The 57,671-nt window shown below is 59.8% G+C and carries 49 protein-coding genes (2 of these 49 running past the window's edge); 37 read left to right on the forward strand and 12 right to left on the reverse strand.

Going from position 1 to position 57,671, the window contains the following annotated elements; translation table 11 throughout:
• The 22 genes from mnmE to nudK form a co-directional block, all read left to right on the forward strand.
• A protein-coding gene (mnmE, locus tag T3A99_RS15715; protein ID WP_107323176.1) for a tRNA uridine-5-carboxymethylaminomethyl(34) synthesis GTPase MnmE crosses the window boundary here: on the forward strand, window positions 1-1,320 show its 3' portion. The gene continues 51 nt to the left of window position 1, outside the view; the window shows 1,320 of its 1,371 coding nt (coding positions 52-1,371); its start codon lies beyond the left edge, outside the window; it ends in the stop codon at window positions 1,318-1,320.
• Between the two features lie 559 nt (window positions 1,321-1,879).
• On the forward strand, window positions 1,880-3,772 hold the full coding sequence (gene mnmG, locus T3A99_RS15720; protein WP_047230101.1) for a tRNA uridine-5-carboxymethylaminomethyl(34) synthesis enzyme MnmG: 1,893 nt from the start codon (window positions 1,880-1,882) through the stop codon (window positions 3,770-3,772).
• Between the two features lie 5 nt (window positions 3,773-3,777).
• A complete protein-coding gene (gene rsmG, locus T3A99_RS15725; protein ID WP_171061291.1) occupies window positions 3,778-4,413 on the forward strand; it encodes a 16S rRNA (guanine(527)-N(7))-methyltransferase RsmG in 636 nt (211 codons plus the stop codon).
• Between the two features lie 18 nt (window positions 4,414-4,431).
• The gene (locus tag T3A99_RS15730; RefSeq protein ID WP_003187199.1) at window positions 4,432-5,229 is read left to right on the forward strand and encodes a ParA family protein; all 798 of its coding nucleotides are present in this window, start codon (window positions 4,432-4,434) and stop codon (window positions 5,227-5,229) included.
• 9 nt (window positions 5,230-5,238) lie between these two features.
• Complete coding sequence (locus T3A99_RS15735; RefSeq protein ID WP_003207098.1) at window positions 5,239-6,111, forward strand: ParB/RepB/Spo0J family partition protein; 873 nt, start codon at window positions 5,239-5,241, stop codon at window positions 6,109-6,111.
• A gap of 148 nt (window positions 6,112-6,259) precedes the next feature.
• Complete coding sequence (locus T3A99_RS15740; RefSeq protein WP_047230099.1) at window positions 6,260-6,667, forward strand: F0F1 ATP synthase subunit I; 408 nt, start codon at window positions 6,260-6,262, stop codon at window positions 6,665-6,667.
• Window positions 6,668-6,683: 16 nt separating this feature from the next.
• Entirely contained in the window at window positions 6,684-7,553 is an 870-nt protein-coding gene (gene atpB, locus T3A99_RS15745) for a F0F1 ATP synthase subunit A (protein WP_047230098.1), read from the forward strand.
• Between the two features lie 132 nt (window positions 7,554-7,685).
• Window positions 7,686-7,943, forward strand: coding sequence for a F0F1 ATP synthase subunit C (atpE, locus tag T3A99_RS15750; RefSeq protein ID WP_003097235.1), 258 nt, complete (start codon window positions 7,686-7,688; stop codon window positions 7,941-7,943).
• 58 nt (window positions 7,944-8,001) lie between these two features.
• Window positions 8,002-8,472 (forward strand): F0F1 ATP synthase subunit B, encoded by a 471-nt coding sequence (locus tag T3A99_RS15755; RefSeq protein ID WP_047230097.1) that lies wholly within the window; start codon window positions 8,002-8,004, stop codon window positions 8,470-8,472.
• A 12-nt stretch (window positions 8,473-8,484) separates the two neighbouring features.
• Window positions 8,485-9,021: a F0F1 ATP synthase subunit delta gene (locus T3A99_RS15760; protein ID WP_047230096.1), complete on the forward strand. Its 537-nt coding sequence runs from the start codon at window positions 8,485-8,487 to the stop codon at window positions 9,019-9,021.
• A 21-nt stretch (window positions 9,022-9,042) separates the two neighbouring features.
• The gene (atpA, locus tag T3A99_RS15765) at window positions 9,043-10,587 is read left to right on the forward strand and encodes a F0F1 ATP synthase subunit alpha (RefSeq protein WP_025216279.1); all 1,545 of its coding nucleotides are present in this window, start codon (window positions 9,043-9,045) and stop codon (window positions 10,585-10,587) included.
• A 50-nt stretch (window positions 10,588-10,637) separates the two neighbouring features.
• Window positions 10,638-11,498, forward strand: a complete 861-nt coding sequence (gene atpG / locus T3A99_RS15770) for a F0F1 ATP synthase subunit gamma (protein WP_003207090.1) — start codon at window positions 10,638-10,640, stop codon at window positions 11,496-11,498.
• Window positions 11,499-11,525: 27 nt separating this feature from the next.
• The gene (atpD, locus tag T3A99_RS15775) at window positions 11,526-12,902 is read left to right on the forward strand and encodes a F0F1 ATP synthase subunit beta (RefSeq protein WP_047230095.1); all 1,377 of its coding nucleotides are present in this window, start codon (window positions 11,526-11,528) and stop codon (window positions 12,900-12,902) included.
• Window positions 12,903-12,947: 45 nt separating this feature from the next.
• Window positions 12,948-13,373: a F0F1 ATP synthase subunit epsilon gene (locus T3A99_RS15780; RefSeq protein WP_047230094.1), complete on the forward strand. Its 426-nt coding sequence runs from the start codon at window positions 12,948-12,950 to the stop codon at window positions 13,371-13,373.
• Between the two features lie 115 nt (window positions 13,374-13,488).
• Window positions 13,489-14,856, forward strand: coding sequence for a bifunctional UDP-N-acetylglucosamine diphosphorylase/glucosamine-1-phosphate N-acetyltransferase GlmU (gene glmU, locus T3A99_RS15785; RefSeq protein WP_076383162.1), 1,368 nt, complete (start codon window positions 13,489-13,491; stop codon window positions 14,854-14,856).
• 223 nt (window positions 14,857-15,079) lie between these two features.
• A complete protein-coding gene (locus T3A99_RS15790; RefSeq protein WP_047230092.1) occupies window positions 15,080-15,856 on the forward strand; it encodes a DeoR/GlpR family DNA-binding transcription regulator in 777 nt (258 codons plus the stop codon).
• 1 nt (window position 15,857) lies between these two features.
• Window positions 15,858-17,690, forward strand: a complete 1,833-nt coding sequence (gene glmS / locus T3A99_RS15795; RefSeq protein ID WP_160891444.1) for a glutamine--fructose-6-phosphate transaminase (isomerizing) — start codon at window positions 15,858-15,860, stop codon at window positions 17,688-17,690.
• Window positions 17,691-18,261: 571 nt separating this feature from the next.
• Window positions 18,262-19,233: a tripartite tricarboxylate transporter substrate binding protein gene (locus T3A99_RS15800; RefSeq protein WP_047226652.1), complete on the forward strand. Its 972-nt coding sequence runs from the start codon at window positions 18,262-18,264 to the stop codon at window positions 19,231-19,233.
• Window positions 19,234-19,313: 80 nt separating this feature from the next.
• On the forward strand, window positions 19,314-19,796 hold the full coding sequence (locus T3A99_RS15805) for a tripartite tricarboxylate transporter TctB family protein (protein WP_322834545.1): 483 nt from the start codon (window positions 19,314-19,316) through the stop codon (window positions 19,794-19,796).
• 9 nt (window positions 19,797-19,805) lie between these two features.
• Entirely contained in the window at window positions 19,806-21,326 is a 1,521-nt protein-coding gene (locus tag T3A99_RS15810; protein WP_047226654.1) for a tripartite tricarboxylate transporter permease, read from the forward strand.
• Between the two features lie 121 nt (window positions 21,327-21,447).
• Window positions 21,448-22,875 carry an FAD-binding oxidoreductase gene (locus T3A99_RS15815; RefSeq protein ID WP_076386513.1) on the forward strand — a complete coding sequence of 476 codons (1,428 nt, stop codon included), beginning with the start codon at window positions 21,448-21,450 and terminating at the stop codon, window positions 22,873-22,875.
• Between the two features lie 95 nt (window positions 22,876-22,970).
• Entirely contained in the window at window positions 22,971-23,564 is a 594-nt protein-coding gene (nudK, locus tag T3A99_RS15820) for a GDP-mannose pyrophosphatase NudK (protein ID WP_139048699.1), read from the forward strand.
• Between the two features lie 71 nt (window positions 23,565-23,635).
• Here nudK and T3A99_RS15825 read toward each other — a convergent pair whose 3' ends face one another.
• Complete coding sequence (locus T3A99_RS15825) at window positions 23,636-25,849, reverse strand: LTA synthase family protein (protein ID WP_322834546.1); 2,214 nt, start codon at window positions 25,847-25,849, stop codon at window positions 23,636-23,638.
• 280 nt (window positions 25,850-26,129) lie between these two features.
• Between T3A99_RS15825 and T3A99_RS15830 the strand changes: the two genes are divergently transcribed.
• Together T3A99_RS15830 and T3A99_RS15835 are read left to right on the forward strand one after the other, a co-directional pair.
• The gene (locus T3A99_RS15830; protein ID WP_076383170.1) at window positions 26,130-27,032 is read left to right on the forward strand and encodes a LysR family transcriptional regulator; all 903 of its coding nucleotides are present in this window, start codon (window positions 26,130-26,132) and stop codon (window positions 27,030-27,032) included.
• 125 nt (window positions 27,033-27,157) lie between these two features.
• Window positions 27,158-27,784, forward strand: coding sequence for a glutathione S-transferase family protein (locus tag T3A99_RS15835; protein WP_076383171.1), 627 nt, complete (start codon window positions 27,158-27,160; stop codon window positions 27,782-27,784).
• A 57-nt stretch (window positions 27,785-27,841) separates the two neighbouring features.
• Here T3A99_RS15835 and T3A99_RS15840 read toward each other — a convergent pair whose 3' ends face one another.
• Genes T3A99_RS15840 through T3A99_RS15875 form a run of 8 tightly spaced genes read right to left on the reverse strand, consistent with a single transcriptional unit; the run spans window position 27,842 to window position 36,845 of the window.
• Window positions 27,842-28,972: a glycosyltransferase family 4 protein gene (locus T3A99_RS15840; protein WP_047226659.1), complete on the reverse strand. Its 1,131-nt coding sequence runs from the start codon at window positions 28,970-28,972 to the stop codon at window positions 27,842-27,844.
• Entirely contained in the window at window positions 28,973-30,103 is a 1,131-nt protein-coding gene (locus tag T3A99_RS15845; RefSeq protein WP_076383173.1) for a glycosyltransferase family 4 protein, read from the reverse strand.
• On the reverse strand, window positions 30,094-31,461 hold the full coding sequence (locus T3A99_RS15850; RefSeq protein WP_274090638.1) for a glycosyltransferase family 4 protein: 1,368 nt from the start codon (window positions 31,459-31,461) through the stop codon (window positions 30,094-30,096). Before T3A99_RS15850 ends, T3A99_RS15845 begins: the two co-directional genes overlap by 10 nt.
• Window positions 31,458-32,723 (reverse strand): ABC transporter ATP-binding protein, encoded by a 1,266-nt coding sequence (locus tag T3A99_RS15855; RefSeq protein ID WP_305466976.1) that lies wholly within the window; start codon window positions 32,721-32,723, stop codon window positions 31,458-31,460. Before T3A99_RS15855 ends, T3A99_RS15850 begins: the two co-directional genes overlap by 4 nt.
• On the reverse strand, window positions 32,723-33,520 hold the full coding sequence (locus T3A99_RS15860) for an ABC transporter permease (protein ID WP_047226663.1): 798 nt from the start codon (window positions 33,518-33,520) through the stop codon (window positions 32,723-32,725). The genes T3A99_RS15855 and T3A99_RS15860 overlap by 1 nt, the downstream gene beginning before the upstream one ends.
• A complete protein-coding gene (locus tag T3A99_RS15865; RefSeq protein ID WP_305466975.1) occupies window positions 33,520-34,962 on the reverse strand; it encodes a mannose-1-phosphate guanylyltransferase/mannose-6-phosphate isomerase in 1,443 nt (480 codons plus the stop codon). Before T3A99_RS15865 ends, T3A99_RS15860 begins: the two co-directional genes overlap by 1 nt.
• A 3-nt stretch (window positions 34,963-34,965) precedes the next feature.
• A complete protein-coding gene (gene gmd, locus T3A99_RS15870) occupies window positions 34,966-35,934 on the reverse strand; it encodes a GDP-mannose 4,6-dehydratase (RefSeq protein ID WP_047226665.1) in 969 nt (322 codons plus the stop codon).
• The gene (locus T3A99_RS15875) at window positions 35,931-36,845 is read right to left on the reverse strand and encodes a GDP-mannose 4,6-dehydratase (protein WP_322834547.1); all 915 of its coding nucleotides are present in this window, start codon (window positions 36,843-36,845) and stop codon (window positions 35,931-35,933) included. The genes gmd and T3A99_RS15875 overlap by 4 nt, the downstream gene beginning before the upstream one ends.
• Window positions 36,846-37,271: 426 nt before the next feature.
• On the opposite strand from T3A99_RS15875, the gene T3A99_RS15880 reads away from it, so the two are divergent.
• The 7 genes from T3A99_RS15880 (at window position 37,272) to T3A99_RS15910 (ending at window position 46,400) form a co-directional block, all read left to right on the forward strand.
• Entirely contained in the window at window positions 37,272-38,867 is a 1,596-nt protein-coding gene (locus tag T3A99_RS15880) for a glycosyltransferase (RefSeq protein ID WP_322834548.1), read from the forward strand.
• On the forward strand, window positions 38,861-40,153 hold the full coding sequence (locus tag T3A99_RS15885; protein ID WP_047226668.1) for a glycosyltransferase: 1,293 nt from the start codon (window positions 38,861-38,863) through the stop codon (window positions 40,151-40,153). Before T3A99_RS15880 ends, T3A99_RS15885 begins: the two co-directional genes overlap by 7 nt.
• Window positions 40,150-41,025, forward strand: a complete 876-nt coding sequence (locus T3A99_RS15890; RefSeq protein ID WP_322834549.1) for a class I SAM-dependent methyltransferase — start codon at window positions 40,150-40,152, stop codon at window positions 41,023-41,025. The genes T3A99_RS15885 and T3A99_RS15890 overlap by 4 nt, the downstream gene beginning before the upstream one ends.
• Window positions 41,022-42,176 (forward strand): acyltransferase family protein, encoded by a 1,155-nt coding sequence (locus T3A99_RS15895; RefSeq protein WP_139048689.1) that lies wholly within the window; start codon window positions 41,022-41,024, stop codon window positions 42,174-42,176. Before T3A99_RS15890 ends, T3A99_RS15895 begins: the two co-directional genes overlap by 4 nt.
• Window positions 42,170-42,985, forward strand: coding sequence for a class I SAM-dependent methyltransferase (locus tag T3A99_RS15900; RefSeq protein ID WP_076383181.1), 816 nt, complete (start codon window positions 42,170-42,172; stop codon window positions 42,983-42,985). The genes T3A99_RS15895 and T3A99_RS15900 overlap by 7 nt, the downstream gene beginning before the upstream one ends.
• A 78-nt stretch (window positions 42,986-43,063) precedes the next feature.
• Window positions 43,064-44,257 (forward strand): DUF3142 domain-containing protein, encoded by a 1,194-nt coding sequence (locus tag T3A99_RS15905; protein WP_322834550.1) that lies wholly within the window; start codon window positions 43,064-43,066, stop codon window positions 44,255-44,257.
• Window positions 44,244-46,400, forward strand: coding sequence for a hypothetical protein (locus T3A99_RS15910; protein ID WP_047226673.1), 2,157 nt, complete (start codon window positions 44,244-44,246; stop codon window positions 46,398-46,400). The genes T3A99_RS15905 and T3A99_RS15910 overlap by 14 nt, the downstream gene beginning before the upstream one ends.
• A 70-nt stretch (window positions 46,401-46,470) precedes the next feature.
• On the opposite strand, the gene lpdA is transcribed toward T3A99_RS15910, so the two are convergent.
• Window positions 46,471-47,871 (reverse strand): dihydrolipoyl dehydrogenase, encoded by a 1,401-nt coding sequence (gene lpdA / locus T3A99_RS15915; protein WP_076383184.1) that lies wholly within the window; start codon window positions 47,869-47,871, stop codon window positions 46,471-46,473.
• 166 nt (window positions 47,872-48,037) lie between these two features.
• On the opposite strand from lpdA, the gene T3A99_RS15920 reads away from it, so the two are divergent.
• From T3A99_RS15920 to cfaB, 5 genes are all read left to right on the forward strand, one after another.
• Window positions 48,038-49,999: a protease modulator HflK gene (locus T3A99_RS15920; protein WP_322834551.1), complete on the forward strand. Its 1,962-nt coding sequence runs from the start codon at window positions 48,038-48,040 to the stop codon at window positions 49,997-49,999.
• Window positions 49,996-51,033 carry a protease modulator HflC gene (gene hflC, locus T3A99_RS15925; protein WP_107323159.1) on the forward strand — a complete coding sequence of 346 codons (1,038 nt, stop codon included), beginning with the start codon at window positions 49,996-49,998 and terminating at the stop codon, window positions 51,031-51,033. Before T3A99_RS15920 ends, hflC begins: the two co-directional genes overlap by 4 nt.
• Complete coding sequence (locus T3A99_RS15930; protein ID WP_322834552.1) at window positions 51,030-52,082, forward strand: protease modulator HflK; 1,053 nt, start codon at window positions 51,030-51,032, stop codon at window positions 52,080-52,082. Before hflC ends, T3A99_RS15930 begins: the two co-directional genes overlap by 4 nt.
• Window positions 52,079-54,022 carry a cation-translocating P-type ATPase gene (locus T3A99_RS15935; protein WP_322834553.1) on the forward strand — a complete coding sequence of 648 codons (1,944 nt, stop codon included), beginning with the start codon at window positions 52,079-52,081 and terminating at the stop codon, window positions 54,020-54,022. The genes T3A99_RS15930 and T3A99_RS15935 overlap by 4 nt, the downstream gene beginning before the upstream one ends.
• A 152-nt stretch (window positions 54,023-54,174) precedes the next feature.
• Window positions 54,175-55,362: a C17 cyclopropane fatty acid synthase CfaB gene (cfaB, locus tag T3A99_RS15940; RefSeq protein WP_047226679.1), complete on the forward strand. Its 1,188-nt coding sequence runs from the start codon at window positions 54,175-54,177 to the stop codon at window positions 55,360-55,362.
• A gap of 15 nt (window positions 55,363-55,377) precedes the next feature.
• On the opposite strand, the gene cls is transcribed toward cfaB, so the two are convergent.
• On the reverse strand, window positions 55,378-56,817 hold the full coding sequence (gene cls / locus T3A99_RS15945) for a cardiolipin synthase (protein ID WP_047226680.1): 1,440 nt from the start codon (window positions 56,815-56,817) through the stop codon (window positions 55,378-55,380).
• A 141-nt stretch (window positions 56,818-56,958) separates the two neighbouring features.
• Between cls and T3A99_RS15950 the strand changes: the two genes are divergently transcribed.
• Entirely contained in the window at window positions 56,959-57,480 is a 522-nt protein-coding gene (locus T3A99_RS15950) for a DUF3617 domain-containing protein (protein ID WP_047226681.1), read from the forward strand.
• A 105-nt stretch (window positions 57,481-57,585) separates the two neighbouring features.
• On the opposite strand, the gene T3A99_RS15955 is transcribed toward T3A99_RS15950, so the two are convergent.
• A protein-coding gene (locus T3A99_RS15955) for a metal ABC transporter substrate-binding protein (RefSeq protein ID WP_047226682.1) crosses the window boundary here: on the reverse strand, window positions 57,586-57,671 show its 3' end. It continues 790 nt past the right edge of the window; 86 of the gene's 876 nt are visible here — the last part of the coding sequence; its start codon lies beyond the right edge, outside the window — the gene reads right to left on this strand; the stop codon is at window positions 57,586-57,588.

Below are 57,671 nucleotides of genomic sequence, written 5' to 3' on the forward strand. Positions count from 1 at the left end.
GGCGGAGTCGGCATCGTCCGTATTTCGGGACCGTTGGCCAGCGTCGCGGCAAAGGCCATCAGCGGTCGAGAACTCAAACCTCGGTTTGCTCACTACGGCCCTTTTTTCAGTGATGACCAGCAGGTGCTCGATGAAGGCCTGGCTTTGTATTTTCCTGGTCCCAACTCGTTCACCGGCGAAGATGTGCTGGAACTGCAAGGCCATGGTGGTCCGATCGTCCTGGACATGTTGCTCAAGCGTTGCCTCGAACTGGGGTGTCGTCTTGCGCGACCAGGCGAGTTCAGCGAACGTGCATTCCTCAATGACAAGCTCGACCTGGCCCAGGCCGAAGCCATTGCTGATCTGATCGAAGCCAGTTCCGCACAGGCCGCGCGCAATGCCTTGCGATCCCTGCAGGGCGCTTTTTCCCAGCGTGTGCATAACCTCACCGAGCAACTGATCGGCCTGCGGATCTACGTCGAGGCCGCGATCGACTTTCCCGAGGAAGAGATCGACTTTCTCGCCGATGGTCACGTGCTCAGCATGCTCGACAAGGTCCGCGATGAGTTATCCACAGTACTGCGCGAAGCCGGGCAGGGTGCTTTGTTGCGCGATGGGATGACGGTGGTGATCGCCGGAAGGCCAAATGCCGGCAAATCCAGCCTCCTCAACGCCTTGGCAGGCCGTGAGGCCGCGATTGTCACCGAGATCGCCGGCACCACCCGGGATATTCTGCGCGAACATATCCACATCGATGGCATGCCCCTGCATGTGGTCGACACGGCCGGCCTGCGGGATACCGACGACCATGTGGAAAAAATCGGCGTGGAGCGTGCGCTCAAAGCCATCGGCGAGGCTGACCGCGTGTTGTTGGTGGTCGATGCCACGGCCCCGGAAGCGGATGATCCTTTCGCTTTGTGGCCAGAGTTTCTGGAAACCCGGCCTGACCCTTCGAAAGTCACGCTGATTCGAAACAAGGCCGACCTGACCGGGGAACCCGTGACCCTGGAGGTCAGCGCTGATGGCCATGTCACCATTAGCCTCAGTGCGAAATCCGCGGATATGGGACTGGAGTTGCTGCGCGAACATTTAAAGGCCTGCATGGGTTACGAGCAGACTTCGGAAAGCAGCTTCAGCGCCCGTCGTCGGCACCTTGAGGCGCTGCGCCATGCCAGCGCGGCGCTTGAGCACGGTCGCGCGCAACTGACCCTTGCCGGAGCCGGTGAGCTACTGGCCGAAGATTTACGTCAGGCCCAGCAAGCTCTCGGGGAAATTACCGGGGCCTTCAGCTCTGATGACCTGCTTGGTCGAATCTTCTCCAGCTTCTGCATCGGTAAATAACCCATTCCTTAAGAACCCGGCCGCTATCGACCCTACAACGAGTCCATGCAGCCGGTTTTTTCCCTTTTCTGGAACGATTGCCCTGCATGGCGGCTTGCCTGTGGGCGGTGTCTGGATCAAAAGCCAGTTTTCCTGTGGATTAAGCCCTGTGAATAACTGGCCCTGAGCTCGGTTGATAAACCCCCTTCAAAACTGAAGATAACCACCTCTGTGGATAACCACCCCATTCATCCACAGGCTTACACCGGTTATCCAAGCCCCTCAGCCGCACCTGACCACAGGGTTTTGAATCTCTGTACATATTGAATATAAAGGCCTTCAGATCTTTATCCACAGAAGTGAGGCTCAGTAAGAATAAACATAAAAACAAAGGTTTTATAAATTTCTTTCTTTTTAATTTCTTTAACCTCGACTTCTCCACAGCTGGTTAAATTTTGTGCAAAGGGTTCTTTAGGAAAGGGGAAGTCCCTATACTTGCCGACCTGGCTCGAAAAACGCCCAAAGCCAGGCTCAAACCTATTTTCCGAATTACCTGAATTAAGCAGGCACGAGGTGCGTGGTGGATTTCCCTTCCCGTTTTGAAGTGATCGTCATCGGCGGCGGTCATGCCGGTACCGAGGCAGCACTTGCATCAGCACGCATGGGGGCTAAAACCCTGTTGCTGACGCATAACGTGGAAACCCTCGGCGCCATGAGCTGCAACCCCGCCATTGGTGGGATTGGCAAAAGCCATCTGGTCAAGGAAATCGATGCCCTCGGTGGCGCGATGGCCATGGCCACGGATAAAGGTGGCATTCAGTTTCGTGTATTGAACAGCCGTAAAGGCCCGGCCGTGCGGGCTACTCGTGCCCAGGCCGACCGTGTCCTGTACAAGGCCGCTGTCCGCGAAATCCTGGAAAACCAGCCGAACCTGTGGATATTTCAACAGGCAGCCGATGACCTGATCGTCGAGCAGGACCAGGTGCGTGGTGTTGTGACCCAGATGGGCCTTCGCTTCTTCGCTGATTCCGTGGTGCTGACCACCGGGACCTTCCTCGGTGGACTTATCCACATCGGCATGCAGAACTATTCCGGCGGTCGCGCAGGTGATCCACCCTCAATCGCACTGGCTCAGCGCCTGCGTGAGTTGCCGTTGCGTGTCGGTCGCTTGAAAACCGGTACGCCACCGCGCATCGATGGCCGCTCTGTGGATTTCTCGGTGATGACCGAGCAGCCGGGCGATACGCCGATTCCGGTCATGTCGTTCATGGGCTCTAAAGCGCAGCACCCGAAACAGGTGAGCTGCTGGATCACCCATACCAATGCCCGCACTCACGAAATCATTGCCGCCAACCTGGATCGCTCGCCCATGTATTCCGGCGTGATCGAAGGTATCGGCCCGCGTTATTGCCCATCGATCGAAGACAAGATCCATCGGTTTGCCGACAAGGAAAGCCATCAGGTCTTCATCGAACCCGAAGGCCTGACGACGCACGAGCTGTACCCGAACGGGATTTCCACTTCCCTGCCGTTCGACGTGCAACTGCAGATTGTCCAATCGATTCGCGGCATGGAAAACGCCCACATCGTTCGTCCGGGCTATGCCATCGAATACGATTACTTCGACCCGCGGGACCTGAAGTACAGCCTGGAAACCAAAGTCATCGGCGGCCTGTTCTTTGCCGGACAAATCAACGGCACCACCGGTTACGAAGAGGCCGGTGCCCAAGGCCTGCTGGCTGGCGCCAACGCAGCGCTGCGCGCCCAGGGCAAAGACAGCTGGTGCCCGCGCCGCGATGAGGCGTATATCGGTGTGCTTGTGGATGATTTGATTACCCTGGGTACCCAGGAACCGTATCGGATGTTCACCTCCCGTGCCGAATATCGTCTGATCCTGCGTGAAGACAACGCTGACCTGCGCCTGACCGAGAAAGGTCGTGAGCTGGGGCTGGTCGATGACGTTCGCTGGGCTGCGTTCTGCAAGAAACGCGAGAGTATCGAGCTGGAAGAACAGCGCCTGAAAAGCACTTGGGTTCGTCCCGGTACCGAGCAGGGCGATGCCATCGCAACCAAATTCGGCACACCGCTGACCCACGAATACAACTTGCTCAACTTGTTGAGCCGCCCGGAAATCGATTATGCCGGGCTGGTGGAAGTGACCGGTCAGGGCGCGGAGGATCCGCAGGTGGCCGAGCAGGTAGAGATCAAGACCAAATACGCCGGTTACATCGACCGTCAGCAAGACGAAATCGCCCGTCTGCGCGCCAGTGAAGACACCAAACTGCCTGTGGATATCGATTACACCGGCATTTCCGGGTTGTCGAAGGAAATCCAGAGCAAGCTCGGTGCAACTCGTCCCGAGACCCTGGGCCAGGCTTCGCGCATTCCCGGTGTGACCCCGGCGGCCATTTCCCTGTTGATGATTCATTTGAAAAAACGCGGCGCGGGCCGTCAGTTGGAGCAAAGCGCTTGAGTTCGATGGTCACCTCGCAACACGCCGAAGAGTTATCCACAGGTGCCCGTCAGCTCGGCGTCAGCCTGACCGAAGCCCAGCACGCGCAGTTGCTGGGCTATCTGGCCCTGTTGATCAAATGGAACAAGGCCTACAACCTGACCGCGGTGCGCGATCCGGATGAAATGGTCTCGCGGCATCTGCTCGACAGCCTCAGCGTCATGTCCTTCATCGAAGACGGCCGCTGGCTCGATGTCGGCAGTGGCGGTGGCATGCCGGGTATCCCGCTGGCGATCCTGTTTCCTGGCTCGCAAGTGACCTGCCTGGACAGCAACGGCAAGAAAACCCGCTTCCTGACGCAGGTCAAACTCGAACTCAAACTGGATAACCTGCAAGTTATCCACAGCCGCGTCGAAGCGTTCCAGCCTGCCCAGCCTTTCAACGGGATCATCTCCCGGGCGTTCAGCAGCATGGAAAACTTCAGCAACTGGACTCGCCACCTGGGCGATGCCGATACGCGCTGGCTGGCAATGAAGGGCGTTCATCCGGCCGATGAGCTGGTAGCATTGCCGGCAGACTTCCACCTCGATAGCGAACACGCCCTGGCCGTACCCGGTTGCCAAGGCCAACGCCATCTGCTGATACTGCGCCGCACGGCATGATTGGGAATACAAGCAACAATGGCTAAGGTATTCGCGATAGCGAACCAGAAGGGTGGTGTGGGTAAAACCACCACCTGCATCAACCTCGCAGCATCCCTGGTCGCGACCAAGCGCCGGGTGTTGCTGATCGATCTCGATCCACAGGGCAACGCCACCATGGGTAGCGGTGTGGATAAACATGGCCTGGAAAACTCCATTTACGATGTTCTGATCGGCGAATGCGATCTGGGCCAGGCCATGCATTTCTCCGAACACGGCGGTTATCAACTGCTGCCGGCCAACCGTGACCTGACGGCGGCCGAAGTGGTTCTGCTGGAAATGCAGATGAAGGAAAGCCGCCTGCGCAGCGCCTTGGCGCCGATTCGGGAAAATTACGATTACATCCTGATCGACTGCCCACCGTCGCTTTCGATGCTGACTCTCAACGCCCTGGTGGCCGCTGATGGGGTGATTATTCCCATGCAGTGCGAGTACTTTGCCCTCGAAGGGTTGAGCGACCTTGTGGATAACATCAAGCGCATTGCCGAACTGCTGAACCCGGAGCTGAAAGTCGAGGGCCTGCTGCGGACCATGTATGACCCGCGCCTGAGCCTGATGAACGACGTATCCGCCCAGCTCAAGGAACACTTCGGCGAGCAGCTCTACGATACGGTCATTCCCCGTAACATCCGTTTGGCCGAAGCGCCGAGCTACGGCATGCCGGCCCTGGCCTACGACAAACAATCCCGAGGCGCGCTGGCCTACCTGGCCCTGGCGGGCGAGATGGTTCGCCGCCAGCGCCGAAACCCACGCACCGCTGCTGCCCAGCCAACTTAAGGAAACCCCATGGCCGTCAAGAAACGAGGTCTCGGACGTGGACTGGATGCACTGCTCAGTGGCCCCACTGTCAGTTCGCTGGAAGAGCAGGCCGTACAAGTCGATCAGCGCGAGCTGCAACACTTGCCCCTGGACCTGATCCAGCGCGGCAAGTATCAGCCGCGTCGGGACATGGATCCGCAGGCACTGGAAGAGCTGGCCCAGTCGATCAAGAGCCAGGGCGTGATGCAGCCGATCGTGGTTCGGCCGATCGCCAACGGGCGCTTCGAGATCATCGCCGGCGAACGCCGCTGGCGTGCCAGCCAGCAGGCGGGTCAGGAAACCATTCCGGCGATGGTCCGCGATGTACCGGATGAAACCGCCATCGCCATGGCGCTGATCGAGAATATCCAGCGCGAAGACCTCAACCCGATCGAAGAGGCTGTGGCCCTGCAGCGTTTGCAGCAGGAGTTCCAGTTGACTCAACAGCAGGTCGCCGAAGCGGTGGGCAAGTCCCGCGTGACCGTGGCCAACCTGTTGCGCCTGATTGCGTTGCCGGAAGTCATCAAGACCATGCTGTCCCATGGTGATCTGGAAATGGGGCATGCCCGGGCGTTGCTCGGTTTGCCGGAAAATCAACAGGTTGAAGGGGCGCGACATGTTGTCGCACGAGGCCTGACTGTGCGCCAAACCGAGGCACTGGTTCGTCAGTGGCTCAGTGGTAAACCGGCACCTGTCGAAGCACCGAAAACCGATCCGGATATCGCACGCCTGGAACAGCGCCTGGCCGAGCGCCTAGGCTCTGCGGTGCAGATTCGCCACGGCAAGAAGGGCAAAGGGCAATTGGTGATCGGTTATAACTCCCTCGATGAGCTGCAAGGTGTCCTTGCGCACATTCGCTGAAACAATTGCTCTTGTAGCGCGCAGTCGGAAATCACTACCTGGCAGTTGAATAGGGGCAGAACCGCCCCTATACTCTGCGCGCATTTTGTCGGCACAAATTATGCCAAGTTATTGAATTATGGCGGCCGATCATTGGAGAGCAAAAGCGATGGAAACACGCACGCCAAACCGCTTGCCGTTCCATCGTCTGGCTGTTTTCCCGGTGTTGATGACCCAATTCGTCGTTGTACTGATCGCTGCTTTGGCGCTCTGGCAATGGAAGGGAGTCGTCGCCGGATACTCAGGGCTTTGCGGAGGCCTGATAGCCTTGCTTCCCAATATTTATTTCGCTCACAGGGCATTTCGGTTTTCCGGCGCCCGAGCAGCCCAAGCCATCGTCCGGTCTTTTTATGCCGGTGAGGCGGGGAAACTGATTTTGACGGCAGTGCTGTTTGCATTGACGTTCGCAGGTGTGAAGCCACTGGCGCCGCTGGCTGTATTCAGCGTCTTCGTGCTGACCCAACTGGTTAGCTGGTTCGCTCCCCTGCTAATGAGAACAAGACTTTCGAGACCTTAGGGCGTTTGAGGCAACCATGGCAGAGACAACCGCTTCGGGCTATATCCAGCACCACTTGCAGAACCTGACCTTCGGGCAGCTACCCAATGGCGGCTGGGGCTTTGCTCACACCGCAGCAGAAGCCAAGGAAATGGGCTTCTGGGCCTTCCACGTCGATACGCTCGGCTGGTCGGTCGCACTGGGTCTGATCTTCGTGCTTCTTTTCCGCATGGCGGCGAAGAAGGCGACTTCCGGTCAGCCTGGTGCACTGCAGAACTTCGTTGAAGTATTGGTCGAATTCGTCGATGGCAGCGTGAAAGACAGCTTCCATGGCCGTAGCCCGGTGATCGCACCGCTGGCACTGACCATCTTCGTCTGGGTGTTCCTGATGAACGCCATCGACCTGGTACCGGTCGACTGGATTCCTCAGCTGGCCATCCTGATCTCCGGCGATTCGCACATCCCGTTCCGCGCCGTGTCGACTACCGACCCGAACGCGACCCTGGGCATGGCGTTCTCGGTTTTCGCACTGATCATTTTCTATAGCATCAAGGTCAAGGGCATCGGCGGCTTCATCGGCGAACTGACCCTGCACCCGTTCGGCAGCAAGAACATTCTCGTTCAGGCCCTGCTGATCCCGGTGAACTTCCTTCTGGAGTTCGTGACCCTGATCGCCAAACCGATCTCCCTGGCCCTGCGTCTGTTCGGCAACATGTATGCCGGCGAGCTGGTGTTCATCCTGATCGCCGTGATGTTCGGCAGCGGTCTGCTCTGGCTCAGCGGCCTGGGTGTAGTTCTGCAGTGGGCGTGGGCTGTGTTCCACATCCTGATCATCACCCTGCAGGCGTTCATCTTCATGATGCTGACCATCGTCTACCTGTCGATGGCGCACGAAGAAAACCATTAAGGCCAGTCTCGACTAGTCTGATGTCCTTCCCGGTCACACGGAAAGGGGCCCGAACGGGCTTGATGAAACGATTTGTTTTACCGCTTTAATCTAAAAAACCTAAACCATACGACGTAAAAGTCGGGAGGAAAGATGGAAACTGTAGTTGGTCTAACCGCTATCGCTGTTGCACTGTTGATCGGCCTGGGCGCACTGGGTACCGCAATTGGTTTCGGCCTGCTGGGCGGCAAGTTCCTGGAAGGCGCCGCGCGTCAGCCAGAAATGGTTCCAATGCTGCAAGTTAAAATGTTCATCGTGGCTGGTCTGCTCGACGCCGTGACCATGATCGGTGTTGGTATCGCTCTGTTCTTCACCTTTGCGAACCCGTTCGTTGGTCAAATCGCTGGCTAATTACTCGGATGTCTCGAGTAGATTGGTGTGATGGACAACGTAACTGCGAGGTGTTGGCGTGAACATTAATGCGACCCTGATTGGCCAGTCCGTTGCGTTCCTGATTTTTGTACTGTTCTGCATGAAGTTCGTATGGCCTCCGGTCATTGCGGCATTGCACGAACGTCAAAAGAAGATCGCGGATGGTCTGGACGCTGCCAGCCGTGCAGCTCGCGACCTGGAGTTGGCCCATGAGAAAGTGGGTCAGCAACTGCGCGAAGCGAAAGCTCAGGCAGCTGAAATCATCGAGCAAGCCAAGAAACGCGGTACCCAGATTGTCGACGAAGCCCGTGAACAGGCTCGCGTCGAAGCTGACCGTGTGAAGGCTCAGGCTCAAGCCGAGATCGAACAGGAACTGAACAGTGTCAAAGACGCCCTGCGTGCCCAAGTGGGTGCCCTGGCTGTTGGCGGTGCTTCGAAGATCCTGGGTGCCACAATCGATCAAAACGCGCACGCAGAGCTGGTAAACAAACTGGCTGCTGAAATTTAAGCGAGGGCGATCATGGCAGAACTGACCACGTTGGCCCGACCTTACGCTAAGGCGGCCTTCGAGCACGCTCAGGCCCACCAGCAACTGGCCAATTGGTCAGCCATGCTCGGCCTGGCAGCAGCGGTGTCGCAAGACGACACCATGCAGCGCGTGCTCAAGGCCCCGCGACTGACGAGCGCAGAAAAGGCCGCCACGTTCATTGACGTGTGCGGCGACAAGTTCGATGCCAAGGCACAGAATTTCATTCACGTCGTTGCCGAAAACGACCGTCTCCCGCTTCTGCCGGAGATCGCCGCATTGTTCGACCTGTACAAGGCTGAGCAAGAGAAGTCGGTAGACGTGGAAGTGACCAGTGCTTTTGCATTGAACCAAGAACAGCAAGACAAACTCGCCAAGGTTCTCAGTGCACGACTCAACCGGGAAGTGCGTCTGGACGTTACGGAAGACCCTGCCTTGATTGGTGGTGTCGTTATCCGCGCCGGTGACCTGGTTATCGATGGCTCGATTCGCGGCAAAATCGCGAAACTTGCCGAAGCATTGAAATCTTGAGTTTGAAGGGGCAGCAGAGCAATGCAGCAACTCAATCCTTCCGAAATAAGTGAAATTATCAAGGGCCGCATCGACAAGCTCGATGTGACCTCCCAAGCCCGTAACGAAGGCACTGTCGTCAGCGTATCTGACGGCATCGTGCGGATTCACGGTCTGGCCGACGTCATGTACGGCGAGATGATCGAGTTTCCGGGCGGCGTCTACGGTATGGCCCTCAACCTGGAGCAAGACTCTGTAGGTGCCGTGGTATTGGGCGCGTACACGTCTCTGGCTGAAGGCATGAGCGCCAAGTGCACCGGCCGCATCCTCGAAGTTCCGGTTGGTAAGGAACTGCTGGGTCGCGTAGTCGACGCACTGGGTAACCCAGTTGACGGCAAAGGTCCGCTGAACAACACCGAGACCGATGCGGTCGAGAAAGTTGCTCCAGGCGTGATCTGGCGTAAGTCGGTAGACCAGCCTGTACAGACTGGCTACAAGGCTGTCGATGCCATGATCCCTGTCGGCCGTGGCCAGCGTGAGCTGATCATCGGTGACCGTCAGATCGGTAAAACCGCTCTGGCGATCGACGCGATCATCAACCAGAAGAACAGCGGCATTTTCTGCGTCTACGTGGCAATTGGTCAGAAGCAATCGACCATCGCCAACGTGGTTCGCAAGCTGGAAGAAAACGGCGCCCTGGCCAACACGATCATCGTGGCTGCCAGTGCTTCGGAATCTCCTGCGCTGCAGTTCCTGGCACCGTACTCCGGTTGCACCATGGGCGAATACTTCCGCGACCGCGGTGAAGACGCGCTGATCGTTTATGACGATCTGTCCAAGCAGGCAGTGGCTTACCGCCAGATCTCCCTGCTGCTGCGCCGTCCACCAGGCCGTGAAGCTTACCCAGGCGACGTGTTCTATCTCCACTCCCGTCTGCTGGAGCGCGCATCCCGCGTTTCGGAAGAGTACGTAGAGAAGTTCACCAACGGCGCAGTGACCGGCAAAACCGGTTCCCTGACCGCACTGCCGATCATCGAAACCCAGGCTGGCGACGTTTCCGCGTTCGTTCCGACCAACGTGATTTCCATCACCGACGGTCAGATCTTCCTGGAATCGGCCATGTTCAACTCCGGGATCCGTCCTGCTGTGAACGCCGGTGTTTCGGTATCCCGTGTGGGTGGTGCCGCTCAGACCAAGATCATCAAGAAGCTCTCCGGTGGTATCCGTACCGCTCTGGCTCAGTACCGTGAACTGGCGGCATTCGCCCAATTCGCGTCTGACCTGGACGAAGCGACCCGTAAGCAACTTGAGCATGGTCAGCGCGTTACCGAGCTGATGAAGCAGAAGCAATACGCTCCGATGTCGATCGCTGACATGGCGTTGTCGCTGTATGCCGCTGAACGTGGGTTCCTGACTGACGTCGAAATCGCCAAGGTCGGCAGCTTTGAACAAGCGCTGATTGCTTACTTCAACCGCGATCACGCCGATTTGATGGCGAAGATCAACGTGAAGGGTGACTTCAATGACGAAATCGACGCTGGCATGAAAGCCGGTATCGAGAAGTTCAAGGCCACCCAAACCTGGTAAGCCGCAGCGGGAGTCGCAAGGCTCCCGCTTGCTAACCTGATAGGTGTTACATGGCAGGCGCAAAAGAGATTCGCAGTAAGATTGCGAGCATCAAAAGCACGCAAAAGATTACCAGCGCCATGGAAAAAGTGGCGGTCAGCAAAATGCGCAAGGCACAAATGCGCATGGCTGCTAGCCGTCCCTACGCGGAGCGCATCCGCCAGGTAATTGGTCATCTGGCCAACGCCAACCCGGAATATCGCCACCCGTTCATGATCGACCGCGCCATCAAGCGCGTCGGTTACGTTGTGGTGAGCAGTGACCGTGGTCTGTGCGGTGGCTTGAACACCAACCTGTTCAAGGCCCTGGTCAAGGACATGGCTGTAAACCGTGAACAAGGCGTCGAGATCGATCTGTGCGTGATTGGTAGCAAAGGTGCGGCTTTTTTCCGCAACTTCGGCGGTAACGTCGTCGCTGCTATCAGCCACCTGGGTGAAGAGCCGTCGATCAATGATCTGATCGGCAGCGTCAAGGTGATGCTGGATGCTTACCTGGAAGGCCGTATTGACCGCCTGTCCGTGGTATCCAACAAATTCATCAACACCATGACGCAACAGCCTACCGTGGAGCAGTTGATTCCACTGGTGGCGACCCCGGAACAGGAACTCAAGCACCACTGGGACTACCTCTACGAACCGGATGCCAAAGAGCTGCTTGACGGCTTGATGGTCCGCTACGTGGAATCGCAGGTTTACCAGGCGGTGGTCGAGAACAACGCAGCTGAACAAGCGGCGCGGATGATCGCGATGAAGAACGCTACCGACAACGCCGGTGATCTGATCAGTGATTTGCAACTGATCTACAACAAGGCGCGTCAGGCTGCGATCACCCAAGAGATCTCGGAAATCGTCGGCGGCGCTGCCGCGGTTTAACGGTTCAAATATTCAGAGGATCCAGCTATGAGTAGCGGACGTATCGTTCAAATCATCGGCGCCGTTATCGACGTGGAATTTCCACGCGACAGCGTACCGAGCATCTACAACGCGCTGAAAGTACAAGGCGCGGAAACCACTCTGGAAGTTCAGCAGCAGCTGGGCGACGGCGTGGTACGTACCATTGCGATGGGCTCCACCGAAGGCTTGAAGCGCGGTCTGGATGTTGTCGACTCTGGCGCAGCCATCTCCGTACCGGTCGGTAAAGCGACCCTGGGCCGGATCATGGACGTACTGGGCAACCCGATCGACGAAGCAGGTCCGATCGCCACCGAAGAGCGCTGGGGCATTCACCGTCCTGCGCCATCCTTCGCTGAACAGGCAGGCGGCAACGACCTGCTGGAAACCGGCATCAAGGTTATCGACCTGGTTTGCCCGTTCGCCAAGGGCGGTAAAGTCGGTCTGTTCGGTGGTGCCGGTGTGGGCAAGACCGTAAACATGATGGAACTGATCCGTAACATCGCCATCGAGCACAGCGGTTATTCCGTGTTCGCCGGTGTGGGTGAGCGTACTCGTGAGGGTAACGACTTCTACCACGAGATGAAGGACTCCAACGTTCTGGACAAAGTGGCACTGGTTTACGGTCAGATGAACGAGCCGCCGGGAAACCGTCTGCGCGTAGCCCTGACTGGCCTGACCATGGCCGAGAAGTTCCGTGACGAAGGTAACGACGTACTGTTGTTCGTCGACAACATCTACCGTTACACCCTGGCCGGTACTGAAGTATCCGCACTGCTGGGCCGTATGCCTTCGGCAGTAGGTTACCAGCCGACCCTGGCTGAAGAGATGGGCGTGCTGCAAGAGCGCATCACTTCGACCAAGGAAGGTTCGATCACCTCGATCCAGGCGGTATACGTACCGGCGGACGACTTGACCGACCCGTCGCCAGCGACCACCTTCGCCCACTTGGACGCCACCGTCGTTCTGTCCCGTGACATCGCTTCCCTGGGTATCTACCCAGCGGTAGACCCACTGGACTCGACTTCGCGTCAGCTGGACCCGAACGTGATCGGCCAGGAGCACTACGACACCGCTCGCGGCGTTCAGTACGTGCTGCAGCGTTACAAAGAGCTGAAGGACATCATTGCGATCCTGGGTATGGACGAGCTGTCGGAAACCGACAAGCAGTTGGTATCCCGCGCTCGTAAGATCCAGCGCTTCTTGTCGCAGCCGTTCTTCGTGGCTGAAGTCTTCACCGGTGCCTCGGGTAAATACGTTTCCCTGAAAGACACCATTGCTGGCTTCAAAGGCATCCTCAACGGTGACTACGACCACCTGCCAGAACAAGCGTTCTACATGGTCGGCGGCATCGAAGAAGCGATCGAGAAAGCCAAGAAACTGTAATCCCGGCGCCCGGCAACGGGCGCTAATTTAGGTTGAGGCAATCAGATGGCTATGACAGTCCATTGCGATATCGTCAGTGCGGAAGGGGAAATTTTCTCCGGTCTGGTCGAGATGGTGGTTGCGCATGGTGAGCTGGGCGATCTTGGTATCGCTCTGGGTCACGCACCGCTGATCACTAATCTGAAACCAGGTCCGATCCGCTTGATCAAGCAGGGCGGGGAATCCGAGGTGTATTACATCTCCGGTGGTTTCCTCGAGGTTCAGCCGAACATGGTCAAGGTCCTTGCCGACACCGTGCAACGTGCTGCCGACCTGGACGAAGCCTCCGCTCAGGAAGCCGTCAAGGCTGCTGAGAAGGCCTTGCATGAGCGCGGCGCCGAGTTCGATTACGGCTCTGCTGCTGCACGTCTGGCCGAGGCCGCAGCTCAGCTGCGCACCGTCCAGCAGATCCGCAAGAAGTTCGGCGGTTAAGCCGTCTGCTTTCTGTGCGATTGATTAAAAAGGGTAGCCTCGGCTACCCTTTTTTCTTTTTCCGACACTCATCATCTGGTCGCAGCCGCTGACCACCCAGGATTGGTAGCCAGTCATGTCTCTCGAAATCGTTATCCTCGCGGCGGGTCAAGGCACTCGCATGCGTTCGGCGCTGCCCAAGGTATTGCACCCGGTGGCCGGCAATTCCATGCTCGGTCATGTTATCCACAGCGCCCGGCAACTTGATCCACAGCGCATTCACGTGGTGATCGGCCACGGGGCGGATGCTGTGCGTGAGCGTTTGGCGGCGGATGACCTTAATTTTGTCCTGCAGGATAAACAACTGGGGACCGGCCACGCGGTGGCCCAGGCGGTGCCATTTATTACTGCCGATACGGTACTGATTCTCTACGGCGACGTGCCGCTGATCGAAGTCGATACCTTGCAGCGCCTGCTCAAGCATGCTGCTCCACAGCAATTGGGCCTGCTGACCGTCGAGCTGGATGACCCCACTGGTTACGGCCGCATTGTGCGCAACGCCGACGGCCAGGTGACAGCGATTGTCGAGCAAAAGGACGCCAACGAAGCCCAGCGCGCGATCACCGAAGGCAACACCGGCATTCTTGCCGTACCGGCTGAACGCCTGGGCGACTGGATGAGTCGTTTGTCGAATAACAATGCCCAGGGCGAGTACTACCTGACCGATGTGATTGCCATGGCTGTCAACGACGGGCTGGTGGTCGCCACTGAGCAGCCGCTGGATGCCATGGAAGTGCAGGGCGCCAACGATCGCCGGCAACTGGCCGAACTGGAGCGTCACTATCAATTGCGCGCCGCCCGCCGTCTGATGGCTCAGGGCGTGACCCTGCGCGACCCGGCCCGTTTCGATGTGCGCGGTGAAGTCAGCGTCGGCCGCGATGTGGTCATCGACATCAACGTTATCCTTGAAGGCAAGGTCATCATCGAAGACGACGTGGTCATCGGCCCGAACTGTGTGATCAAGGACAGTACCCTGCGAAAAGGCGTGGTGATCAAAGCCAACAGTCACCTCGATGGCGCCGTCATGGGCGAAGGCAGCGACGCGGGCCCATTTGCTCGCCTGCGTCCGGGTACTGTGCTGGAAGCCCGCGCCCATGTGGGTAACTTCGTCGAGCTCAAGAATGCCCACATGGGCGAAGGCGCCAAGGCCGGTCACCTGACCTATCTGGGTGACGCTGAAATCGGCGCACGCACGAACATTGGTGCCGGTACCATCACCTGTAATTACGACGGCGCCAATAAGTATCAGACGACTATTGGTGAGGACGTGTTCATTGGCTCCAATAATTCGCTGGTTGCACCGGTGACCATCGGTGATGGATCAAACACCGCAGCAGGTTCAACCATCAATCAGGATGTGGATAAGTCTCAACTCGCTGTGGCCCGTGCGCGGCAGCGCAACATCGATGGCTGGAAGCGCCCAGTCAAAATCCAGAAAACCTGAGTTATCCACAACTCCGGTCGCCGCCATCGCGAGCAGGCTCGCTCCCACACTGAATTCTCGGCTGACACGGGCCCCGTGGACGCTGCAATCAATGTGGGAGCGAGCCTGTTCGCGATGGCGTTCATGTTCACCCAGTTTCTGAATTTTTCTGCTCTTGTCTTGACGACATGCTTCCAATAGGTTTTGATTACTTACGTTATCTTTCGAATCGAAACTTATCCTTATGTCCAAGCGCAACACACCACAGCGCCGCCACAACATCCTAGCCTTGCTTCAAGAGCAGGGCGAAGTCAGTGTTGATGAGTTGGCCAAGCGCTTCGAAACCTCGGAAGTTACGATTCGCAAGGATCTCGCCGCGTTGGAAACCAATGGTTTGCTGCTGCGTCGTTACGGTGGTGCGGTCCCCATGCCGCAGGAACTGGTCGCCGATAACGGGCAAGCCGTCTCCAAATACAAACAAGCCATTGCCCGGGCCGCGGTGAAGCGGGTCCGCGAACATGCGCGGATTATCATCGACAGCGGCAGCACCACCGCGGCAATGATTCCTCAGCTCGGACTGCAGCCGGGGTTGGTGGTGATGACCAATTCCCTGCATGTCGCCAGTGCCCTGAGCGAGCTGGAGCATGAACCGGTGCTGTTGATGACCGGCGGCACCTGGGATCCTCATTCCGAGTCGTTCCAGGGCCAAGTCGCGGAGCAGGTCCTGCGCTCCTACGATTTCGACCAGTTGTTTATCGGCGCCGACGGCATCGATCTGGTCCGAGGCACCACCACTTTTAACGAACTGCTGGGCCTGAGCCGTGTAATGGCTGAGGTAGCCCGCGAAGTGATCGTGATGGTGGAGGCCGACAAGATCGGCCGAAAAATCCCCAACCTGGAACTGCCGTGGAGCAGCGTCCATACCCTTATTACCGATGATCGCCTGCCCGTGGAGGCCCGCGATCAGATTCAGGCCCGTGGGATCAATGTGATCTGCGCGTCTGTCAGCCAGGAGAAATAGCATGTGTGGAATTGTCGGCGCCGTTGCTGAACGCAACATCACTGCAATCTTGCTCGAAGGCCTCAAGCGCCTCGAATACCGTGGTTATGACAGCGCCGGTGTGGCGGTGTTTACCAACGACGAGAAGCTTGAGCGCATGCGACGCCCAGGTAAGGTCAGTGAGCTGGAGCAAGCGTTGGACGCCGAGCCGCTGGTGGGGCGCCTGGGCATCGCGCACACCCGCTGGGCCACTCATGGCGCGCCGTGCGAGCGTAACGCCCACCCGCATTTCTCCGACAACCTGGCGGTCGTGCACAACGGCATTATCGAGAATCACGAAGCGCTACGTGAGCAACTCAAGGCGCTCGGCTATGTGTTCACCTCCGACACTGACACCGAAGTCATTGCCCACCTGCTCAATCACAAGCTCAAGGAACTGATGGACTTGACTGCGGCGCTCAAGGCCACCGTCAAGGAATTGCATGGCGCCTATGGCTTGGCGGTGATCAGTGCCGAGCAGCCGGATCGACTGGTTGCTGCCCGCAGCGGCAGCCCGTTGGTGATCGGTCTGGGCCTTGGGGAAAACTTCCTGGCTTCCGATCAGCTGGCGCTGCGTCAGGTCACTGACCGCTTCATGTACCTGGAAGAGGGCGATATCGCCGAAATTCGCCGCGACAGCGTGCAGATCTGGGACATCGACGGCAAAGCCGTTGAGCGCGAGACCGTTCAATACCGTGACGGCGCCGAAGCCGCCGACAAGGGCGAGTTCCGGCACTTCATGCTCAAGGAGATCCACGAACAACCGGCTGTGGTGCAACGCACCCTGGAAGGCCGCATGAGCCAGAGTCAGGTGCTGGTCCAGGCGTTCGGGCCACAGGCCGCCGAGCTGTTCGCCAAGGTTCGCAACGTGCAGATCGTTGCCTGTGGCACCAGCTACCACGCTGGTATGGTTGCTCGTTACTGGTTGGAAGAGTTGGCCGGTATTCCGTGCCAGGTCGAAGTCGCCAGCGAATTCCGTTACCGCAAAGTGGTGGTGCAACCCGACACCCTGTTCGTCACCATTTCCCAGTCCGGTGAAACCGCCGACACCTTGGCCGCCCTGCGTAACGCCAAGGAGATGGGTTTCCTTGCCAGCCTGGCGATTTGCAACGTGGGCATCAGCTCGTTGGTGCGCGAATCCGACCTGACCCTGCTGACCCAAGCTGGCCGTGAAATCGGTGTGGCGTCGACCAAGGCGTTCACCACGCAGCTGGTGGGCCTGCTGTTGCTGACCCTGTCCTTGGGACAGGTGCGCGGGACCTTGGGCGAGGGTGTTGAGGCAACATTGGTGGAAGAGCTGCGCCGCCTGCCGACCCGTCTGGGCGAAGCCCTGGCGATGGACAGCACCGTGGAAAAAATCGCCGAGTTGTTCGCCGAGAAGAACCACACCCTGTTCCTGGGGCGTGGCGCGCAATTCCCGGTGGCGATGGAAGGCGCCCTGAAGCTCAAGGAAATTTCCTATATCCACGCTGAAGCCTATCCGGCCGGTGAACTCAAGCACGGCCCGCTGGCCCTGGTGGATAACGATATGCCCGTGGTCACCGTGGCGCCGAACAACGAGCTGCTGGAAAAGCTCAAGTCCAACCTGCAGGAAGTGCGCGCCCGTGGCGGCCAGCTGATTGTCTTTGCCGACGAGAAGGCCGGCATGACCAATGGTGAAGGTACTCACGTGGTGCACATGCCGCACATCCACGACATCCTGTCGCCGATCCTCTACACGATCCCGCTGCAGTTGTTGTCGTACTATGTCGCGGTACTCAAGGGCACTGACGTCGACCAGCCACGAAACCTGGCCAAGTCTGTGACAGTGGAGTAAGCCCTGGCAGCCGGGGTCGCGGAGGTGGTTTCGTCTCCTCTGCACCCTGGCGTCACCGGTTGCTGCCCTCCACCCCCCGGCTCCTGAGCGGCACCGCTGATCGCCGCTCGTCTGATCGTCACCCCCGCATTGCTCCTCATGAGCGTAAACATGAGGCCACGTCTTCCCGCTCGCACCGATTCAACAAATATCCGCGTTGACAAAAATTATTTTAGGTGACGATAATCGGCCAAGTCGTACGACAACGTATGACATAAAATAATAAAATCGACGCAGGCCCTGCTATGCCATTCGCTCCGACGGCTCATCAGCATCGCTCTCTGCCCTTTCTGCATAACCGTAGAAGGGCGCATCTCTTCTCGCTTATGCATCCCAGCCAAGCGGGCCATGGCTTTCCAGACAGCCATACTTGTTCGACTCAACCAAATTCCTTGCATCGTTCGCTTCCTGCTGCGCCCCAGTACGGCATTGCCACTGCGCGCGGGTTGGCAATACACCCGATTCATCCTCGCGACACCCATACCCAACTCCCTACCAACACCTTCTACGGCAGCATCTTTGGAGAACAATAATGAGAAAAACACTATGCGCCTCTCTCGTCGCTTCCTTCTTGAGCCTCACCGCCGGAGCGGCCGTTGCCGCTGATGCGAGCGACTGGCCGACACGTCCGGTGCAGGTGGTGGTCATTGCCAACGCCGGCGGCGATACCGACTTCAACGCACGGATGATGGCCAAGTACTTCACCAAAGTGACCGGTAAGTCCATGGTCGTCACCAACATGGCCGGCGGGGGCGGCACCATCGCTGCCGACGCGGTCAAGAGCGCGGCGCCAGATGGCAACACCATTCTGTTCACCCACACCGGTCAGATGATCGTTAACGAAGTGGCAGGGTTGTCCGAAGATCGCTTCGATGCATTCGATGTCTCCTGCATCGCGGGCGTCGATAAAGGCGCTGTGTTCGTCTCTGCCAAAAGCTCGGGCATCGACACCCTCGATCAGTTGATTTCACAGGCCAAGGCCAAGCCAGGCACCATCACCTATGGCACCGAGATGGGTAACTTCTCGCACCTGCAAGGCTTGATGTTCGAGAAGCTCGCCGGCGTCAAACTGAAGATGGTCGACAGCGGCACCGTTTCGGAAAAAGTGGTGGCCTTGCTGGGCAAGCGCATTGACCTGGGTGCTATCAGCTATGGTTCGGTTCAGGATTACATTGCCAGCGGCAAGATGACCGCTCTGGGGCAGCCTAACGCAGAGCGCAACCCGCTGCTGGGTGACGTCAAGACGTTCAAGGAGCAAGGCGTGGACCTGGTCCTGGACAAGCCTTACATCGTCGCTTTCCCGAAAGGCACAGACCCGGCCATCGTCAAGAAAATGGCTGACACCATGAAGAAAATCACCGAAGAACCTGAATACGCTGAAGAGCTCAAGAAGTCCTTCAAGCAGCCTGTCAGCTTCCAGGGCACCGAAGAAGCCATTGCTACGCTGACCAAGACCCGTGACGACTTCATGCAGTTCAAGGACGAAATGCGTAAAGCCAAGTAAATCCTGGGAAACAGGATGGGGCGCTTACCGTATTGGCCAGCGCCCCTTTGCTCGGCCCTTCAAGTGAAAGAGGATCCTGTATGGATACCTACAAAAGAAATGAATTGTTCGCCGGCCTGGCGATGCTCGGTGCTGGTGTGGCGTACATGTTGTTGACCGCGAATCTGCCGCGTCGCGGTTTTGTCGACGCCGCTTTTGTGCCCTGGATTCTTTCCGGCGCGCTGTGCCTGTTGGGCGTGTTGCAGTTGCTGGCCTGGAGAAAACTGCCTCAGCAACGTGCCGAGCCTGTCGAGCCGGGCGAAGCCGCTGAATCGATCGATTACCCGACGGTTATCAAATCCATCGCCCTGGTGACGCTCTTCACCGCGCTGCTGGAAGTTGTCGGTTTCGTGATCATGACCACGCTTTACCTCTACGCCCAATTCATCGTGTTGACCCCCGCTGATCAGAAGGTCAAGCACGGGCTTTATGCCGTGATCGCGGTCGTTTCAGCAGCGTTGATTTTTGTGATCTTCCGTGAGGGCTTCGATTTGATGCTGCCCGCCGGTCTATTGGATTTCTAGGGGACGGTGATGATTGAGCTCCTGCAACAAGGCTTCGGTGCCGTATTCTCGCCCTACGTATTTGTCCTGATCACCCTCGGCGTTGCAGTGGGGATCGTCTTTGGTGCGGTGCCCGGCCTTTCGGCCACCATGGCCATCGCCCTGTGCTTGCCGCTGACCTATTCGATGGGCCCGGCCACGGGTCTGTCACTGCTGGTTGCTCTGTTTGTCGGCGCCACCTCAGGGGGGCTGATTTCAGCGATATTGCTCAACATACCGGGCACGCCGGCCTCCATCGCCACGACGTTCGATGGTTCGCCGATGATGAAAAAGGGCCTGGGCGTCAAAGCCCTGGGCATTGGCGTGGTGTTCTCGTTCCTGGGCACGATTTTCAGCATTGCGGCGTTGATGTTTATCGCCCCGATCCTGGCGGACGTGGCCTTGAGTTTCGGTCCCCATGAATATTTCTCCATTGCCGTTTTTTCGCTGACTCTGATTGCCACACTGTCTACCGGTTCGCTGGTCAAAGGGCTGTTCGCCGGCGCCTTGGGCTTTGCCTTTTCAACCGTCGGGATCGCCCCGGTCGACGCCATTCGGCGTTTCACGTTCGACCTGCCGAGTCTTAACGGTGGCTTCGCCATGCTTACCGTCATGATCGGCATGTTTGCGGTCTCCGAAGTGCTGAAATTCGCCGAGAGCGCCCGCTCAAGCCACCGTGCCAAGCCACAGAACATCAGCATGAAAGGCGTGAAAGGGTTTGGTTTTTCCATCAAGGAGTTCATCAGCCAATTGCCGAACGCGACCCGCTCGGCGTTCATCGGCCTGGGCATCGGGATCCTGCCGGGCATCGGCGCTGGTACCTCGAACATTGTTTCCTACATCGCGGCAAAAAAGCGCTCAAAGCACCCGGAAGAATTCGGTAAAGGCTCCATCGAGGGTGTGGTTGCCAGTGAAACCGCGAACAACGCCGGTATTGGCGGTGCGATGATCCCGCTGCTGACCCTGGGTATTCCCGGAGACACCACCACGGCGGTGATGCTTGGCGGCTTCATGATTCACGGCATCCAGCCTGGCCCGCTGTTGTTCATCAGTCAGGGATCGCTGGTCTACACCATCTTTGCCGCGCTGATTCTGGCTTCGTTGCTGATGTTGGTGCTGGAGTTCTACGGACTGCGCATCTTCATCAAGTTGCTGGCGGTGCCCAAGCACATTCTGTTGCCGATCATCCTGGTGCTCTGCGTAGTCGGTGCGTTCGGCCTCAACAGCCGCATCTTCGACGTCTGGGCGGTGCTGCTGTTCGGCCTGATGGGCTATGGCTTCGTCAAAGGTGGACTGCCGATTGCGCCGTTCATCATTGGCTTCATCCTCGGCCCTATGGCGGAAACCAACCTGCGGCGCGGTCTGATGCTCTCGGATGGCAACTTCAGTGGTTTCCTCACCACGCCGATCTCGGCGGTCTTCCTGGCCCTCGCAGCGGCGTCTGTCTCCTGGCACCTGGTGACGGTGATCCGTCACAAGAAAAGTGCCGCCATTGAGCTGATGCGCAGCTAGTTCATCTCAATCGGTCGCTTCCACTGCTGCAACGCACGATGTGCGCTGCAGCAGCCGAATTCAAACGCCGGAGACAGTCATGCAAAACCCCAATTCTCTCTCTTCGGCCGATCTCGACCCGATGGCCTGGGAGACGTTGATCCAAAGCGTCGAGCAAGTGGTCGGCGCGGCGGGGCTGGTGCGTGATCCTGAACTTATGCACAGCTACCTGACTGACTGGCGTAACGCTTACCAAGGCCGGGCCGCACTGGTGGTGCGCCCGGCCACAACCGAAGAAGTGGCGGCGGTGGTGCGGCTTTGCCATGACGCCGGGGTTGCCTTGGTGCCGCAGGGCGGCAATACCGGATTGTGCGGCGGCTCGATCCCGGATTCGTCTGGTCGTCAGGTGGTGCTGTCCTTGACTCGGATGAAGCGCATCCGCGAAATCGACCTGGCCAATGAAACCATAACGGTCGAGGCCGGGGTGATTCTGCGGCAGTTGCAAGAAGCCGCTAGCCAGGCCGGTCGCTTGTTCCCGCTGTCACTGGGGGCCGAAGGCAGTTGCACGGTGGGCGGCAATCTGGCCACCAATGCCGGCGGCACGGCCGTGCTGCGTTACGGCAACATGCGCGAGCTGACCCTTGGGCTTGAGGTGGTATTGCCGGATGGACGTGTCTGGCACGGCTTGCGAGGTTTGCGCAAAGACAACACCGGCTACGACCTCAAGCATCTATTCATTGGCTCGGAAGGTACGCTTGGGATTATCACGGCGGCGGTACTCAAGTTGTTTCCGGCCACCCATAGCACGGCCACCGCTTGGGTCGCACTGCCCACGCCGCAGGCCGCGGTGGACTTGATCGGGCATGTTCGCAGCCTCTGCGCCGACCGTCTGACGGGCTTTGAGATGATGTCGCGCCAGAGCCTGGAGTTCGTCCTGGATCATGTGGCCGGTTGCAGTGACCCCTTGCAAGGGCCGCACCCGTGGTACGCCCTGATCGAATTGCGCGACACGGTGCCCGACGCACCTTTGGACCTGTTGCTGGAAAGCGGCCTGGGCCATGCATTTGAGACCGGGTGGGTGATTGATGCCGTGATCGCCAGCAACCAGACTCAGGCTGCGGCATTGTGGGCTCTGCGCGAAGGTATTTCCGAGGCGCAGAATCATGAAGGTCCGAGCCTCAAGCATGACATCAGCGTGCCCGTCAGCCAGATTCCGGCGTTCATCGAGCGTACCGATAGCGCCTTGCAACAGGCGTTTCCCGGCGTACGCATTGTTTCTTACGGTCACATGGGGGATGGCAACCTGCACTACAACATCAGCAAGCCGCTGGGCCATGCCGATGCCCCGTTCAAGGCCCAGGAACAAGCGATCATGCAGGTCATCTACCAGATGACGAGCGCTTTCAATGGCAGCATCAGTGCCGAACATGGTCTGGGGCAAGCCAAGCCGGACGCGGCGGCCCATTTCAAGGATCCGCTGGAGATCGAGTTGATGCGTGCCATCAAGCACACGCTGGATCCGACCGGGTTGATGAACCCCGGAAAGGTGTTTGCCACCGGGCTGGAGTGATCGATCCTGCCTCTGCTAGCCTGCCTCAATCATGGCAGGCCGTCGGCCTTTAGGGCCACTCTGCCGCTTTCAGACACTGGACATGGAACGGCTGAATGACTCAGATAAGCACCAAAGATCGCGTGCGCATCAAGAAAGTCGAAGTGCTCTCGGACAACTGGTACGTGCTGCGCAAAACTACCTACGACTACCTCGGCCGCGATGGCCAGTGGCGCGAACTGGCCCGCGAGACCTACGATAGGGGCAACGGCGCGACCATCCTGTTGTACAGCAAGGCCAAGCAAACCGTGGTGCTGACCCGGCAGTTCCGCTTCCCGGCCTTCGTCAATGACCACGATGGTCTGTTGATCGAAACCTGTGCCGGCCTGCTGGATAACGACGACCCGCACACCTGCATCCGCAAGGAAACCCAAGAGGAAACCGGCTATATCGTCCAGGATGTACGCAAGGTGTTCGAGGCATTCATGAGCCCAGGGTCGGTGACAGAACGCCTGCATTTTTTTGTCGGCGAATACTTCGACGAAGATAAACAGCATGAGGGCGGCGGGCTGGAAGCCGAGGGCGAGGAGATCGAAGTGTTGGAGATGTCTCTCGACAAGGCGCTGGGCATGATCGAAACCGGGGATATCTGCGACGGCAAGACCATCATGCTGTTGCAGTACGCCAAGCTGCATCGGTTGCTGGATTAGCCTGCTTCATTGATCAATTCAGCCCAGGACGATGTAAGGCGCAGCGTAGGTCATTGGCTGCGCGATTTCATTCAACTGGACTGGGCGTCACTGTCTTCCTGGACGAGGTTCAGGTAATCCGAGGGTTCTGTCTGCTCCGGCAGTTCGGTCACGACACTGAAGTCACTGATTTCGATGGCGCCCACCCCGTGCCCCAGCAGATGGAAAGAGAAGGCCTTGCGGGGTTGCGGGTTATCGAAACGGATGTTCATCACCAGCGGCTGTTCGGGCGTCACCGCCACTTCCGTCGGCAGGTCGATCGCTACATCCTGCTCGAACTCTTTGGCCTTGAGGGAAATATAGGCCGCATTGTCCGGACCCAGGGCGCGGATGGTCAGGCTGACGCGGGTCTGTGAGCCCTTGGGCATCTCCAGGTATTGGGCACCGATCAGGTTGTCGGTCCAGTCGTTGGTGATCTGGGCCGGAAGCGGGATTTGATCAGCGCTGCCAAACTGATAATGCTGGTTGAGCGGTGTATGGAGCAGGGTGCGGTCCAGGGCCGTGGCCCGCGCGCTGATCAACCTGGCCCGTTGACCGCTGTATTGCCCGCCGTAAGTGGCGCGCTCCGTGATGAAACCTTCGCTGGTGTAATAGCGGCAGCGCTGCAGGAAATCGCATTCGGTGAAAGTGCTCTTGCCATCGTGGTAGCGCAGCTTGCCGTTGGTGAACGACATGATTTCCCGGCCCGTTGCGTAGTCCCGGAACAACGAGCGACCGGACAATGACTTGGGCACTTTGAAACCGAAGTAATCGAGGACCGAGGCGCTCAGGTCCACATGACCGTAGACCCCCGACTTGACCCGGGGCAATGGCTCCGGCGCCAATGTCAGGTTGAAACCCCAGGATGACGCCAGGCGTACATCGTCGATGCCGTGGGATTCGTCCGAGGTGATGATCACCAGGGTGTCTTTCAGCACGCCTTGGCGTTCCAGCCCCGACATGAAGCTGTCCAGTGCGTCATCCAGGTAACCGACGGCCGCCTGCTTGGTGGTGTCGTAGCGTTGCAGGTAGTCATCCGGCGCTGAGTAGGGCTGGTGCGTGCCCACCGTCAGCAGCGTAAGCATCCAGGGCTTCTTTGCCTTTTGCAGTTGCCCGACGTAATCCAGCGCGCCCTCGAAGAATGTCTTGTCGTCCTTGCCCCAAGGGAATTCCAGATAGGCAGGTTTGGTGAACCAGTCCATGCCCAGGGTGGTGTCGAAGCCGATGTGCGGCATGATCCGGTCCTTGGCCATGAACCGCAGGCCCGCACCTTGCAGGAAGTGCGTGGAGAACCCGTTGCGGCGCAACTGGGCCGGCAGGCAGGCTTGGTTGCGCCGGCTCAGGTTCAACATCTCGACGCCTTTGGGCGTGCCGTCGTCGAATTTGTCGTAGTCGCCACACAGCATCGAATACAGACCACGAATGGTCTGATGGTTGTGCAGGACGTAGTCGGGTGTATTCATGCCGCGCTTGGCCCAGGCACTGAGGTGCGGCATCAGGTCCTCCTGATAGCTGCTTTTCAGGGCCTGACGGTTGACGCCCACGTAGGCGCCAGGAACGCCTTCCAGGGTGATGATCAGGACGTTGCGGGCCCGGCCCGGTGCAGGCAGGATTTTCTGGCCTTCAAGATCGAGCCGGGTAAGACCCTCCATGGGCGGGGCTTGAACCACTGTGTCATCTTCAAGCCATAGTTGGGTTCGATCCTGCCCGGCGGCAACGGCCGCCGTGACGAGTTGGTGGGGAAGATTGAACAGGTTCCATTGGTCTGCCTCACTGGGTCGCCAGGTTTGCACCACACTGTGACTCAGCAAAAGCACTACCGGCAGCGCCCAGGCGTGGCGCGGCAAGCGAGGCGCCATATACAACCGGCGGGGCCATTGGACGATCAGCCAGACCATCAACGCGGCCAGTTGCACCCCTGCCAGCCAGGGATGGGCGAAGCCGCCGCTGGTGGAGTTTTCGACGAATTGCGGGTCGGTCAGGTAATGCAGGTCCGATGGGGTGGGCATGCGCCCGACAGCACTGACCAGTTCGATGCTGGCCAGCGTCAGCATGCTCCAGATCAGCAAAATGGGTAATGCCACCCACCAGGGACGACGGTAAAGCAGCACGATCAGCAACCCGCCCATGCCCAGGTCAGACAGATAGCCCAGCGGATCGGACCATCCCAGCGAGAGGCGCAGGCCCATGGGGATGATTAATACACATCCGGCCAGGGCGATGAGAGGGGCAAGGGGGTGCGTGAAGCCGCGGTAAAAAACATTCACAAAAAGGGGCCTTCCGATGGACGCCAGTCAGGCACGCATCTTGTGGACACGGGCTTGCGAGCAAGCCCGTGTCCACAAGACCTACGCCATGGTTCGAGTCATTAAGTTGTCATGAAAGTATGCTCGATGGTACCAAGCATAGTCGCAATTGACCGGGTCGATGTGCCGATGCCCGATCGCGTTGCGCTGTGGTTCGCTGGCGCAGCCCCCTACAATGGCGGTGCGGCGCTGATTTGAGGTGCGCAGCCAACTTGTATCAAGGTTTCTCATTGGGGGATGAATGGACAGGTTTCAGGAAATGCAGGTTTTTGTCGCCGTGGCCCAGGACTCCGGTTTCTCGGCGGCGGCGCGACGCCTGGGCCTGTCGGCGGCCAGCGTCACACGCGCCGTGGCGGCGTTGGAGCAGCGTATCGGTACGCCCTTGCTGGTGCGCACCACCCGCAACGTATACCTGAGCGAAGCGGGCCAGCGCTTTCTCGAGGACTGCCGTCGAATTCTGGCGGATTTGCAGGAAGCCGAGGATTCAGCGGTCGGCAGTCACGCCCAGCCCCGCGGGCAATTGACGATTACCGCCCCGGTGCTGTTTGGTCAGTTGTTTGTCACGCCGGTGCTGGTCGATTACCTGCAGCAATTCCCCGAGGTCGGCATCAATGCCTTATTGCTGGACCGTATAGTCAGCATGGTCGAGGAGGGCATCGACATTGCCATACGCATTGGCGAGTTGCCCGACAGCAGTCAGCACGCCGTGCGTGTGGGTGAAGTACGACGGGTGGTTTGCGGTTCCCCTGATCTCTTCGCTCGCCATGGCCGACCCGCACACCCGCAGGATCTGGAGCACATGCCGGTAGTCGCCTCATCGGCCACCGGTCAGATCAGAAACTGGACGTTCATCGACGCAGGGCAACCGCTCTCTGTGCGACCCGCGCCCAGACTGGTGGTCACGGCCAACCAGGCCGCAATCACGGCGGCCTGTCAGGGGTTGGGGTTGACTCGGGTCTTGTCTTATCAGGTGGCGGGCAACGTTGCCAACGGGGAACTGGAGATCGTTCTGGCTGACTTCGAACTGCCGCCCCTGCCGATCCATGTGGTGTACCAAGGTGGACGCAAAGCGCCGGCGCGAGTACGCAGTTTTGTTGACTTTACCGTCCGTGCATTGCGTGAGCACCCGGACTTGAAAGGCTGAGACATTGTTTCGCTGTTTGAAACAATGGATTGCATATTCGGGTGATTCTCTAGTCTTCAGTCGAAGCGGAAGATGACCCCATCGACGCCGTTCTGCTGATGGCGTCACTTGCAACGGAGTCGACCATGAATCCCATCAAGCTTTATCACTTTCCGCTTTCCGGCCACGCGCATCGCGTTCAGTTGATGCTTTCCTTGCTCGGGTTGCCCGTCGAGGTGGTTTTTGTTGACCTGGCCAAAGGCGAACAAAAACAGGCAGATTTCCTGGCCATTAATGCCTTTGGCCAAGTCCCGGTCATTGACGATGACGGTATGGTGCTGGCCGATTCCAACGCCATCCTGGTGTACCTGGCAAGCAAGTATGGCAAGGGCCACTGGCTGCCAACGGATCCGGTCGGCGTCGCCCGGGTGCAGCGCTGGTTGTCGGTGGCGGCCGGGCCGCTCCATGCGGGGCCGGCCGCGGCGCGATTGATTACGGTATTCGGCGCGCCTTACAACGCAGAGGAGGTGATCGCCCGTTCCCACAGCCTGCTCAAGGTCATTGATCAACACTTGAGCAGCAGCGCGTATCTGACAGGTGACGTTGCGACGATTGCCGATGTTGCCGGCTACAGCTACATCGCCCATGCCCCGGAGGGCAATGTGTCGCTGGAAGACTACCCCCACGTACGTGCATGGCTGGGGCGGATCGAGGCCTTGCCCGGGTTCGTCGGTATGCCGCGTACGGTTGCCGGGTTGCAACAGCACGTCTGAAATGCACTGAGCCGCCTTGAGGCGAGGGGATTTATCCACTCGCCTCATCGGCGAGTGTTACGCGTAGGAAAGCGCCTTTTGCTCCAGCAACGCCTCATACAGTTGCAGCCATTTGCGGCCCATCTCCTCGGAGGTGAACAACTGCCGGTAACGCTCTTCGGCCCTGATGCCCATTTCCCTGGCCTGTGCCGGGTTGTCCCACAGGGTACGCATCGCTTCCCGGAAAGCTTCGGGGTTGCTGGGGGGCACCACCAGGCCGGTTTCATTGTGGATATTGATGTAGCTGGTGCCGGTGCCGATCTCGCTGGAAATCATCGGTTTACCATACATCGCGCCTTCGAGCAGGGAGATGCCAAACGCTTCAGAGCGCAGGTGTGAAGGGAACACGATGGCGTAGCTCAGCTCCAGCAATGCCACCTTGTCTTCATCGTCCAGGCGTCCGAGGAAGTGCAGGTTGCGCAGGCCCAGCGCCTGTGCCTGGGCATGAAGTTCTTTCTCCAGCGGGCCTGCACCGACGATGACCACCGGATAATCCACGCCTTTGAGGGCGTCGAGCAGAATGTGCAGGCCCTTGTAATAACGCATCACCCCCACGAACAGAAAGAAGCGCTCGCCCAATTTCGCCTTCCACTGCGCGATGCGTTCAGCGTCACGCTGTGGATAACTGGCTTTGTTCAAGCCATAGGTAATGATCTGGGTCTTATCGCGGTACTCCTTGAGCACGTCGCTGGTATGCACATAGTTAGGTGATGCCGCGACGATGCGATCCGCGCCGTTCAAGAAGCGTCGCATCAGGGGGCGATACAGTTTCAGCAGGTGCCGCTGACGCACGATGTCCGAATGGTAGGTGACCACATAGGGTTTTTTCAGGGCGCTGCAAAAATGCACCAGGTCCATGAATGGCCAGGGGAAGTGGTAGTTGATTACGTCTGCTTCGGCAGCCAGCTCGCGGAATTTCTTGAAAACACTGTAGGAAAACCCGGTGGAGGCCAGTTGGAAGTCCATCCGGGCCTGATGAACCTTATGCTGTCGGATGCTGATCGGACCCGGCGCTGGATCGTTGCTCAGCGTCAGCACGGTGTTATCGATGCCCAATCGGTCACTGCTGTCGCACAGCTGGAAAATAACCTGTTCGATGCCGCCCATGGAGTCAGGCAGATAGGTTTTGTAAAAGTGCAGGACTCGCATTCAACCTCCCAGAACCTGGCGATACGCCTGGGCGGTCACCTGTGCACACCGTTGCCAGGAAAAAAGCGCTGCTTGTTGCAACCCGGCTTCACGACACGCCTGCCAATGCAGGCGATCTTCGATCAACTGGCCCATGGCTTCGCGCATGCCTTGGGGATCGTCGGGGTCGCAATAATTGCCGGCCGCCCCGGCCACTTCCGGCATCGCCGAGCAGCGGGTGGTAATCACCGGGGTGCCGCTGGCCATGGCTTCGAGCACCGGCAGGCCAAAGCCTTCATAGCGCGACGGAAAAATCAGTGCACGTGCCCCTGCCAATAGCTGGGCAACCTGTTCGTCGGGCAAGTAGCCCGCGAGACAAACATGACCTCCGGCCAGGGCATTTTTCAACTCGTCGCTGAGTTGTGCGCGCTGCCATCCGCTCATTCCTACGATGAACAAAGGGAAAGTCTGACGGACGGATTCAGGTAGCCTGGCGTGGGCGCGCAGGGCCAGCGACAGGTTCTTGCGTGGCTCCAGGGTGCCGACACACAGAAAATATCGGCCCGCTTCCAGCCCATGGGCTTTGAGAACCCCATCGATGGCTTCGGGTTCGCGTGGATGGAAACGTGCAGCAGCCCCCAGCGGGGCGACTCTCAAGCGTTCCGCGCAAAGGCCGAAGTGTTCTCGGGCTTCATCGGCGATGAACTGCGAGTCCGTCAGAATCAGCTGCGACTGCTCTACCGCACGGCTGAGCCGACGCTCGATTTCCCTCAGTCGTGCCGGTGGTTGCGTCTCGGGGTAGCGCAGGTGCGTCAGGTCATGCAGCGTCATCACCGTCGGCCCTTCGAAGGCCAGGGGCCACAGGCTCGGTTCGTGATACAGGTCGATGGCGCGGGAACGGCCCTGATCGAAGCGTTTCTGTTCCAGCCAGCGCCGCGCCCGATAGGCCCCCGGTACTTGGCGCAGCAAAGGTGTAAGCCGCGAGTAACCTGGCGTGGCCGCTTGCGGCAACTGCGAGCTCCAGCCCCAGCCGTGGAACAATGACAGCTGTACATCCGGCTCCTGGGCCAGGGCAGTAGCCAGTTCCGCCACGTAATGGCCGATGCCGGTGCGTGGCGCCTGGAGAATCCGGGCGTTCAGAGCTATTCGCATGCGGTTTCCCTGTCGAGGATCACTTCATCGATGTGTCGCTCGATTCGCTCCACCAATTGCGCACTGGCCTGGCGCCAGCTCAGCCAGTGCCATTTATCGAGGGGAAGACTGGCCGGGAAAACCCCGCTGTTTTCCATACCGGTCACCAGGTCTGCCAGGCTCTGGGGATCTTCGAGATTGAAATAGGCCATGAATTCACCGCCGATTTCTCGAAATACCTCAATGTCGCTGCCCATCGCCGGCAAGCCGCGTTGCATGGCCTCCACCAGCGGCAGACCAAAGCCTTCAACGTAGGAGGGGAACACCAGCGCAGTGGCATTTTGGTAAGCGTGTTCCAGGCTATGGTCCGAAAGATTGTTGAACATAAACAGGCGGTTGTTGAGTTGCGGGTGACGTTTTATGCGCTCGATCAAGTCCTCACATTTCCAGCCAATTTTTCCGACGATGCATAACCTTGCCTTTGAGCCGGCAGCCCAGGCGCGTTCGAACGCATCGAGCAGGTAAGCGTGGTTCTTGCGTGGTTCGATGGTGCTGACCATCAGGAACACCGGTTCGGGCTGGGTGAATACTCGCAGCAGTTTGCTGTCGATGGCGCTGGTGGCATCCGCCAAATCCAGTTCGCTGCCCAAGTGGAAATAGTCGAACCAACGTTCACTCACCTGCTGTTCGCCAACGCGCTGCTCCATCTCCAGCCGAACCTGATCACGGATGGTGCTGGAGATCGCGATGTAACCGTCAGCGGTGCGAGCAATCCAGTCGAACCAATGATTGAATACCTTGACCAGGCCGGCGTCGCAGAACTGCGGATGGGTCAGGGGAATCAGGTCGTAGATCACCGATACAATCCCGACCCCATCGCGCTTGAGCTGTTCGGCCAGAGGAAAGAAATCGGCGTGCCAGGAAGAGTCCAGCAACACCAGCTGATCGCCGGGCCGGTGCTGCAATGGTACGCAGCGTGTCGGGACGTGCTGGCGTTTGAGCAAGCGATCGAGCACCCGGATCGGAATGCTCAGAAAGCCCAGGGCAAACAGCCGGCAGCCGAAGTACAACGCGTGGCGCGCCCATCGCGACTGGCTGAAGGGGCGTCGCCGTTCGAGCGTTCGATGCCTGAGCCAGAACAGGCTGGCGAATTGCTCCAGCCGTACCCGCAGGCTGACCAGATCCAGCCCCCTGGAGGGCAACGGGGCGAGGCTCTTCACTTCGTACAACTTGCCCCGCAGTATCACAACGGGGATGCATTCGTGCTCTGCCTCTCTGGCCGGCAGCTCGCGGATAACGTTGCGCACTACTCGCTGAATCCCGGAATTGGCTCTGGGATGTTCATACACGTAGGTGCATTCCATCAGCAGGCGAGTCATGGCAGTTCCTTTTGCGTCAGTTCCTCAACCGCTGGTAATGCCGTGCGCTGGATGCTGGTGCGGGCCTGCAGCCACGAACAGCCAACGAAATCTTCCTGGCGATTGTTGATGACGTGGAACACCAGCCCGTAGTCGCGCCATTCGAAGTTGCGGTCCAGGTGCGAATCCAGTCGGGACAGGCTCAGCGCGACAGAGTAATTGCCCTTGCCCAGGCGCATGTCGAAACTGAAACGGAAGGTGACGTGTTCGCCGGCCTTGAGGTCGGTCACGGCTTTATCCTGGCGATGGGTGTTGATGCCGTACATGGGCTGGCCGAGGCGGTCCTTGATCAGGAAACCCAGCACCAGCCGCTCGATGTCCTGGCGGATTTCGACCCGCACCTGCAACACCATCGGCTGGCCGATTTCGGCCACTTCCACCGGCTGGCCCTGACTGTTCAACAGCCGTACATCAACAATGCCGGCCTCGCCGGTGCCGGAGATGGTACGGACCTGGCCGTTGGCGAGCATTTCCTGGCGGACGATCTGGCCCTCGCGCTGGGCCAGCATTGCGTTGTAATAATCCATCACCTCTTCCGGCTTGCCGCGCATGGCCATGCGCCCGTGCTCCAGCAGGATGGCGGTGTCGCAGATCGACTGAATCGCCGAGCGGTCGTGGGACACGATCAGCAGCGTCGTACCGGCCTTGCGAAAACTGCGGATGCGCTCAAAGCTTTTATGCTGGAAGTAGGCGTCACCCACCGACAGGGCTTCATCGACGATCAGGATATCCGGGCGGCGGGCCGTGGCGACGCTGAAGGCCAGGCGCATTTGCATGCCACTGGAATAGGTGCGTACCGGCTGGTCGATGGCCGCGCCGATTTCGGCAAAACCTTCGATCTCAGGCATCAACGATTCGATTTCCTCCACCTGCATGCCCAGCAACTGCCCGGCCATGAAAGCGTTCTGGCGGCCGGTGAAGTCCGGGTGGAACCCCATGCCCAGCTCCAGCAACGCCGCGACGCGGCCACGCAATTGAATGTGGCCGCAGGTGGGTTGGGTGGTGCCGGTGATCATTTTGAGCAACGTGCTTTTGCCCGCGCCGTTGACCCCGACGATGCCGACGGCTTCACCGGGCTGGATCTCGAAATCGACGCCCTGCAGGACCCAGTGCAATTGATGACGCGGGCGGGAAAAGGGAATCAGCCATTCGAACAACCGGCTCCAACGGTTCGGATACTGCTTGTAGGCCTTGCCCAGGCCACTGACGCGTAAATGCCCCATCAGAGTTCATCCACCATTTCACCGCCGCGGCGTCGAAACATCCGCAAACCGGTGACGCACATCAGTAGGCCGATGACCAACAGCGGTGTCAGCGAACTCCAGACCGGCCACTGGTTGTAGAGAAACAGATTCTGGTAACTCTGCATCAGCGCTGTCATGGGGTTGAGGGCCAGCAGTTGCTGGATCGACGGCGGAAGGATGGTCATCGGGTAAACAATGGGCGTCAGCCAGAACCAGAATTGCAGGCAAATGCCGAACAGTTGCCCGACATCGCGAAAGAACACATTGAGAATCCCCAGCAACATGCCCAGCCCGGCGGCGAACATCACCTGCAGGGCCAGCAATGGCACCAGCGCCAGCAACGTCATCCCTGGCCAGCGGCCGGTGATCAACAGGAAACCGAGAAAAAGGCCGAGGATGATCGCGAAGTTGATCCCGGCGTTGAACAGCACAATCACCGGCAGGCAGATCCTGGGAAAGCTGATCTTCTTCAGCAGATTGGCGTTTTCCAGAAACATGCCCTGACTGCGGGTCGTGATCTCGGCGAAGAACCCCCAGGTCAGCAGCCCGGCGCAGAGGTAAACGCTGTAGGCCATGCCATCGTCCACCCCCGGCAGGCGGGCGCGCATGATGTGGGAAAAAATCACGGTGTAGACGAGGATCATCGACAGCGGGTTGAGCACGGTCCACAACGCGCCGAACAAAGAGTTGCGATAACGCGCCTGGAATTCGCGCTTGACGCTGCCGAGGACAAAACCGCGGTAGCTCCACAGCGCACGGTGCAAGGTCAGCAACATCAGACGGCCCTGCCGTAGTGATCCTCGAAGCGCACGATGTCGTCTTCTCCCAGGTACTCACCGCTCTGGACTTCGATGATCACCAGGTCGATGACACCGGGGTTCTCCAGCCGATGGCGGTGCCCGGCGGGGATGAACGTCGATTCGTTCTTGGCCACCAGATGAGCCTCCGAGCCATTGTTGGTGACCTTGGCCATGCCTTCGACGACCACCCAATGTTCGTTGCGATGATGATGCATTTGCAGGGACAGCGCCGCGCCTGGCTTGACCACGATGCGCTTGATCTTGAAGCGCGGGCCTTGTTCCAGCACGGTGTAGCTGCCCCATGGACGGCTGACCGTGCGATGCAGGCGATAGGCTTCGTGTTCCTTGTCCTTGAGCTGGCGCGCGACGCGGCGTACATCCTGGGCCCGGTCGGAATGGGCGACGAGGATGGCGTCGGCGGTGTCGATGATGATCAGGTTTTCCACACCCAGCGCGGCCACCAACCGTCCCTCACTCTGGACATAGTTGTTCTGGCTGTCGATGAACAACGCCTCACCGCTGACGCGGTTGTTCTGTGCATCGGCGGGCACCAGATCGGCGACGGCACTCCAGGAGCCGATGTCGCTCCAGTCGAATGCGGCAGGGACCACCACCACATTGCTGGAGCGCTCCATCAAGGCGTAGTCGATGGAGATGTCCGGCATTTCGGAAAAATGCGCGACGGACAGCTCCTGTTGCACGCAACCTGATGTCTCCACGGCCGTGCTCGCGGCTATGCAGGCGCGAGCCTGTTCCAGCAACGCCGGGGCGTGGTTCTGCAATTCCGCCAACAGGGTTTTGACTGAAAAACAGAACATGCCCGAGTTCCACAGGAAACGGCCGCTTTCCAGATAGTGTGTTGCGGTTTGCAGGTCGGGTTTTTCGACGAAGCGCACGACCTTGGCAGCGCCCTGGGTATCCAGGGGTTTGCCCCGTTCTATATAGCCGAAGCCGGTTTCCGGTGTCGTGGGCAGTACGCCGAAGGTCACCAGGTAACCGCTTTTGGCCAGTTGCGTGGCATGCTCCACGCTAGCCTTGAAGGCCGCCTCGTTCTGGATCAGGTGGTCTGCGGGCATCACCATCAGGATGGCATCGTCACCGTGCACGGCTTGCACCGCGAGCGTCGCCGTGGCGATGGCCGGCGCGGTGTTGCGGCCTGTCGGTTCAAGTACGAAATGGCCGCGATGGCGTGCCAGATGGGCGCTTTGGTAGTGGTCGCGGCTCTGAAAGTAATACTCGCGATTGGTCACGGTAACGATGTCGCCGCGGCCGTCGAACAACCCGGCGGCGCGTCGGTAGGTCTTGCTCAGCAGCGACTGGCCGTCAGGCAGGATCATGAAGGGTTTGGGATGGCCCTCGCGGGACATCGGCCACAACCTCGTGCCGGCACCGCCGGAGAGAATCATGGGAATCAGCATGGCCTACTCCTTGGCGACGCGTTTCATGTCCGCATCCATCATCATGCGAATCAGGGTGTCGAGGTCGGTCCGGGGTTTCCAGCCAAGAACCCGTTGGGCCTTGGCCGGGTTGCCGAGCAACACGTCCACCTCAGCCGGGCGGAAAAACGCCGGGTCGATCTTCACGAAGTCACGGTAGTCCAGGCCCACATGCTCGAAGGCTATCCTGCACATCTCGCGCACAGTGGTGGTCACGCCTGTGGCAACCACGTAATCGTCGGGTTTGTCCTGTTGCAACATCAGCCACATGGCTTCGACATAATCGCCGGCAAAACCCCAGTCGCGCTTGGTGTCGATATTGCCCAGGCGTAACTCCTGCTGTTTGCCTTGCTTGATGCGCGCAGCGGCGTCGGTGACTTTGCGCGTCACGAATTCGATGCCGCGCAGGGGCGATTCATGATTGAAAAGAATGCCGCTGCTGGCGTGCAGACCGAAGCTTTCGCGGTAATTGACGGTGATCCAGTGGCCGTACAGTTTCGCCACGCCATAGGGGCTGCGTGGGTAGAACGGGGTGTGCTCATCCTGCTGCTCGGCCTGGATAAGGCCAAACATTTCGCTGGTGGACGCTTGGTAGAAACGGGTTTGAGGGCTGAACTGGCGAATGCCTTCGAGCAGGTGGGTCACCCCGAGGCCATCGACGATTCCCGTGGTCACCGGCTGGTTCCAGGAAGCGGCGACGAAACTCTGCGCGGCCAGGTTATACACCTCGTCCGGCGCTGACTTGATCACGGCGCGTTGTACCGAGCAGGCATCGGCCATGTCGCCGTCCAGGTAAACAATGTCGTTCTCGATCCCGGTCTCGCGCAGCCGCCAGCGCGAATCGCTGCTTCGCCGGGCCACCAGGCCATGGACTTTGTAACCCTTGTCGAGCAGTAACTTGGCCAGATACGCGCCGTCCTGGCCGGTGATCCCTGTGATCAATGCACTTTTCATTCTTGTTGTACCCGTATCTCCCAGTCGGACAGGATCGCCCGCAAGGATTGTTGTGTTGTTGTTTCAGGCGTCCATCCCGTGGCCTGGCGTAGCTTGGCAGGGCTACCGCAGACGCGACGCTGTTCTGCGCGGCGAAGACGCGCAGGGTCCTGGATCAATTGCACATCGACCTGGGCGATGTCGCCCAATTGTTCGATCAGGCTGCGAATGCTTTGCTCGTGACCCGAGCAGATGTTGTAGGTCTGCCCCGGCGCGCCGTGATCCAGCAACGCCAGGTAGGCTGAAATCACATCGCCTACGTCAAGAAAGTCGCGGGTGACATCGATATCGCCCACTTGCAACTGGGCCGATTGCAGGCCCAGCTTGATGCGGCTGATCTGCCGGGCCGCGCTGGCGATGACGAAGCTGTCTTTCTGACCGGTGCCGATGTGGTTGAAAGGGCGGGCTACCAGTACCGGCCAGCCTTCGCTCATGCCCCATTGCAGGCTCAGCAGTTCGGCTGACAGCTTGCTGACGGCATAGGGGTTGCGCGGGGCAGGGGCGTGCAGTTCGGTAATGGGGAGCTGGGTTTCATTGACCTGGCCATACACATCACCAGAGCTGACATACAGAAATGTTCCGGTGAACCCCCGGGCCTTGAGGGCCTGGAGAAGATTCAAGGTGCCAAGCAGGTTGATTTGCAGGGTGCGGGCCGGATCGCGAAAGGCTTCGGGAACGAATGTCTGGCCTGCCAGGTGGATCACGGCATCGGGGATCTCGGGCCAGAGACCTTCCAGGGATCTACCGTCTGTCAGGTCATAACGGCTTGGGACGGACATCACCTGCCAGGTGCAATCGGGGGCATCCAGGCGAGATTTGATGTGGCGTCCTACGAAACCGCCGAGGCCTGTTACGAACAGACGTTTTTTCAAGCACCAGCCCTCTCGATGCAAACTTCGTCTGGTGCGGATCTGAGTAGGATATTTCCGTAAGTTCGGAGAAACCCAGTTGAAAGTCAGCCCAGATGAAGCGTTTGTTGTAGTTGTTTGGTTGCCAATCTGTGCCAATTTCGAAGCAATTTCAACCATGTAAATCGTGACCGGTCAGTTCTCATATTTATAGCCGGTTTATTCTCATTCGCCTGTTCACGAACCCTTGGTTGATGTGGTTAGAATGCCCCTTGTCACGATCCCTGCGATGTCGATTTCAAGTCGAACCACGGGGCAAGGGCCACTAAAAACAAGAACGAGACGGGTACGCAGACAATCGGACGAGCAACGGCCTCCTGGCCGGGCCGGTTCATGAGTCGACCGTCATGAGGTGGAGTCGCCGGGATGGCCGCTCCATGATGGGATGCCATGAATTTCATTCTTTACTCGGACGTAAACGATCACTCCATCAGCCAGAGCCTCGGCCGCCCTGAGTACAGTTATTACTTCGTGCTCAAGGCTTATCGCCCCGTGCTGGAAAGCCTGGGCCGGGTGCATGTGGTGTCATCGGTCGCCGAGGTCGATCCGCTCTATCAAACGTTGCAGCAGACGGGGCAGGACTGTCTGTTTCTCTCGTTTTCACCTCCCCACAAGACGCCCGTCGATCTGTTGTGCCCCATGGTCTGCGTGGTGGCCTGGGAATTCGATTCGATTCCGGCCGAGCACTGGGATGACGACCTGCGCCATGACTGGAGCCGCACGCTGGCGCGCCATGGCCGGGTGATTACCCTGTCCAGCCACACGGCCGAGGCGATCCGTCGTACGTTGGGTGAGGATTTCCCGGTGCTGGTCTTGCCCACGCCGCTGTGGGAACGCTTCGCTGCGGTTCGTGAGCAATATCCCATCACACCGGTCAATCCGGGCACGCTCTTGCAGATCAAGGGCTGCATCATCGACAGCCGCCCTCTTGGGCTGTCGGCAGATGGCTTGATCGCTCCGCTTGCCGAAGGGGCATCGGGGAGGGCGTCCAGCGAACCTACGGCCCTGACGTGGCGGCGCCGCGCTTTCATCTCCCGGCATTACCTGCGCGAAGTGCTGCGCGCCTTGACCGCAAAGGCTACCCAAGGGCCGTTGTGGCTGATCAAGCACAATCTGTTGTGCTGGTATCGCGAAGCGGTTCGCGACCTGGTGCCAGTGCCGGTGCGCATTTTGGTGAGCCGACTGATGAGAGGCCCGACGCGGCCTATGCCAGGTGTCGTCGAGTCCACTCCAGAGTCGGTGTCACCGGAACATCCCCAAGCGGTGCTGCCGGATACCCATCGGGTGGTGGAAACCCAAGTCAGCGGGGTGGTCTATGTCAGCGTGTTCAACCCCGATGACGGTCGCAAGAACTGGCATCACTTGATCACGGCATTTTGTTGGGCGCTGCGGGACGTCGAGGACGCCACGCTGGTGCTGAAAATGACCCAGAACGACCTGTCGACCTACTACGTCGAGTTGCTCACGCTGCTGTCCCAGCTATCGCCGTTCAGCTGTCGGGTAGTGGTGATGCATGGCTATCTGGAGGACGAGCAATTCGCCCGGTTGTACGGTGCGGCGAGTTTTTACGTCAATGCTTCGCGCTGCGAAGGCTTGTGCCTGCCGCTGATGGAGTTCATGTCTTGCGCGCGCCCGGCCATCGCGCCGGACCACACGGCGATGCGTGACTACATCGATAGCGAGGTGGCCTTTATCGTCAAATCCAGCCATGAACCCACCATCTGGCCGGAAGATTCGCGCATTTTGTACCGCACCCTGCGCCATCGGCCCGACTGGGGATCGCTGAAACTTGCTTACCAACAGAGCTACGCCATGGCCCGGCATCAGCCGCAGGCCTACCAGGCCATGGCGGTGGCGGCGAATGAGCGCATGCGTCGCTATTGCGGTTTTACCCCGGTGCAGCAGCGCCTGGTGGATTTCCTGGCCCCGCAAGGCCGTGCCGAGAATGCGCCGCTGCTGGCCCAGGTGGGCTCCACATCATGCTGATCATCGTTTATTCGGAAACCAATCAGAGCAACATTCTGGCGAACCTCGGCAAACCCGAATACAGCTATTACTTCGTGCTCAAGGAGTTTCGCCCGGTACTGGAGCGGCTGGGGCGTGTCATTGAAGTGACCCGGCCGGAAGAAGAAGTCGATCAGCTATATGCCGATTGCCTGGGGCGCGGCGAGGATTGTGTCTTCCTGTCCTTTTCCCCACCCCATCGCACAGATGCCCACTACGCCTGCCCGACGATTCCCGTCTTCGCCTGGGAGTTCAGCACCATCCCAACCGAAAGCTGGCAGGGTGAGCCGCGGCACGACTGGCGAGTGGTCCTTGGCGCGACCGGTATGGCGATTACCCATTCCAGCTTCACCGTCCACGCCGTGCGGGAGGTAATGGGGGCGGACTTCCCCATCGTTGCCATTGCCGCTCCGGTATGGGACCGGTTTTACGCGCGCGGTGCGGTGCTGGCCCAGCGACCGACGGTCGATCACATGCGCCTGCAGTTGCGCGGGCTGTTGATCGACAGCCGCACCGTCGACCTGCGGCCCTACGGTCCGCCAGCGCACCAGGCCGGTACGGCGCTGGTTTTTGATGCGCCGGCCCAGGATTGCGAGCTGCTTCTGGACGGAGTGGTGTATACGTCGGTCTTCAACCCTTACGATGGACGCAAGAACTGGAAGGACATGATAAGCGCATTTTGCGCGACGTTCCGCGACGTTCCTGACGCAACGCTGGTACTCAAGCTGACCCACCACGACGTCACCGCCGCTCTCAACGACATGCTGCACCATGTCTACAAGAACCAGTCATACCGTTGCCGCATCGTGCTGATCCACGGTTACCTGGCGGACGCGGACTACGAGCGGTTGGTGGAGGCCACTCGCTATGTGGTCAACTGCTCTTACGGCGAAGGCCAATGCTTGCCCCTGATGGAGTTCATGTCCTGCGGCCGGCCGGCGATTGCACCCGTGAACACGGCGATGGCCGATTACATCGACCACGACAATGCCTTCGTCGTCGAGTGCACCGAGGAACTGACTGCCTGGCCCCACGACCCGCGTGCAGCGTTTCGAACCCTGCGCTATGTCACCGATTGGGACTCGCTGTGCTCGGCCTATCGCGCCAGCTACGACGTGGCAAAAAACGACCCTGAGCGTTATCGCCGCATGTCGGCCCATGCCGTGCGCAGTCTGGAAACGTTCTGCAGCCAGGCCAACGCCGAGCAGCGTCTGCGGGTGTTTTTTGAACAGGTATTGGAGCGTCGCCGGAACGCGCAGCAGCCATGATCGGGCGGTTGCTGGCGTGGCTCAGGCCGCCCGTCGTACCTGCCGTGTCGCCATCGACTGGCGCCGTGTCGCCCCGTGACGTGGGCCTCTACGATGCAATGCTCGACGGCTGGTTTCTCAACGACAGCGGCGAGCTGCTCAAAGGCTTTGCTATCACCGCCCAGGACACCTTGTTGGACGTTGGTTGCGGGGAGGGCGTGGCGACCTTGTTTGCAGTACGCCAAGGCGCTTCAGTGATTTTTACCGACAGCGAGCACGACAAGGTGCGCAGCCTGGCCCGTCAGGTCGAGGCCCAGACCCGCGCGCCGTTTCTGGGTCTGGTCAGCAATAGCCTGCCGCTGCCGCTGGCCGATGGTTGCGCTGACAAAATCGTGTGCATGGAAGTGCTCGAGCATGTCGACCAACCCGAGCCGTTCTTGGCCGAACTGGTGCGCATGGGCCGGCCAGGGGCGCAGTACCTGCTCAGCGTGCCGGCCCCGGTGGGCGAGCATTTACAGCAGGGCATCGCACCGCCGGGTTACTTCCAGTCTCCCAACCATGTGCAGATTTTCAGTGCCGAACGATTCGCTGCATTGGTGGAGGACGCGGGGCTGGTCATCGAGCATCGCCAGGCCAGCGGCTTTTTCTGGGTCATGGGCATGATTTTTTTCTGGGCCAGCGAACGCACGGCCGGACGAGCCCTCGAGGGGGCGGTGCGTGACCGGATCCAGGCGCCTTATCCGCCGCTGATGGAGAGCTGGGCGAGTCTCTGGCAGGGCGTGCTGACACGACCCGATGGCCTGGCGATCAAGCAGGTCCTCGATCAATTCATGCCCAAGAGCCAAGTCATCATTGCCCGCAAACCTGATCCTGCCACCCGGAGCTCAGCATGAGCAGCAAGCGAATCATGGACATCGAGTTGTTGCGCGCCGTTGCGGTGATGGGTGTGCTGTTCCATCACGTACAAGGCATGCCGTTTCCCGGCGGATGGCCGCGTCTGTCGGCTCTTTCCGGTAGCTTCCAACTATGGTGGGGCGTGGATCTGTTCTTCGCGATATCGGGCTTTGTCATTGGCCGCAGTCTGATCCCGCAACTGCGCGGTTGTGACAATTCTCGGCAGTTCTGGGCCACCGCCCGCGAATTCTGGATTCGCCGGGCGTTTCGCCTGCTGCCGTCGGCGTGGCTCTGGTTGCTGCTGATGCTGCTGGCTGCGTTGTTTTTTAATCGTTCCGGTGCGTTTGGCAGTGTGCAAGCCAACGTACAGGCGACCCTGGCCGGTTTTCTGCAATTCGCCAATTTGCGTTTTGCTGATGCATTCATGCGGTATGAATATGGTGCGAGCTTTGTTTACTGGACGCTCTCGCTGGAAGAGCAGTTCTATTTGATTCTGCCGCTGCTGGTGTTCGTCTCGCGCCGGTATCTGGTCTGGGTGTTGCTGGCGGTGGTGCTGGTACAGTTTTTCACCTGGCGTGCGGTATGGCTCTCGGTGATCCGCACCGACGCCCTGGCCCTCGGCGTGCTGCTGTCGATCTGGAGCTTGCGGCACGGGTACGGGCGGTTCGAGCCCAAGTGGCTGCGCTGGCCCGGAGCGGGGATGTTGCTGATCGTCGTTTTGGGGGGCGTGATGGCGTGGATTGCCACTGAACACTTCAATCTGTCGTTCTACCGTCTTGGGGTCATCGCGCTGCTCAGTGCCGTGCTGGTATGGGTGGCCTCCTATGACCGGGACTATCTCCTGCCCCGCAGCCCTTTGAAAACCGCGTTGACCTGGGTTGGCAGCCGCTCCTACGGGATTTATCTGATCCACATCCCGGTGTTTTTCCTGCTGCGCGAGCTGTGGTTTCGTTTCGCCCCGTTGGGGTCGCCGGACGTGGCGAGTGATCCCTGGCTGGCCCTTGCCTGTGCCTTGACGCTGATCGGGCTGTTGAGCGAACTCAACTACCGGATGGTTGAAATGCCCATGCGCCAGCGCGGAGCTCAACTGGTTGAACGCCTGCGTGCCGCCCGTCCCGTCCTTCCCGTCTCTGGAGCCCCTTCATGCTGAGCCTTTTGAAGAAACTCACCACGGGTACGCCCGCGCCCGCAACACCAGCGGCCGACAAGGTCGATCCCTATATGCTCGGGCTGCATGATGCGATGCTCAGCGGCTGGTTCAATCAGCAAACCGGAGAGCTGTTCAGCGGTTTCCCGGTTGCGCCTGAGGACACATTGCTGGACGTTGGCTGCGGCGACGGTGGCAACGTGCATTTTTGTGGCATGCGCGGGGCGAAGATCATCATCGCCGACATCGACGCGGCCAAGGTCGAGGCCACCCGTCAGCGCTTGAGCGACACTCCGGCGCGTGACGTCGAATGCCATGTGACCGACTGCAACCCGCTGCCCATTGCCGATGGTACGGTCACCCGCGTGGTGTCCACGGAAGTCATTGAGCATGTCGACGACCCGGCGCAGTTTCTCGCCGAGCTGGTCCGGGTCGGCCGGCCCGGCGCGCTGTACCTGTTGAGCGTGCCGCACCCCAGCTCCGAAGACCTGCAAAAGGACATCGCCGCGCCGGAGTATTTCCAGAAGCCCAACCACATTCGCATCATCAGTGAAGAGCAGTTCAAGGCGATGGTCAGCGAGGCCGGGCTGGAGGTGTTGAGCCACAGCCAGTACGGTTTCTACTGGTCGATGTGGATGCTGTTGTTCTGGGAAGCGAAAGTCGATTTCAGCAATGCCGACCACCCGTTGCTCAACCATTGGGCCGACACCTGGCAAGCGGTGCTCAATTCGCCACGCGGCGCGCAGATCAAGCAGGCGCTGGACGCGGTGGTGGCCAAGAGTCAGGTGATTATTGCGCGTAAGCCTGGATGACAGGGACTGAGGATGAATTCATTTGTGGCTGGCGCGGGAGGGGTTAATCTGCCAGCCTTTTTTGGGTGCTGAAACTCCATGGCTTTTCTTTTCCGGCTATCGCTGATCCTTGCCGCAGTGCTGTTAAGCGGCTGTGAACAGTCCCCGCCACCGGCTCTCGATCAACAACTCTATGTCTGGCAGCGCCAGTGGACGCCGGCTCACGTGCCGGCGCTGCAACAAAGCCACAGGGATTTTTCCAGCCTGCGCATTCTTGCCTTGCAGGCCTTTCCCCAGGCCGGCTGGAGCCGCGCGCGGATCGATGCGCAACTGCTCAAGGCTGACGGTCGACCGCTGATCGCAGTGATACGCCTGGACGGTCAGCTCAAATTTCTGGATCAGGACGATGTGATCGCGCAGATCCAGCAGCTGCTGAGCGACTGGCAAGCGCAAGGCCTGGCCCCAGTAGGGATCGAGATCGACCACGACGCCGGTAGTGCGCGACTGCCTGCCTATGGCGCATTTTTGAACCGCTTGCGGCAAGCCCTGCCCGCCACGCTGGGGCTGAGCATCACGGCATTACCTGCCTGGCTCGACAGCCCTGCGTTGCCAGGGCTGCTGCGGACGGTGGACAGCAGCGTGTTGCAGGTCCATGCGGTCAGTGATCCCCGGCAGGGGCTGTTCGACCCGAAACAGGCTTTGCGCTGGGCCGAACGCTGGAGCGGTGTTACCACGCGACCGTTCTATCTGGCCCTGCCAGCCTACGGCATGGCGCTGTTGACTCAGGACAGTGGTGTGCCGGTGGTTGAAAGTGAAGTGCCGATCGATCAAGGCGGCGAACGTCGTGAGCTGCTGGCCGACCCGCAGCAAGTGGCCGGGCTGGTGACAGAACTGCGGGCCGACCCGCCGACACATCTGGCCGGGCTGATCTGGTTTCGTCTGCCGCTGGCGGATGACCGACGTGCCTGGAGCTTGACCACCCTCGGTGCCGTTGCGCGGGGGGAACGCCTGGACAGTCGGTTGGCCTTGCGTGTGCGTGAACAGGACGGGCTTTACGATATTGAGTTGGTTAACCAGGGCAATCTCGACAGCCCCTGGCCCCAACGCCTGACCTTGGTCGTTGGCGCCTGCGACGGTGCCGATGCGCTGGCGGGGTACACGTTGCAACAAACTCCCGGACTGCTTACCTTCACCCGCATTCAGGAAGGCCGCCTGGCCGCCGGCGCCCAGCGTGCCGTTGGCTGGGCGCGCTGTACGAAAATTGACCAAGGAGGTTTCAATGTTCACCCGTAAGTGGCCCAGTCGTCTGCTCTGTCTGAGCCTCAGCCTGCCGTTGGGCCAGGTGCTGGCCTGCGGACCGGATTTCCCGATGCGCCTGCTGGATAACCGCAGCCAATCGCTGGCGGATCTGCCCGAAGGCAGCTTTCGCTTCGAGATCAGTCGCCTCGGCCACGCCATAGCCGGGCTCAAGTCGGCCTCCGATGCGACGGCCAACCCGGATCAGCGTTATGGTGATGTGCCTGCCTACGTCGAACAACGCAACAAGGCCGAACGGCTTGGCCTGACCCCGCCGCAGCAAGCGGTGGTGGAGCGGGTGCGGGCGCTGACCGACGTTCAGCAGGTCACCACCGAAGCGGCGAATCTGCCTGCCGAACTGCGGCTGTACGCGATCGGCGCGGCAGCCTTCAACGCCGGCGAGCATGCGCTGGCGGTCGATTCGTTCCGTCAGTTGCTCGCGTTGCCATCGCACGAGCGCCGGTTGCGCAGCACATGGGCCGCGTATTCCCTGGGACGAGCCTTGTTCGCCATGAGCAGCGAGGCGGGCAACGGTGAACCGGCCGTATTGCTGGAGCAGGCTCAAGAGGCGTTCCGTCAGGCTCGTCAGTTGAGCATCAGTGGCTTCAGTGACCCGTTGGAGTTGGGTGTCGCCAGCCTCGGCGAAGAAGCCCGGGTTGCCTACACCCGTGACGATTGGAACAGTGCCATTGAACTCTACGCCAGCCAGAACCTGCTGGGCTCCGAGGTCGGCTACAGTTCGTTGAAACAATTGGTCGGTGACCTGAGCGAGCTGCCGGACGAGCAGTTGATGCGCCAGCTCAAAGGCAAAGCAGTGCAGCAACTGCTCACCGCTTCGTTGCTCAGCCGTATCGGTTGGTCATTCGGTGAGCAACCGGCCGGCGAGAAGCGGCTGGTCAAGTTGCTGCAAGCCAGCACCCGTGACAGCCTCGATAATGCCGACCGTCTGGCGGCGGTGAATTATCAGCAAGGCGATTATGCCGCCGCCAAGGCGTTCCTGGAAAAGGCCGGGGATAACGGGCTGGCCTGGTGGCTGCGGGCCAAACTGGCGGTGCGCGAGGGTGACAAAGGCGCCGCGGCGGCGGCCTATGCCAAAGCCGCCCAGGCGTTTCCCAAAGACGAGTCGTGGGGCGAGCGACGCACGCCGGATTGGAATTACGAGTCCGTGCAACCCAAGTGCCGGGTCGAAGGCGAAAGCGCGATCCTGGCCTTGCAAAGGGGCGATTACCTTCAAGCCTTCGATCAGCTCTACCGCAGCCAGAGCATTTATTGGTATGACGCCGCTACGGTCGCTGAGCGGGTGCTGACCGTCGACGAGCTCAAGCAGTACGTCGATGCTCAAGTCCCGGCGGTGCCGCCGTTGAGCCAGCAGGATCGCGACAATTACGTGCAACTGCCGGTGGCCGCGAACCTGCGCAATCTGCTGGGGCGTCGCTTGCTGCGAGAAGGACGTTACGACGAGGCGCCGGACTACTTCGACAACGTCGAGCTACAGAACCAGGCCCGAGCGTATGGGCAGTTGCGCCAGGAGGCCGAGTCCAGGTGGTGGCCCACTCGACGGGCCGAGGCGTATTTCAATGCATCCTGGTTCGCGCGTACCCACGGTATGGAACTGCTCGGTTACGAGATGGCGCCGGACTACGCCACCTTTGGCGGCAACTATAGCCTTGAACCCGCCGACCTGAAGGTTGGACCGCTGATCAGCGAAGGCGAGTGGCAACGCCAGCAGGCCAGCGCCGCGCAACCGGACGCGCGTTATCATTACCGTTTTGTCGCCACGGCGTTGGCGAGCCAGGCGGCCGACAACCTGCCCCATACCAGCCATGCGTTTGCGGCGGTGCTGTGCGCCGCGGTGGGGTACAACTCCAGTCTGGCGGAGCAACGTGCGTTGTATCAACGTTATGTGCAGCATGGCCCTTACGTGGAGTGGGCCTGGGATTTTGGCCGCCACTGCCCTTATCCTGATTTTCGTAACGCGGACAAACGCTACGTGACCCAGGCGCTGGAGCCGATTCGTTCGGTGTTGCGGCCCTATAAGGTTTGGCTGCAAATAGCCGGTGGCCTGCTGGTGGTGGCGCTGGGGCTGGGGAGGGGATTGATCAGCCGTCGCCAGCGCAAGGCCCGGATTTCGGCTCGCTAAGCTTTGTGTGTACATCCAGGCACGCTGGGAGCAAGCCTTGCTCCCAGCGTGTTGTGGATAAGTTCACGCATTACATCTGTGTCGCCATCCCTTCCACATTCATCGCCGCCTGGCGCAAGGCTTCCGAGCGGGTAGGGTGCGGATGGCAAGTCAGCGCGATGTCCTGGGCTGAGGCGCTGAACTCCATGGCGACGCAGTATTCCCCGATCATCTCGCTGACGCTCGGCCCCACCAGGTGTACGCCGAGGATTTCATCGGTCCGTTCATCGGCCAGTACTTTGGCGAAACCTTCGGTCTCGTGGTTGATCTTCGCCCGGCTGTTGGCCGTGAACGGAAACTTCCCGACCTTGTAGGCGCGGCCTTCAGCCTTGAGCTGTTCTTCGGTCTTGCCGACGCTGGCCAGTTCTGGACGGGTGTAGATAACGTTGGGGATCAGGTCATAGTTGACCTCGCCGGCCTTGCCGACGATCTGTTCGATGCAGGCCATGGCCTCGTCTTCCGCCTTGTGGGCCAGCATCGGACCGGATGTCACGTCGCCGATCACCCACACGCCGGGCGCTTCGGTGCGGTGGCCCTTGTTGGCGAGCAGGCCGCGTTTGTCGGTGCTGAGGCCGACGTTCTCAAGCCCCAGCCCCTGGGTATACGGCCGACGGCCAATGGCGACCAGCACATAATCTGCATCCAAGAGCTGCGTCTCGCCGCCCGCTGCAGGCTCAACCTGCAATTGCACGCCGCTGGCCGAAGACGTGGCGCCGGTGACTTTGGAACTCAGTTTGAACTGGATGCCTTGTTTGCCCAGGGCCCGTTGCAAGGTCTTGCCGGCCTCGCCATCCACGCCAGGACAGACGCGATCGAGGTATTCCACCACCGTGACCTCAGCGCCCAGGCGCCGCCAGACCGAACCCAATTCGAGGCCGATGACGCCTGCGCCGATCACCACCAGATGACGCGGCACTTCACTCAAGGACAATGCACCGGTGGAGTCGAGGATGCGCTGGTTATCGATCGCCACACCCGGCAGGGGAGTGGGCTCGGAACCGGTGGCGATGACGATGTCCTTGGCGCTCAGTGTGGTCTTGCCGCCGTCTTCACCAGTGACCGTCACTTTGCCGGGCCCGTCGATGTGGCCCCAGCCCTTGATCCATTCGACCTTGTTCTTGCGAAACAGGAACTCGATACCCTTGGTCAGGCCTGCCACGCTCTCGTCCTTCTGCTTCATCATTTGAGCGAGGTTGAGGGTGGGGCTGACTTCGATGCCCAGATTGGCGAATGGCGTTCCCATGGCCGCTTCGTACAGCTCCGAGGCGTGGAGCAATGCTTTGGAGGGCATGCAACCGACGTTCAGGCAGGTGCCGCCCAAGGTGGCTCGGCCCTCGACACAGGCGGCCTTCAAGCCCAACTGTCCGGCGCGAATCGCCGCGTTATACCCGCCGGGGCCACCGCCCAGAATGATCACGTCGTAGTTGCTCATGGCGCTTCTCCCGCTCGGCTTGAGAAAAATTATGATCGTAATATGTGCGTTCTCGAATATCTCGGTCAAGGGCCAGGGTCGAGAATTTGCGAGAAGGTGCTCAAACATAAATTTCACAAGAGTCGTTATAAGGTAACGATATGTAACAGAGCCGCGTCGGGGTGGTATGCAAATCGATCTTGATGTCGAGGGGGCAGAGGTAGCCCAGTTGCCGCGGTTCCAGCAGGCGCTCTTTCGGGGGCGTCGTTTGAGGCGGATCGCCTTCGGGTTGGGTGGCGTAGCGGGCATGGGCCTGGTGGTGGCGTTTTTCATCGGGTTGTTCTCGCCGCAGTCGATGTGGCCGCCGCTGCTGGTCAGTCAGAGTGCCGGAGTATGGGTGCTGGTGGCGGGTCTGCAATCGGCCTGGTGGATCACCCAGTGGCGGGGCAGGGCGTTGATGCCGGTTATGGATATCCCGGTTTCTAAAACCCCGCCGGTGGATGACCATGGCTGGTATGAGCGCCTGCTGGATCGAATCAGTGTCCGTTGGATCGCCCTGCTCAAGCACATCGGCGGCCCCACATTGTGGCTGCTCGGTTGGGCACTCCTGGTGCTGTTCAGTCTGGAGCAAACCTGGAACCTGGAATTACCTGCGACCGAGCTCGGCGTGTCGGCCAGTGTGGGAGCGGTGCTCTCTTTGCTGCTGGCGTTCGGGTTGTTGGTGTTGGAGCGTCAGTGGGTCCAGCAATCCCCTCAGCAATGGCCGGAGGCCCAGGCGCTGGCTCAGCTGACCCGGGTGGCGATTGTCGTACTGGTGCTGGGCGCCTTGTGCGTGCTGTTCGCCGCACAAACGTCCATCTGGCCGGTGCGCCTGGCCGTGCTGATGGGGGTGCTGCCGGCTCTGGTGGCGGCGGAATTGTTACTGCGCGCATTGCTGTCGTTGTTCAGCCCGCGCCGGGATTCCCTGGAGCCATCATTGCTGGGCCGAAGCGTCGTCGCCGACCTGTTGCGCTGGCCACCACGGCCATTGTCGGCGCTGCAACATGAGCTGCACAGCCATTTCGGGATCGACTTGCGTCAGATCTGGGCGTTCAGCTACATGCGTCGCGCCTTTTTGCCGGTGGTGGCGCTAGTGTCCTTGGTGGGGTGGCTGCTGACTGGTGTGCATGAGGTTCCGTTGCAAGGGCGGGGCATCTACGAGCGTTTTGGTAAACCGGTGGAAGTATTCGGCCCTGGCCTGCAAGTCGGCTTGCCGTGGCCGTTGGGCAGGGTGTTGAACGTCGAGAACGGCGTCGTGCATGAACTGGCCACCAGCGTCGGCGGCAACCGGATGGTTACCGAGGCTGATTCAGTGGAAGGACCGGCACCCGCGGCTGCCAATCGATTGTGGGACGCCAGTCATGTGAACGAAAAATCCCAAGTCATTGCCAGCCGCCGAGCCGACCAGCAGAGCTTCCAGATCGTCAACATGGACGTGCGTTTCGTCTATCGCATCGGCCTCACCGACGCGGCGGCACTGGCGGCCACCTACAACAGTGCCGATGTGCCCGCGCTGATCGGCAGCACCGCCAGCCGCGTCCTGGTGCATGAGTTCGCCTCGCGGACGCTCGATGGTTTGCTGGGTGTCGATCGGATCAGTCTGGCGGATGAAATCGGCCGTGCAGTACAGGCTGACTTGCAGAGGCTCGACAGCGGTGTGGAAATTCTGGCAACGGTGGTCGAAGCGATTCATCCGCCGGCCGGCGCCGCCAATGCCTATCACGGCGTGCAAGCGGCGCAGATTGGCGCCCAGGCCCTGATCGCCCGGGAGCGTGGTGCCGCAGCGCAGCAGACTAACCAGGCGCAGTTGCAAGCCAGCATCATCCATGACCAGGCTCAAGCCACCGCCCGAGAAATCAATGCGACCGCCCAAGCCGCCGACTTGCGCTTCAACGCCGAACGCCAAGCCTACGCAACGGCTGGCCATGCTTTTGTGCTGGAGCAATATCTCAGCCAGCTAAGCCAGGGACTTGGCAATGCAAAGCTGCTGATTCTCGATCATCGCCTGGGGGCTGGGAGCAACGCGCCCACCCTCGATTTGCGTACGTTCACGCTGCCGGCGGATCCCGCCTCGCCGCCTAACCCGGTCCAGCCAGGAGCTGCCCATTGAGCCAGTCTTCTTCACATGATCACCATGATCATCCCGGTCACGCTCATGCCGGCCACCACCATCACCACGGGCATCATCACCATCATGACGATCCACATGTGGCCGGCCCGTTTCCTTGGGGCCGGGTGGGCTGGGCGGCGCTGCTGGTGGCGTTTGCTATCGCTGCCTCCAGCCTGGTGCAAGTGCGCTCGGGAGAGGCGACGGTCATTACCCGTTTCGGCAATCCGGCGCGGGTGCTGCTGCAACCAGGTTTGAACTGGCACTGGCCGGCACCGTTCGAAGCGGCGATCCCGGTGGACCTGCGATTACGCACCACCTCCAGCGGGCTTCAGGACGTGGGTACCCGCGACGGATTGCGGATCATTGTTCAGGCCTACGTGGCGTGGCAGGTGCAGGGTGACCCGCAAAACGTTCAGCGCTTTATGCGTGCGGTGCAGAATCAACCGGATGAAGCTGCACGGCAGATTCGCACGTTCGTTGGTTCAGCCTTGGAAACCACCGCCGCCAGTTTTGATTTGGCCAGCCTGGTCAACACCGATGCCAGCCAAGTGCGCATCGCCGATTTTGAAGCTCAGTTGCGGCAGCAGATTGATCAACAATTGCTCAGCACCTACGGCGTTCGGGTGCTGCAAGTTGGCATCGAGCGCTTGACCTTACCGTCGGTGACGCTGACTGCGACGGTGGATCGCATGCGCGCTGAGCGTGAAACCATTGCTACTGAGCGCACCGCCATTGGTAAGCGTGAAGCGGCGCAGATTCGTTCTGCCGCAGAGCGTGATGCGAGGATTCTTCAGGCCGATGCAAAGGTGAAAGCGGCTGAGATCGAGGCGCAGTCCCGTGTTGAAGCTGCCGGGATCTATAGCAAGGCATACGCCGGGTCCCCCCAGCTCTACAACCTTCTGCGCTCGCTGGACACCTTGGGAACAATTGTTTCCCCGGGTACGAAACTGATTTTGCGCACCGACGCCGCACCGTTTCGCGCCTTGGTAGAGGGCCCACCATCCGTGGAACGTTTAGGTGGAACACGGCCATGAGTTTGGTTCCACGTGGAACAAATACCTCCGTCAGCCCCTGGATTCAGGCCGGACGGCTAGCCTTTCTGGCGCTCTATGCCGTCACGGTTTTAGCCGCGCTGGCCTGGGCATTTTCAAATGTGCGACAGATTGATCCGCAGAGTCGTGCAGTGATCCTGCGTTTCGGCGCCCTGGATCGAGTCCAGAATGCCGGCCTTTTGCTTGCTTGGCCTCGTCCGGTGGAACACGTGATCTTGCTGCCGGCGGCGGATCGGGTCCTGGAGCGGCGGGTTGAAAACCTGCTGCGTTCGGATGCGGCTTTGCAGGCTGACCGCGTCGCCAGTTTTGCCTCACCGGTCAGCGATGCGCTGGCCGGTTCTGGCTATCTATTGACCGGTGACGCGGGAGTGGTGCAGTTGGATGTGCGGGTGTTCTACAAAGTCAGCGAGCCCTATGCCTTCGTTGTACAGGGCGAGCATGTGTTGCCGGCGCTGGACCGGTTGGTCACCCGCAGCGCCATAAGTCTTACTGCAGCTCGGGACCTGGATACGATTCTCGTGGCTCGCCCCGAATTGATCGGCCGCGATAACCAAGCGGCCGAGAGCCGTGAACGCTTGCGCAGTGATCTGCTCCAGGGCATCAATCGACGCTTGGCCGATCTTGCCGCGACAGGGCAGGGGCTAGGGATCGAGGTGGTGCGCGTCGATGTGCAATCGAGCCTTCCGGGCCCTGCGGTGAGTGCGTTCAATGCGGTACTGACCGCTAGCCAGCAGGCGGACCAAGCCGTGGCGAACGCCCGCACCGAAGCCGAGAAACTGACCCAGACCGCCCGCGAGGACGCCGACCGTGCCCTTCAGATTGCCCATGCTCAGGCCAGTGAACGGCTCGCCAAAGCCTCGGCTGACACTGCTACGGTCCTCAGCCTGGCGAAGACTCAGGAGAGCGATCCTCAGATGTGGCTACGCCTTTATCGTGAACGTATACCCGGGATTCTTCGCCAAGCCGGTTCGGTGACAACGGTCGATCCGCAAGACGATTCCCGCCTGATCATTCAGGGCGCTGAGCAATGAACGCCGAAACCCTCACCGCGCCCATGTTGTCTTCCAGTGAACAGCGTACGGTTGCGCGGCAACTGACGCTGGCGATGATTGCCCTCGGTCTGCTCGCGTTGGGTCTGGTATGGCGCGGATGGGCACCAGAGCAGAATGCTGTCAGTCAATTACTGTGGGGATTGGCCTCCGTGCTGGTGGCTGTACCGGTGATGCGTTCGGCCTGGTACAGCCTGCGATATCCGAGCCTGCATGGCGTCACCGATCAACTGATTGCCCTGGCCATGCTCGGCGCTTGGGCCACGGGGGATTTGCTGACGGCTGCGCTGTTGCCGATCATCATGACCTTTGGTCACGTGCTGGAGGAGCGCAGCGTCCTCGGTTCCCAGGAAGCCATCGATGCCCTCGCCCAACTGACCCGAAGCCAGGGGCGCAAGGTTCAGGCCGACGGCTCGATAATTGAAGTCGACAACGCCACGCTCCAACCCGGCGATGTGGTGGAGGTGCGCGCCGGTGATCGGGTGCCGGTGGATGGTCGGGTCCTGTCTGGCCAGGCCAGTCTCGACACCGCGCCCATTACGGGTGAATCGGTGCCGTTGGAGGCGCTGGTGGGCACTGAGGTTTTTGGGGGCGCGATCAACCTCGATGGCCTGCTACGCCTGGAAGTGACTCGCACGGGGGATGAGTCGACGCTGGGCAGAGTCATTGCCCTGATGCAAAACGCCGAGCGTTCCAAGCCGCCCATCACCCGGTTGCTTGAACGGTACGCCGCCAGCTATCTGGTGCTGGTGTTGCTGTTGGCGGCGGTGACCTGGTTCGTTACAAACGACGCCCAGGCGATGCTGGCGGTGTTGGTGGCAGCGTGTCCTTGCGCACTGGTCCTGTCAGCTCCGGCGACGGCGGTTGCCGGCATCGCAGTCGCGGCGCGTCATGGAATCCTGATCCGTAGTTCGGCCTTCCTGGAGGAACTGGCGGACCTGACCTCGCTGGTCGTCGACAAAACGGGCACGCTTACCCACGGCATCCTTCGCCTGCAATCCATCGACAGCGTCCGCGAGCATGAATCCTTTCTGCTGCCATTGGCCGCCAGCCTCGGTTCGGCCAGCAGCCATCCGGTCAGTCGTGCGTTGGCTGGGTTGGTGGCGCCGGAAAAATATCTGCCGCTGACCGAAATCCACGAACACCAAGGGTTGGGTGTGGTGGCGATGACCGACCAAGGTGAGGCGGCTCTTGGTCGGGCTGAGTTGTTCGCCCGGTTGGGGATCGAGACTTCGCCGATCCCTGACCATGACGGACCTATTGCCGGCCTGGCCTTGGGGGGAACGTTCATCGCCTGGCTGTTGTTGGCCGACAGCACCAAGCCGGAAGCGCGCCAGGCCATGGCTGAGTTGCGGGCGCTGGGCCTGGGGCGCCAGTTGTTGCTGACCGGGGACCGCCAGAGCGTAGCCAACAGACTGGCGCGGGAAATCGGTATTGGCGAAGTGCAGGCTCACGCTTTGCCTGAAGACAAACTTAAACGGGTCATGGCCGAGATCGACCACGGCTTGCGACCCATGGTGGTGGGGGATGGCATCAATGATTCCCTGGCGCTCAAGGCCGGAGTAGTGGGCATAGCGATGGGGGCGGGTGGCTCGGACATCGCGCTTGCGTCGGCGGACATTGTATTGATCGGCAGTGACCTGCGCCGCCTCGGCACCTGCGTGCGCCTGAGTCGTCGATGCAGGCGCACGTTGCAGGTCAACGTGATCATCGGGTTGGGTTGGACGCTGGCGATCATCGCTTTCGCCGCATTCGGTTGGCTTGGCGCGGCTGGGGCGATGATCGCGGCATTGCTGCATAACGTGAGCACGTTGCTGGTCTTGGGCAATGCCGGGCGTCTTTTGCGGTTTCAGGAACCGTTGTTGAAAATCGAGACCCTCGACCAAAGGGGAATTTCGGCGAACTGTAGGCCATACTCATAGTCAGCTACGCAGAGGGTGTACCCCTTCAGGGAGTTACTGGTTAGAACAGTAGATGTGGAAGGCGATAGAAAAAGGCTATAAATTCGATAGCCTGCTATTTTTCTAGGATGGTCTACCCTCATTTCAGTCGTCTGAAACAAGGGGGATATCTCATGCTCGCGCAACTTCCACCGGCCTTACAGAATCTGCATTTACCGCTTCGGCTGCGGCTCTGGGACGGCCATGAGTTTACGTTGGGTGCCGACCCTAGCGTCACGATCGTGGTCAAGGACCCACAAATGGTCGCGCAATTCACCCACCCCAGTCTGAACGCGCTGGGTGCGGCGTTTGTAGAAGGCAAGCTGGAACTCGAAGGTTCGATCAACGAAGTCATTCGCGTCTGTGATGAACTGAGTCAGGCGCTGATGGAAGACGATGGCGCGAATCAACCCGTGCGTTCAGTTCATGACAAGGAAACCGACGCCAAAGCGATTTCCTATCATTACGACCTTTCCAACGCGTTCTATCAGCTGTGGCTCGACAGCGACATGGCTTATTCCTGTGCCTATTTCGAGACCGGTAGCGAAACCCTCGAACAAGCCCAGCAAGCCAAATTCCGCCATCTGTGTCGCAAACTGCGTCTGCAACCCGGTGATTATCTGCTGGATGTGGGGTGCGGATGGGGTGGTTTGGCCCGTTACGCTGCCCGGGAATTCGGCGCCAGGGTCTTCGGCATTACCCTCAGCCAGGCGCAACTGACCCTCGCTCGGGAACGGGTCAAGGCGCAGGGGTTGGAGGATCAAGTGGAGTTGCAGTTGCTCGACTATCGGGACCTGCCCCAGGACGGTCGCTTCGACAAGGTGGTCAGCGTCGGCATGTTCGAGCATGTCGGTCATGCCAATCTCCAGCAGTACTGCAAAACGCTTTTCGGCGCGGTTCGCGAGGGTGGCTTGGTGATGAACCATGGCATCACCGCCAAGCACACTGATGGCCGCCCGGTCGGACGTGGCGCGGGCGAGTTCATTGAGAAGTATGTGTTCCCCAATGGCGAGCTGCCGCACCTGTCGATGATTTCCGCCCAGATCAGCGAAGCGGGGTTGGAGATTGTCGATGTGGAAAGCCTGCGCATGCATTACGCCCGCACGCTCGATCATTGGAGTGAGCGGCTGGAAGACAACCTTGAGGCCGCCGCCAAAGAAGTGCCGGAGCAAGCGCTGCGGATCTGGCGGCTTTATCTGGCCGGATGCGCCTACGCATTCGCCAAGGGGTGGATCAACCTGCACCAGATCCTGGCGGTGAAGACGCACGCCGATGGCAGCCATGAATTGCCCTGGACTCGCGACGACATCTATACCCCTTGATCAGATGTGTGCCACTTAGAGTATCGGGGAAATAAGCCGGGCGATCCGCATGCCGATCTTCTGCAGGCGGTGGGTCTCCCGGCTTTCCTGTTTGTCTATTTCCAGCGCTTGGGCGAAGTCGTCCTCGAGCATCTGCTCGACCTGAGTGGCGAACGAAATATCCACGGTCAGTAGCATCACCTCGAAGTTGAGCCGGAACGAACGATTGTCCAGGTTGGCGCTGCCGATGGCGCTGATTTCCCGGTCAATCAGCACGACTTTCTGGTGCAGGAAGCCCGGCTCATAACGAAACACCCGCACGCCGGCCCGTACGGCTTCGAACGCGTACAGGCTCGACGCCGCGTAGACGACCTTATGGTCCGGGCGTGAGGGCAGCAAGATGCGCACGTCTACCCCGCGCAATACCGCCAGGCGCAACGCAGCGAATACCGCTTCATCAGGAATGAAGTACGGCGTGGTGATCCAGACACGTTCGCTGGCCGCATGGATCGCTTCGACAAAAAACAGTGAACAGGTTTCGTACGCGTCGGCCGGGCCGCTGGCCAGCAACTGGCAGAGTACGCCATCATCCGGGTACGCGTCCGGCAGGATGAGCGGCGGCAATGAGCGGGCCGCCCAGAACCAGTCTTCAGCAAACGACTCTTGCATGCTCGCCACGACGGGCCCGCGTACTTCCACATGGGTATCGCGCCATGGCGCCAAGGGCGGCTTTTCACCCATGTACTCATCGCCCACGTTATGGCCGCCAACGAAACCCAAGACGCCGTCCACCGCGACGATTTTGCGATGGTTGCGAAAATTGACCTGGAATCGGTTGAGCCAGCCGCTACGGGTGGCGAAGGCTTTGACATGGACCCCACCATCACGCAAAGCCTGGACGTAGCGGTGGGGCAGGGAATGGCTGCCAATGCGGTCATACAGCAGATACACCGCAACACCTTCGGCGGCTTTCTTCAGGAGCAGCGTTTTCAGACGTTGACCGAGGCGGTCGTCGTGGATGATGAAAAACTGAATCAGCACGGCTTCCCGGGCACTCTCAATGGCCTCGAAAATCGCCTCGAATGTGGCGAAGCCATTGATGAGCAAGCGCACCTGGTTGTTCGCCAGGCACGGCGTGCGGCCCAGCTTGGGCATCGCCCGTAACGAGGCGTAGGCCTCAGAGGCGCGGGCGGCGAGGGCTTCTTCGACCCATGGCCGCCAGTTCAGCTCGGAAACCGCTTTGCGCATTTCTTCGTTGGCTTGCCGGCGCGCCTTGATATAGCCGTCGAACGTGCTCCGGCCGAAAACCAGGTAGGGAATCAATGTCAGGTAGGGGATAAATACCAACGACAGGGCCCAGGCGATGGAACCCTGAGCGGTACGCACCGTAAGCACCGCGTGAACGGCGGCGATGGAACCCAGAGTGTGAAGCAGTGCGATCAGGTAACCGAAAACATGCGGGCCGAAGTAATCCATGGGGCAGCCTTGCTCCTGAAGTTTCAATGCTTAACAGACCATGTTCCACGACGGATGTCGCTAATTAATTCACTCCTGCCGAGCCTGAACCGAAGCCTGTGGGAGACGTCTAACGGCCACCTGTCCTCTGGAGTGCTTGTGATGAAAGTTTGTCTGCTGGGTTTGGCCCTGACGATTGGTTTGTCGGTTTCTGTGGCGGCTCAGGCGCAGATGCTTCAACCAGGGTTGTGGGAACTGACTACAAGCAATATGAAGGTCGACAACCAGAATCTGCCGGACCTGCAACTGATTCTTGGCCAACTGCAAAACCAGATCACCCCGGAGCAACGGGCGATGCTGGAAAAGCAGGGCATCACCATGGGTGGCAAGGGTATTCGCGTATGCCTGACCCCGGAGCAGGTCCAGACCAATGACATTCCGCTGCAAGACCCGCAATCGGGGTGCAAGCAGCAGATCACCGAGCGCACCGGCAATCAGTGGAAGTTTCGTTTCAGTTGTCCGAAAGCCCAAGGCAATGGGGTGGCAACATTCCAGAGTGATCGGGAATTCACTACGGCGGTGAACGGCACATTCAATGCCACCGGTATCCAGCAGAACGGCAGCCTGGACACTCGCGCCGTGTGGCTGGGGCAGGATTGCGGGACGGTCAAGCCGAGGGCTTGAATCCAGCTCTGGCGTACATGACCTGGTTGATCTGTGGCAGCAAGGCTCGTGCGCGTCGCGAGCAAGCTTTGCTCCCACGGAAGTTCGTTCAAGGGCGCTTGCAAATCATGGCCGGCGCAACGCGTCGTACAACGTATTCAGGTTGTACTCGAACAGCCCGATGAAAGAACTGGCCGGTCCGCTGGCCGCCA

The organism is Pseudomonas sp. N-137, from assembly GCF_034555295.1.
In the GTDB taxonomy this organism is placed as follows: Bacteria; Pseudomonadota; Gammaproteobacteria; order Pseudomonadales; family Pseudomonadaceae; genus Aquipseudomonas; species Aquipseudomonas rhizophila.

Excerpts from the sequence above, each read along its gene's own strand:
- T3A99_RS15920 (WP_322834551.1), top strand. The coding sequence starts at position 48,038 with ATGCAAATCGATCTTGATGTCGAGGGGGCAGAGGTAGCCCAGTTGCCG.
- T3A99_RS15950 (WP_047226681.1), top strand. The coding sequence starts at position 56,959 with ATGAAAGTTTGTCTGCTGGGTTTGGCCCTGACGATTGGTTTGTCGGTT.
- glmU (WP_076383162.1), top strand. The coding sequence starts at position 13,489 with ATGTCTCTCGAAATCGTTATCCTCGCGGCGGGTCAAGGCACTCGCATG.
- lpdA (WP_076383184.1), bottom strand. The coding sequence starts at position 47,871 with ATGAGCAACTACGACGTGATCATTCTGGGCGGTGGCCCCGGCGGGTAT.
- cfaB (WP_047226679.1), top strand. The coding sequence starts at position 54,175 with ATGCTCGCGCAACTTCCACCGGCCTTACAGAATCTGCATTTACCGCTT.
- T3A99_RS15905 (WP_322834550.1), top strand. The coding sequence starts at position 43,064 with ATGGCTTTTCTTTTCCGGCTATCGCTGATCCTTGCCGCAGTGCTGTTA.
- T3A99_RS15845 (WP_076383173.1), bottom strand. The coding sequence starts at position 30,103 with ATGCGAATAGCTCTGAACGCCCGGATTCTCCAGGCGCCACGCACCGGC.
- T3A99_RS15830 (WP_076383170.1), top strand. The coding sequence starts at position 26,130 with ATGGACAGGTTTCAGGAAATGCAGGTTTTTGTCGCCGTGGCCCAGGAC.
- T3A99_RS15935 (WP_322834553.1), top strand. The coding sequence starts at position 52,079 with ATGAACGCCGAAACCCTCACCGCGCCCATGTTGTCTTCCAGTGAACAG.
- T3A99_RS15840 (WP_047226659.1), bottom strand. The coding sequence starts at position 28,972 with ATGCGAGTCCTGCACTTTTACAAAACCTATCTGCCTGACTCCATGGGC.
- T3A99_RS15860 (WP_047226663.1), bottom strand. The coding sequence starts at position 33,520 with ATGTTGCTGACCTTGCACCGTGCGCTGTGGAGCTACCGCGGTTTTGTC.
- glmS (WP_160891444.1), top strand. The coding sequence starts at position 15,858 with ATGTGTGGAATTGTCGGCGCCGTTGCTGAACGCAACATCACTGCAATC.
- T3A99_RS15835 (WP_076383171.1), top strand. The coding sequence starts at position 27,158 with ATGAATCCCATCAAGCTTTATCACTTTCCGCTTTCCGGCCACGCGCAT.
- T3A99_RS15800 (WP_047226652.1), top strand. The coding sequence starts at position 18,262 with ATGAGAAAAACACTATGCGCCTCTCTCGTCGCTTCCTTCTTGAGCCTC.
- T3A99_RS15865 (WP_305466975.1), bottom strand. The coding sequence starts at position 34,962 with ATGCTGATTCCCATGATTCTCTCCGGCGGTGCCGGCACGAGGTTGTGG.
- cls (WP_047226680.1), bottom strand. The coding sequence starts at position 56,817 with ATGGATTACTTCGGCCCGCATGTTTTCGGTTACCTGATCGCACTGCTT.
- T3A99_RS15850 (WP_274090638.1), bottom strand. The coding sequence starts at position 31,461 with ATGACTCGCCTGCTGATGGAATGCACCTACGTGTATGAACATCCCAGA.
- rsmG (WP_171061291.1), top strand. The coding sequence starts at position 3,778 with ATGGTCACCTCGCAACACGCCGAAGAGTTATCCACAGGTGCCCGTCAG.
- atpE (WP_003097235.1), top strand. The coding sequence starts at position 7,686 with ATGGAAACTGTAGTTGGTCTAACCGCTATCGCTGTTGCACTGTTGATC.
- T3A99_RS15735 (WP_003207098.1), top strand. The coding sequence starts at position 5,239 with ATGGCCGTCAAGAAACGAGGTCTCGGACGTGGACTGGATGCACTGCTC.
- T3A99_RS15780 (WP_047230094.1), top strand. The coding sequence starts at position 12,948 with ATGGCTATGACAGTCCATTGCGATATCGTCAGTGCGGAAGGGGAAATT.
- atpB (WP_047230098.1), top strand. The coding sequence starts at position 6,684 with ATGGCAGAGACAACCGCTTCGGGCTATATCCAGCACCACTTGCAGAAC.
- gmd (WP_047226665.1), bottom strand. The coding sequence starts at position 35,934 with ATGAAAAGTGCATTGATCACAGGGATCACCGGCCAGGACGGCGCGTAT.
- T3A99_RS15900 (WP_076383181.1), top strand. The coding sequence starts at position 42,170 with ATGCTGAGCCTTTTGAAGAAACTCACCACGGGTACGCCCGCGCCCGCA.
- T3A99_RS15815 (WP_076386513.1), top strand. The coding sequence starts at position 21,448 with ATGGCCTGGGAGACGTTGATCCAAAGCGTCGAGCAAGTGGTCGGCGCG.
- T3A99_RS15810 (WP_047226654.1), top strand. The coding sequence starts at position 19,806 with ATGATTGAGCTCCTGCAACAAGGCTTCGGTGCCGTATTCTCGCCCTAC.
- atpA (WP_025216279.1), top strand. The coding sequence starts at position 9,043 with ATGCAGCAACTCAATCCTTCCGAAATAAGTGAAATTATCAAGGGCCGC.
- T3A99_RS15890 (WP_322834549.1), top strand. The coding sequence starts at position 40,150 with ATGATCGGGCGGTTGCTGGCGTGGCTCAGGCCGCCCGTCGTACCTGCC.
- T3A99_RS15730 (WP_003187199.1), top strand. The coding sequence starts at position 4,432 with ATGGCTAAGGTATTCGCGATAGCGAACCAGAAGGGTGGTGTGGGTAAA.
- T3A99_RS15880 (WP_322834548.1), top strand. The coding sequence starts at position 37,272 with ATGAATTTCATTCTTTACTCGGACGTAAACGATCACTCCATCAGCCAG.
- T3A99_RS15740 (WP_047230099.1), top strand. The coding sequence starts at position 6,260 with ATGGAAACACGCACGCCAAACCGCTTGCCGTTCCATCGTCTGGCTGTT.
- T3A99_RS15805 (WP_322834545.1), top strand. The coding sequence starts at position 19,314 with ATGGATACCTACAAAAGAAATGAATTGTTCGCCGGCCTGGCGATGCTC.
- T3A99_RS15760 (WP_047230096.1), top strand. The coding sequence starts at position 8,485 with ATGGCAGAACTGACCACGTTGGCCCGACCTTACGCTAAGGCGGCCTTC.
- T3A99_RS15790 (WP_047230092.1), top strand. The coding sequence starts at position 15,080 with ATGTCCAAGCGCAACACACCACAGCGCCGCCACAACATCCTAGCCTTG.
- T3A99_RS15910 (WP_047226673.1), top strand. The coding sequence starts at position 44,244 with ATGTTCACCCGTAAGTGGCCCAGTCGTCTGCTCTGTCTGAGCCTCAGC.
- nudK (WP_139048699.1), top strand. The coding sequence starts at position 22,971 with ATGACTCAGATAAGCACCAAAGATCGCGTGCGCATCAAGAAAGTCGAA.
- T3A99_RS15895 (WP_139048689.1), top strand. The coding sequence starts at position 41,022 with ATGAGCAGCAAGCGAATCATGGACATCGAGTTGTTGCGCGCCGTTGCG.
- T3A99_RS15855 (WP_305466976.1), bottom strand. The coding sequence starts at position 32,723 with ATGGGGCATTTACGCGTCAGTGGCCTGGGCAAGGCCTACAAGCAGTAT.
- atpD (WP_047230095.1), top strand. The coding sequence starts at position 11,526 with ATGAGTAGCGGACGTATCGTTCAAATCATCGGCGCCGTTATCGACGTG.
- T3A99_RS15930 (WP_322834552.1), top strand. The coding sequence starts at position 51,030 with ATGAGTTTGGTTCCACGTGGAACAAATACCTCCGTCAGCCCCTGGATT.
- atpG (WP_003207090.1), top strand. The coding sequence starts at position 10,638 with ATGGCAGGCGCAAAAGAGATTCGCAGTAAGATTGCGAGCATCAAAAGC.
- T3A99_RS15885 (WP_047226668.1), top strand. The coding sequence starts at position 38,861 with ATGCTGATCATCGTTTATTCGGAAACCAATCAGAGCAACATTCTGGCG.